Here is a 57671-nt window from a genome sequence, read left to right as displayed (position 1 = left end):
CGGGACGACCAGCTCAAGCTGCGCGGATTCCGCATCGAACCGGGAGAGGTCGAAGCGGCGCTGCTGGCCGTCCCCGGGGTGCGGGAGGCCGTCGTTCTTGCCGATCGTGACACGCCGGGTGGTCCTCGCCTGGTCGCCGGAGTGGGATGTGACGCCGAACGCACGCGGATGCCGTACGAGTGGCGTGCGGCCCTCAAGGACCGCCTGCCCGACTACATGATCCCCGCCGCCGTTGCCGAGTTCCCGCGGCTGCCGTTGAACAACAGCGGCAAGGTGGACCGGCCGGCGGTGCTGCGGGCCGCTACGGCAGCCCACGCGGGCCGGGTCAACACGGCCGCTCCCCGCGACCACGTCGAAATGGCCCTGTACCGGGTGTGGCGGCGGATCCTGCTGCATCCCGACATCGGTATCGGTGACAACTTCTTCGAGCTGGGCGGCACTTCGATCTCGGCGATCAAGATGGCGTCCGCCGTCCAGGAGGAGCTCGGCGTCGCTCTGCCCGTCCGGGACGTCATGCTGCACCCGACCATCGAGGCACTCGCCGAGCGCGTGCGCGCCGACGGCGGCGACGCCGCGGGGTCCGCTGAGCTCAGCAGCCTGGTCGAATTCCGTGCGGGCGGCGGTCGACAGCGCGTGGTGTGCGTGCACCCGGCCGGGGGCACGGCCTTCTGCTACCTGCCCCTGTCCGCGGAACTGGCCGACGACATAGGCGTCGTGGGGCTCCAGGCGCCCGGCATCAACCCCGGCGAGTCCACCCTGCCCGGCGTCGAGGCCATGGCCGAGGAGTATCTGCGGCTGGTCGCACCCCGCGCCGACGAGGCAGTGGTGCTGTGCGGGCTCTCCTACGGCGGTCTGATCGCGTACGAGATGGGCCGCCGCCTGGTGACGGCCGGACACGAGAAGGTGAGCGTGGTCCTCCTCGACACCCACGGCGCCCAGACCGACGAACAGCGCGCCGCGATCGCCCCGGTCGGCATGGCGGAGTTCCGGGAGAAGCTGGTGCGCTTCAACGGCATGTACCCGGGCATCGACGACGAGCAGGTGGCCCGGTACCTGAACGTCTACAACCACCATCGTGAGACGGGGCGCGACTACGTCGTACCCGCGTCCCCCGCCCGTGTCGTGCTGTTGCAGGCGACGGCCGTGGAGGACGAAGAGGCGGACGTCGAGCATGCCGCCGCTCGTCTACGCGCGTTCTGGCGGCAGCGCGTCAACGGTGAGTTCGTGGTCGAGCCGGTCGCCTGCGGTCACTGGGACATGTTGGAGAGCGACGAACTGCCCCGCGTCGCAGCCGTCCTGGCCGCCGAACTGGACCGGTTGGCCGCCGTCCCCGGCCCAGGCGCCCCCTCAGGCACGTCGGAGGATGCACGATGAAACCGCGCGTCGAAACGCCCCCCACTGACGTGTCCGAGCACCTGAGCGATCCGGCCGGCTTGGCGCTCGAGATTCACCGCCGGGCCCTGCGCACGCCACGCGCCGAGGCCGTCGTCGACGGCGAAGTCCACCTCGACTACGCGGCGTTGAACGGGAGAGCCGCCACCGTCGCCCGGGAGCTGGGGCGTCTGGGAGTCACCACGGGGCAGGCCGTGGCGGTGGCGCTGCCGCGGTCCTGGCGGCTGGTCTGCGTGATGCTGGGCATTCTGCGGCTGGGGGCGCGGGTCGTGCCCCTCGACACGCAGAGCCCCGCCGAGCGCCGTCACTTCATTCTCCAGGACTCCGCCGCGGTCGCCCTGGTGCATGAAACGGCCGAGAGCCTCACCGAGCTCCCGACGGACATCAAAGCGCTCGGCGCGGACACGCTTCTGCCCGAACTGCCGGACGCGGACGTCTCCTTGGAGGCGCCTGCCGCACCGGGCGAGGTGTCCTTCCTGTTCTACACCTCCGGAACGACCGGACGGCCGAAGGGTGTTGAGGTCCGTGACGCCGGGATCCGGCGCCTGGCCCAACCCGGCTACATTCGTCTCGCGCCCGACCTGCGCCATGCCTGTCTGGCCAATCCCGCGTTCGACGCGCTGAGCTTCGAAGTCTGGGTGCCCCTGCTGACCGGCGGCTGCTGCGTGATCCTGAGCGACGCGGACGTGCAGACGCCCGAGCGGCTCGCCGCGGCATTGCGGCACGGACGCGTGGACACCGTCTTCGTCACCACGGCCCTGTTCAACGCGATGGTCACGGCTGTGCCGGACTGCTTCGCCACGGCCGGACAGGTTCTGGTGGGCGGTGAGCAGCTCAACGCACAAGTGATGCGTGGCTGGTACCGGGACAACGCCGACAGTGGCACCCGCCTGTTCAACATCTACGGACCCACGGAGTCCACCACCTTCGCCCTGTGCCATCTCATCCCCCGGGACTTCGACGCGGACGTGGTGCCGATCGGCCGGCCCCTGCCGCAGACCGGTGCGGTCACCGTCGTACCGGGCCAGGAGCGGGTGGCCGCGCCGGGTGAGGTCGGCGAACTCCTGTTGAGCGGAGCCGGACTCGCCGTCGGATACCGCAACCTTCCCGACGAGACCGAGCGGCGCTTCGTGCGCCTGCCGTGGCTCGACGGGGGCGAGGAGACGTACTACCGCACCGGTGACCTCGTGCGTGCCAACGGCGAGGGCCTGGTGGAATACGTGGGCCGAACCGACCGCCAGGTCAAGGTCCGTGGCTTCAGGATCGAGCCCGGCGAGGTGGAACGGCGCGTCCTGACCCACCCGGCGGTCCAGCGGGCCCATGTGTGCACGCGCCCCGTGGGCCGCGAGGGGCCCAATGAACTCCTGGCGTTCGTGGTCCTCGGTCAGGAACTGTCCTACGAGGAGTTCGACAGCCACCTGGCGGCACAGCTGCCGGCCTACATGCGTCCCCACCGGATCCATCTCGTGGCCGACCTCCCGCTCAACGCCAACGGCAAGGTCGACCAGAGCGCCCTGCTGGAGCAGGCCACCCAGCCATGGCGGTCCACCGCCGCCGACTCCGACGCCCCGGCCGCCACGGAGACGGAGCGCCAAGTCATCGAACTGGCCGAGGAGATACTCGGCACCACCGGCCTCCGGCTCGGCGACCGGTGGATCGCCGTCGGCGGTGACTCGCTGAAGGCACTGCGGTTCTGTTTCGCCGTACGTCAGCACTGGGGCCGCGAGCTGACCCAGTCGGCCGTCCTGCACGGCGACCTGGCCGCCGTCGCCCGGTCGCTCGCCACGGCCGGTCCCGGCGAGGAGGGCGCCTTGCCGACACCGGTGGTCTCCGGTGCCCGCTCGGCGCCCGCCACCAGCGAACAGCAGCGGCTGTGGCTGATACAGCGCTCCACTCCCGACTCCCGGGCGTACTCCGTCAACCAGGCCTTCCGCGTGGACGGACCCGTCGACACCGCCGCACTCCGGCGGGCGCTGCGCAGCCTCGTGGCACGACACGCGGCGCTACGGACGGGCTTCCATCTGGGGCCGGAGGGTCTGGAGCAGACGGTCGGCGAGCCGTACGACCCCTGGCACGAGCCAGGTTCCCGCCAGGTCTGGGCGGAGGAAGAAGCACACGCCTTCGCCGACACCTTCTTCGCCGAAGCCTTCGACCTCACCGTCCCCCGCATGCTCCGAGCCTGCTGGCTACCGCGAGAAGGCGGCGGCACGCTCCTGCTGCACCTGCACCACATCGCGGTGGACGGCTGGTCGTTGAGCGTCCTGCTGCACGACCTGTCCGCCGAGTACGCCGGAAGCGACCGGCCCGAGGCACCCTCTCCGACCCCGCTGGACCTCGCCGTCTGGCAGCGCGACCGCTTCGCGAGCCCGGCCTACCGGACCCAGCGCGATGAACTCCTCGCGTTCTACCGGGGTTTGAAGGAGCCGCTGGAGGCGCTGTCCCTGCACGACGCGAGTACGGCACCGCGGGCACGCCTGCTGCACACGTCCCTCGACGTCGTTCGGCGGGCCCAAGTCGACCAGCTGTGCTCCGAGTTCGGGCTGACCCGGTTCCAGGTTCTGCTGAGTGTGTTCTCCTGGTGCCTGTACGGCGTGACCGGCCTGGTCCGCCCGCGTATCGCCGCCCCGGTCGCGGGCCGCCCGGTGCGCGAGTTCGAGAACAGCGCGGGCATGATGGCGAACACCGTACTGCTGCCCGTGACCGTCGCGCCCGGCGAGGATCTGCGCTCACATCTCGCCCGCGCCGGAAAGCACACCGGGCAGGTGCTGGGGCGCCAGGACGTGGCGTTCACCGACGTGCTGAGCGGCTGGGTGGGCGTCGGCGACACCACACCGTTCGACTTCCTGTTCGTCCTGGAGAACACCGACTTCGGGGCGTTGCGGCTGTCCGGCTGCGCCCAGCGCCCCCTGTGGTGGGCGGCACCGGAGGCCAAGTGCCCGATGACGGTCTCCGTGGTCGAGCATGCGGACGCGCTCGACGTGCTGTGGGAGTACGCCGAGGACCGGTTCACCGGCGAGGACGTCGAGGCGATGGCGGAGCTGTTGCGGCGAGGCGTGGACGCGCTCGCGTCCGGTGGCCGCCGTACCGCCCGTGAACTCGTCCTCCCCTACCGGCACTCCCTTCCGCGGCACGGGCGCGGGCCCGCCCCCGAACCCGGCTTCACCACGGTCGCCGAAGGCTTCAGTCGTCAGGTCGCCCGCACTCCGCACGCCCCCGCCGTCGTCACGGCCGACGGCGAGACCCTGAGCTACGCGGCGCTCGACGCCCGCGCGGCAGCGCTCGCCGCGGAACTGGCCGACCGCTACCCGATCCCGGCCGACGACAGCCCGTGCCGGGCGGCCCTGTACCTGGAGCCCTCCGCCGAACACGTGGTGGCGCTGCTGGCGCTGGCCAGGCTGAACGTCACCGCCGTCCCCCTCGACCCCTCCTACCCGGCCGGCGTGCTGCGCCGCGTCCTGGAACGGGTCGACCCCCTGTGCGTCCTGACCACACGGGACGGCTCGCCGGCGCTGGACACGCTGCTCCCGGACGGTGTGGCCCGCCACCTCGTCGTACCGGGGGCGGGCTCGGAGCCGCGAACGGGCGACGGCACGGAGGCGTCGTACGACGGGGACACCCGACGCACGGCCGACGCGCCGGCCCACAGCGGCGCTCGCCCCCTGTACACGCTGTTCACCTCTGGCTCTACCGGCGTCCCCAAGGGCGTGCAGATCCAGGACCGCACCCTGTGCGATCTGATCAAGTGGCAGTCCGGTCCCGGCGGCCTGACCGCCCCCGCCGCCACCCAGCAGTTCTCGATGCTGTCGTTCGACGTGTCCTTCCAGGAGATCTTCGGGACCCTGTGCACGGGCGGCAGCCTCCAGCTCATCCGCCCCGAGTGGCGTCAGGACATACCCGCGCTCCTGGACCGGCTGGACTCCGCGGGCGCCCAGCGGATCTTCATGCCCTACGTGGCCCTGCACCTGCTCGCCGAGTACGCCGTCCGACTGAACAGGTATCCGTCCCGGCTGCGTGAAGTGGTCACCGCGGGCGAGCAGTTGGTGTGCACCGACAGCATCCGGCGCTGGTTCGCCGGGCTCCCCGGCGCGCGGCTGTTCAACCACTACGGGCCGACGGAGACCCATGTGGTCAGCGCCCTGTGCCTGGAGGGAGATCCCGGGCACTGGCCGGAGCGACCCGCCATCGGACGTCCGGTGGCCGGGGCCGATCTGCGGCTGGTGGACGCCGAGGGCGACCCGGTCCCGGCCGGGTGCACCGGCGAGCTGCTGATCGGCGGCACCATGACCACCCGCTGCTACCTCGACGAACCGGAACTCGACGACACCCGCTTCGTCGAACTCCCCGGCTCCGCGGGCCTGTTCTACCGCAGCGGCGACCGGGCGTTCTTCGACCGCGAGGGTCTGCTGCACTACGCGGGCCGCGATGACCAGCAGATCAAACTGAGCGGGCACCGGCTCGAACTCGGTTCCGTCGAGGCGGCGCTGCTGCGCCATCCGGCGGTGGTCAACGCCGCCGTCACCCGTGACGGGGACCGGCTCACGGCGGGTCTGGAGATCCGTGGCGAAGCACCTTCCGCCGACGAGCTGACCGCGCATCTGTCCGCCCTGCTGCCCTCGTACGTACGTGTGGAGCGATTCCGCCGGCTGGATCGACTGCCCCGCACACCCAGCGGCAAGCTCGACCGGCGGGCCGTGCTCGGGGCGCCGGGGGAAGATTTACGTCCTTCGGCCACCGCCCGTACGGGCCTGTCGGCCGAGGAGGAGCGCCTCACCGCTGCCTTCGAGGAGGTCACCGGGTCGGTGATCGCGCCGGACCAGACCTTCTTCGAGGCAGGTGCCTCCAGTCTCGCCCTGATGCGTTTCCACCTGCGCTGCACCACGGCACTCGGTCTGCGCTTCAGTGTCGCGGACCTCTTCGAGCACGTCACCGTCCGCTCCCTGGCCCGGCACCTCACCGCCCCGCGGCCCCAGGCCACACCGGCCGCGAAGAACGAGGGGCCCTGGGCACCCGGCGAGCCGATCGCGGTCGTCGGTATGGCGGTGCGGTTGCCCGGTGCCCCGGACCTGGCCGCCTTCTGGAAGCTGGTGGTCTCCGGCGGCACCGGAATCCGGCGCGTCGACGCGCCGGAAGGAATGGTCGGCGTGCACAGCACGCTCGACGGCATGCTCGACTTCGACCCGGGCCACTTCGGCATCAGCCCCCAGGAGGCACGGCTGATGGACCCCCAGCAGCGTCACCTGCTGATGGCCGGCGTGCAGGCCCTGGCACACGCCGGAGTGGCGGACACCTCGGCCGCACGGGTCGGCCTGGTGGCGGGTGCGGGTGAGAACACGTACTTCCAGTCCCTGCTGCGCGAGGCGGACCCCGACCGGCTGCCCGACGGCTTCCAGCTCGCCCTGCACCATGACAAGGACTTCCTGGCCACCAAGGTCGCCTTCCATCTCGGGCTGACCGGCCCCGCCTTCAGCGCCCAGACGGCCTGCTCCAGCTCCCTGGTCGCCGTGCACCTCGCCGCCGGTCTGCTCCGGCAGGGCGAAGCCGATGTGATGCTGGCCGGAGGCGTCCTCATCGATCCGGGGCTGACCGGCGGCTACCGCTACCGTCCGCAGCACATCTTCTCCGCGGACGGCGACTGTCGTCCCTTCAGCGACGACGCCACGGGCACGGTCGGCGCGAGCGGCGTCGGCGTCGTGGTCCTGAAGACGCTGCGGCAGGCGCGGCGTGACGGTGACACCGTCTACGCACTCATCACCGGCTCCGCGATCAACAACGACGGTGCACAGAAGATGAGTTACACCGCGCCGTCCCTGGCAGGACAGCGGGAGGTGATCCGCACCGCCCTGTCCCGCGCCGGACGCACGGGCGCCGATCTCAGCTATGTCGAGGCCCACGGCACCGGCACCCGGCTGGGCGACCCGATCGAAGTGGGGGCGCTGCGGCAGGCGTTCGACGTCACCGAGTCCGGCCGCTGCGCTCTGAGCTCCGTCAAGAGCCAGCTCGGCCACCTCGGTGCGGCCGCCGGAGTGGTGGGCCTCGTCCGCGCGGTCCTCGCCGTGCACCACGCGACGTTCCCGCCCAACCTCAACTTCCGTGCCTTCAACCCGGAGATCGGCCCCGATCCCACTCCGTTCCACATCCCGACCGAAGCCACGCCGTGGCCCGAGGGACGCCACCGGGTGGCCGCTGTCAGCAGCTTCGGCATCGGTGGCACCAACGCCCACGTCATCGTCGAACAGGCCACCCCGCCCGAACCGGCAGCGACCTACGAGGTCCCCGCCTGCCTCGTGCTGTCGGCCTCCAGCCCGGACGCCCTGGCCGCCGACGCCGCCCGCATCGCCGACTACCTCCAACTCCACCCCGAGCGCCACGAGTCAGTACTGCGCCATCTGCAGGCCGGGCGGGTCGTTCGGCAGTTGCGGGCCGCGGCACCGGTGACGGACGCCGCCGCGGCCGAGCACTGGCTGCGCGCGGTGGCTGCGGGAGCGGTGCCGCCCGGTACCGCGGACCCGGACGCCGTGCCTGTCTCCGCGGCCGGTCGCACGGCCCACGACCTCGCCGAGGACTGGGCCGCCGGACGCCCGGTCGACTGGGGGGCCGCGCGCTCCGCTCCGGCCCCCTGGGACTTCCCTCCCCCGTCCTTCTGTCTCACGACGTACGACTTCGACCGGCGATCCGAGAATCCGCGCGAGGACCCGGCCGCCACACCCCGGCGGCTGCCCCGGGCGAACTGGCTGCACCAGCCGCACTGGGTGCGCCTGCGCCGTGCCACCGTCGCGGGCACCACCGTGCCGAACGGGCAAGCGTCCGCCGTGGTCGTCGTAGCCTCCCGGAACACTCCGCCGACAGCGCTCGCGGCCTTCAAAGCGGTGGCACCGCGAGTGATACAGGTCCGTCCGGCCGACACCTTCGCCCGCACAGGAGCTGACTCCTACGTCGTGGACCCGGCCGATCCGGCATCTGTGCGCCGGCTGCTGGACGCGCTGTCCGAGGACGGTGTTCCGCCCTCCCTCGACATGGAGTGGGTGCACGCCCTGCCCCTGGGCGTGACGGGGCCGGTCGGTCCCGGCACCTTGGAACGCGCCCGGCACGCCTGCCTGGACAGTACGGCGGCCCTGGCCCAGGCGCTGGCCGGGCGCGGCGACTCCCCACGTCTGTGGTGGCTGTCGTACGGCGCCCGGCCCGTGACGGGAACGGTGGAGCGACCCGAACTGGCCCTCCTGGCCGGGCCGGTCGAGGTCTCCCATCAGGAGTCGGCCCTGAACGGCCACTGGCTCGACCTCCCCGACGGCGACCTCACCCGCTGGGCCGGACACGTGGCCTCGATCGTCGCCGAGACACATGAGGCCGGTCATCCGCACGGACCGGCCCTCCCGCGCCGGCTCGCACTGCGGGAGGGTTACTGGTGGCGGCCCGGCACCGTACCCGTACCGGCCCCGGAGGGGGTGCCCTCCCGTGTACCGGCCGCATCCGACACCGTCCACCTGGTGCTCGGCGGCACGGGCGGCGTGGGCCGCGCAATCGCCACCTGGCTGCTCGAACACACCCGCGGCAAGGTGCTGTTGCTGTCGAGAAACCCGCGCCTGCCCGAGGACCTGAACGGGTGGGCCGACCGCATCGGCCTCGTCCCGGCGGATCTCGCGACCATGTCCGTTCACGACGTGGCCGCGGCCGTCGCCGAGCACACGTCACGGCTGGACGGCGTCGTCCACGCGGCCGGTCTCGGACATGGCGGGCTGCTCGTACGACGTGACGCCACCGCGATGCGCGAGGCCGCGGCGGTCCGCGAAAGGGGCGCACTCGTCGTCGAACACCTCATCGGCGCCTTCCGCCCGGAGATCGCGGTCTACTGCTCCTCGATGTCCGCCGTGCTCGGCGGTGTCGGTCAGAGCGACTACGCGGCGGGCGCGAGCCTCCTCGACGGCTTCGCCCACCACCGGGCCACCGAGGCGGAGACGACCGTCAGGATCGGTATCGACTGGGACATCTGGCGGGAGACAGGCATGGCGACGAGGGTCCCGGCCCCGGACAGCCGCCATCAGGCCCACCTCTCCGTCGGCCTGAGCGTCGAGGAGGGCAAAGCGGTCTTCGGCCATGCCCTCGCCCTGCAACTGCCTCAACTCCTCTTGTCCACGACCGATATCGAGGCCTCCCGCGCCTTCTACGCTCCTGCCGGGATCGCGGATCGCTCCTCACCGGCGCGCGTGGCGGACGCGCAGAAGGAAGTCCCCGACGCGGGAGGTGCAGGAGAGCGTGCGGACGCCATGGCCCGGGTGATCCAGGATTTGCTCGGCGTGGACGAACTGGACCCCGAGGACTCCCTCTACGACCTGGGCGCCGACTCCCTGACCCTGATCAGCCTCATCGCCCAGATCGAGGACGACTACGGCGTCGAGTTCGACCTGGCCTCCTTCAGCCACCGCGTCAGCCTCACGGAGATCCTCAAACACATCGAGGCCGCCCTCACGTCCACCGAGCCCACCGCCGGGACGGCGGCCATGACCTCCACCGTCGTCCTCGACATCTGGCAGGAAGGAACCGGTCCGGACGTCCTGTGCCTGATCCACCCCGTGGGCGGAGACATCCAGGCCTACCGCCCCCTCGTGGCAGCCCTCGGACCCGCCCCGACGGTGTGCCTCATCGCCGACCCGGCACTCCGCGACGCCGGGATGCCCGTATGGTCACTGGCCGAGCGGGCCCATCACTACGACGCGGCGCTGCGCGAGCACTTCGGCGGAGGACGCGACCACCGGCTCCATCTGGCCGGATGGTCCTACGGCGCCCGTGTGGCGATGGAGATGGCGGCCCTCGCCGAGGCGGCCGGCCGGCCGCCGCAAGCGCTCCACCTCCTCGATCCGCCACCGCCCCAGGCAGAAGCGCTGGTGTCCGCCTACGACGAGACCCAGCTGGAAAAGGTGTTCGCCGCCGAACTCGGCACCGGCGTCTCCTCGTTGCCGACCGAACACGCGCAGGCGTACGCCGCGAGGCTGGCCCGCTGCTGCCGCGCGAACCTGCGCAGCCTCGGGGAACATCGCGTACGGCCGCTCGTCTCCGTCCCCACCTGTCTCTGGTTGGCCGAACACCCCACGGCGGGCATGCCCACCCCCGCGGACCCTCAGGAGACGGAGCGGCAGTGGAACACCTGCCTGCCCCCCTCCGCTGTACGCAGGTATCTGCCCACGGACCACTACGGCATCGTCACGGCACCCCACGCGAACACGGTCGCCGAGACCATCAGGGCGACGCTGTCCTCCCCGGATGCCCTTGCCCACGGCACCGCTGACCTGTAAATCGCCCCGCGTAAATCCCCCCGCGCCCCTGGAGGACGACATGGAGTCGTACGAGCTCGAAGCACTGGAAGCGGTGACCACGCGTCCCACACACCCCTACCGCACCATCACCGTCGAAGGAATCACCCCCGTCCTGGGAGCGGAAGTCTCCGGCGTCGACCTCTCGCAGGAGATCCCGCCCGAGCAACTGCAGGACATCCGGGCAGCCTTCCGCGACCACCATGTCCTCGTCTTCCGCGACCAGACCATCACCGCCGAGCACCACAAGCGCTTCGCCGCCGCCTTCGGCGAACTGCGCCCGGTCAACCCGCCTCCGCCCGAGGGTGATCCGTACGTCCTGGAGATCCGTACGACCTCGGCCGCGGCGGACGTGGCCGGCAACGGCTGGCACGCGGACGGCACCGCCGACGCCGAACCGTCACTGGGGTCGATGCTCTACATCACCGAGACACCGGAGCCGGGGTGCGGCGGCGACACCCTCTTCGCCAACATGCACCTCGCCTACGACATGCTCTCCCCGGCCATGCGTGACCTGCTGGACACGCTGACCGCGATACACGACGGCGCGCAGGCCCTGGCCGGCTACACACCGCCGCCGGACTACGTCATCCCGAAGAGCGAACACCCGGTCGTCGCCCGGCACCCCGAGACCGACCGCAAACTCCTGTACGTCAACAAGGCCTACACCAGCCGCATCCCACAGCTCTCGGCCGACGAGAGCCGCGCCCTGCTCGACGTCCTCTTCGACATCATCGCCCGCAGGCCGGTCCTGCACTGCCGCGTCCGCTGGACCCCGGGCACGCTGGTCTTCTGGGACAACCGCTGCGTACAGCACCACGCGACCTACGACTACTACCCCTACGCCCGCTACGGCCAGCGCGTCGCCATCAACGGCGGTCCGGTCAAGGGCTGATGTGTGTGCTCGCCGCCGAGCAAGGGCGAGATGTCAGCGTTGAGTCGAGTACCCGCTCGGGTTCGGCCCCGGGCGGGGATCAGAGGGTGAGGACGAGCTTGCCCTGGAGGTGACCGCCGTCGAGCAGCCGGTGCGCGTCGGCGACCCGCTCGAACGGGAACGTCTCCTGCACGTGGACCCGGAGCCTGCCCTGTTCGACGAGTTCGACGAGACCTCGCAGGGCGACCGGATCGGGTTCGACCGCGATGCCGCTGAAGCGCATGCCGGCCGCCTCGTACCTGGCAATGAGCTCCGAATCCTCCTCGGCGACCGCCGTCACCAGGTGACCGCCCGGGCGGAGCACTCCGAGCGAGCGCTCGACGGTCTCGCCGCCGATCGTGTCGAGAACCACGTCGACGTCACGGACCGCCTCGGTGAAGTCGACCGCCGTGTAGTCGATCACCTCGTCGGCGCCGAGGTCCTCGACGAACTTCCGCTTGCTCTCGCCGGCGGTCGTGATCACGTACGCACCGAGCGCTTTGGCGATCTGGATCGCGACGTGGCCGACGCCGCCGCCTCCGCCGTGGACCAGGACGCGGTGGCCCTCGGTCACGCCGGCGAGGTCGACGAGGCCCTGCCACGCCGTCAGCCCGACGACCGGCAGCGCGGACGCCTCCACGTGCGAGAGCCGCGCCGGCTTGTGTGCCAGGTGCAGCGCAGGCGCGGACACGACCTCGGCGTAGGCGTTCGCCGGCCGCGGGAACAGCGGCATCCCGAACACCTCGTCGCCGGGTTTGAAGCGCCACGTCCCCGGTGCCTCCTCGACCACGCCGCTGATGTCCCAGCCGAGGACGAACGGCGGCCGGCCGATCAGCGGGAACTCGCCTGCGCGCAGGCGCGCCTCCAGCGGGTTCAGCCCGATGGCCTTGACGCGGACGAGAACCTCGGTCGGCAGCGGCTGGGGCTCGGGAGCGTCCACGATGGTGAGCACCTCGGGACCGCCGAGCGTCTGTTGGGTGATGACGCGCATGACTCTCCTGGCTCGAAGGGGGGTTGGGACTGCCAGGCTAGGTTTCCGACAGGAACCAGCAGGTTCCTGTCGCGCGGGTACCTTGGCGCCATGTGCGGTTTCGGTACCGGTGATGTCTTCCTCGCCGACTGTCCGGCTCGTCTGGCGGTCGAGCTGATCGCCGACAAGTGGACGGTGGTCGTGCTCTCCGGCCTCAGCGGGGGCCCAGTGCGCCACGGCGAGCTGGTCGGGCTGATCGGTGGCATCTCCCGCAAGATGCTCACCCAGACCCTCCGACGGCTCGAGGCGCACGGGCTCATCCGCCGCCACGCCTACGCGGAGGTGCCGCCGCGCGTCGAGTACGAACTCACGCCGCTCGGGGCGACGCTGATCGATCCGATCCACACGCTGACCGAATGGGCGTGGGCGAACGGCGACGCCGTACTCGACGCCCTCGACGCTCATGCCGAAGCGGTCGCCCCCGGCGACTGAGCCTCCCGCAATGTTGAGCATGGTCTCGGCCGCGCCCGAGATCGGCCCGGCCGCCCCCAGTCGCAGGAGCGGTCGGGCGCTTGTTCTATTTTCCTGGCTCGCACAGGTAGAGGGTCTGCCCGGTGGCCGTGGTCACCGCGGCCCGTGCCGACAGGGCCGGGCTCCCGGCCGTGGCAGCCGAGCCCCCGTACGCCGAGGCCGGGACCTTGGTGCAGGTGGCCTGTACCCAGGCGGTGATCTGCGCGGCCGCCGTATGCTCCGTCGCCCCGGTCCCGGCCGCCGTCCCGTCACCGGTGACGCCCGGCATGGCGCCGGCGCCCCTCCCCCGTCCGCCGCCACCGAGCAGTACGTAGCGCACCTTGCCGCTGTCGACCAGTCGGCGGAACCGGTTCTCGGTCGGGGACGGCACCCGGCCACTGAAGCCGCCGATCGGCAGGACCTTCGCTCCGGTCGCCAGAATGTACGGCGACGCCGAGCTCCAGCTGGTGGTGGCGAACACATAGGCCGCCGAGCCGTCATGGGCGCGCGTGTAGGCGAGCAGCCGCCGCTGTGCGGGGGTCAGCGCACCGCCCGAGGCCGCGCCACCGAAACCGCCGATGCCACCGGCGGTCCGGGTCCGCCCAGCGCCGCCCGCGCCGCTGCGGGCCACTTGCCTTGACGTCGCGCCGCCGGCCCAGGCCATGTGCCCGAAGCGGGCCGACCCGGGCCATGTCGTTCCGAAACCGCGGCCGGTACCCGACGGACCGACCGCGCCCATCACGCTGGTGCGGTACGACGGGGCGAAGACCTGCACCGCCCACGCGCTCGGTGCCAGGAGAAGAGCCGCCAGTGCGGCGCCGAGACCGCCGAGCGCCAGTCTGCCGCCGGCCCGGCGCCCGCCCGGACGCGCCATCAGAAGCAGGACCAGTGCTGCGACAGCGAGCACCCCCACCGCGGGCGCCAACCACGGTGCGAAGGACGTGAACTGCCCGGCGAGATACGCCGCCCAGGCCGCGGTCGCCGCCACCGTGCCCGGCAGCACCCAGGCGCGCGGTCCACCGGCCCGGTAGGCGCGCCACATCAGCACCGTCCCGGCGCCGGTGAGCGCGGCGAGCGGTACGGCGATGACGCCCATGTAGTACGTGTGCCCGGCGACGCTGCCGGCACTGAAGACCAGGAAGTACACGGCGAGCCAGGTGGCCCACAGGAGGTATCCGGCGCGCAGCCGATCGGTGCGCGGCCGGCCCCGCGTCCACAGCAGTCCGCACACCGCGGCGATGGCCGCGATCGGGTAGAACCAGCCGGTCTGGGAGGCGAGCGACGTGCCGAACATCTTCGACCAGCCGTTGTCGTCACCACCGAACCCACCACTGCCGCCGCTCCGTGGAGCAGCCACGCCGAGTCCACCATCGCCGCCGTGGGTGTGGTCACCGGCGTGAGCGCGGGTACCGCTTCCGTCACCGGGGGCACCGTACGCGCCCGGGCCGGTCAACGAGGCCGATCCCCGGCCCGTGTCCTGGCCGGAGGTGCGGACATGACCGTTGCCTCCACCCTGGGAGGCGGAAACGCTGCCCGTGGAGGCCGCACTGATGCCCAGGGAGGAGAAGCGGGACAGGAAGTTGTAGCCGACCACCATACTGAACGCCGAGTTGTTGGTGGTGCCGTCCACATAGGGCCGGTCCCTGGCCGGGGTGAGGGTGACGGCGAGGATCCACGACGCCGACACAGCCGTCATGACCAGGGCAGCGACGCCGAGGTGGGCCAGCCGTCGGCGCCGCGTGAGCGGTGCCGAGATCAGATACACGACGGCGAGCGCCGGCAGTACGGCCCATGACTCGAGCATCTTGGCCTGGAAGCCGATGCCGACCCAGACGCCGGCCATGACCAGCGGCCGGAGCCGGCCGTCGCGGGCGGCCCGCTGAGTCGCCGCGGCGGCGAGCAGCAGGCACAGCGTGAACATCGGGTCCTCGACCGGGGTACGGAACAGCCCGACCGCGACGGGGGTCACCAGAAACACCGCGCCGGCGATCACAGCGGCGTGCGCGCCCGCCCAGCGAGTGACGATGCGATGGAGAACCAGCAGGCTCGCGACGCCTTCCAGAACCTGCGGAAGGGTCAGCGCCCACGCATGGAATCCGAAGACCCGAGCGGACAGCGCCTGCGGCCAAAGGAACCCCGGCGATTTGTCGAGCGTGATCGAATTTCCGGGATCGAAGGACCCGTAGAAGAAAGCCTTCCAGCTCTCCGTCATGCTGCGGGCCGCACTCGCGTAGAACGTGTGGTACTCGCTGCGGTCGATACCCCAGGCATAGAGCACGACGGCGAGCACGACGAGAACCAGCAGCGCAGGGCGTGCGTAGGCAGGCTCACCCTCGGGTGATCGCCATGGCGGGCGACGGTATGAGCCGACGGGTACGGTTGCGTTGAGGACGTTCGAGGCCATGCGCAGCAGTTTTAGTCACGGCATCTCCCCGCACCGCCGACACGGTCCCGTTTCAAGGAAACTCTCACCGCGGCAAGGGGAATTCTTTAAGCGCATTGCCCAGAAATGACACCGGTCGAGTGAAGCCCTTACTCGCAAGGGAACCAGTTCTCATCCGACAGGGGCTCAGCCGTCTCTGCCCTGCCATGTGGTCACGCAGGCCTCGTTCCCCTCCGCGTCGGAAAGGACCCAGAAGGCCGGGGCACGAGCTGCGGACACCAGTCGGCCGCCCGCCGCCAGCGCGGCGTCGACCCGCGGGGACGCCTCGTCGTGCGGGACGCTGACGTCCAGGTGGACCCGGTTGCGCTGTGGGCGTGCCCGGTCCATCTGCTGGAACCAGACCGCGGGCCCCACCCGGAACGGGTCGACGAGCGGGTCTTCCGGTCCTGCGCCGCCCAGTTCGTCGGCGTAGCCCAGGACCGCCTTCCAGAAGGGCCGAATCCGTGCGATGTCCAGCGCATCGATCGCGATCTCCACGAGCTGGACGGACCGCTGTGCGCCGCTCCCGATCCCGGGCTCTGTCCGCAGCCCGGCTTCGCGAACCGTCGCGGAGATCCGATGGGCGAGTTCCACGTCCCGGTCGGTCACCGCCGCGTGGGCCGACGACTGCAGAGAGAGCACGACCAGATCGGGGCGGGCATCGACCCGAAGATGCCGATCGGCGTCGTCACCGCACACCGCCACGACGTCCGACGTCACGCTGATCCCCTGGGCCAGGGACCGGACCGGGACGGACGTCTGCAGGGTGCCCAGGATGTAGCGCCAGCCGTCGTCGTGCACTGCTTCTGACGCTTTCCGTCGGCTCAGTCGTTGCTCCACCACGCCATCCTCGCAGGTCACGCCGGCCCGGGCCGGTCAGTCCGGATACTCCGGTCCGATCGCCGTGCGGGCGCCGAGCGTCCTGCCCCTGCCCCAGCCGAGTTCGCGCCGGTATCCGCCGAGCAGCCCCGAGCCCTCCAGTTCGGTCACATCGCGGAAGCGCGAGTCGGCGGCGACCGCGGTCACCAGCGGCGCGACGAACAGTGCGTCGGTCGGGCAGTACGCCTCGCACTGGAAGCACGTCTGGCAGCTGTCCTGCCGTGCGATCACCGGAATGCCGTCCGCGCCGCGGTCGAACACGCGCGTCGGGCAGACTTCGATGCACCGGTCGCAGGCTATGCAGCGACCCGGCTCGACGACCTCGATCATGCGGCTCGGCCTCCGTTCGCGAACAGTTGACCCCGCGGCGTCTCCGGGCGGCTCCAGATCTCGTCGAGCCCGCCGGTGAGCAGCCGGTGGTGCTGGGCCGGGTCCAGCTCCGGGTGATCGGTTCGTTTGTGCATGCCGCGGGATTCGGTGCGCCGCAGCGCCGCGTGGTACATCCACCGCCCGTGGGCGACCATCGCGGCGGCCTCCCGGGCGCGGAAGATCTCCTCGCCGTCGGCCCCCAGCCCCTCGCGGACCGCGGCCCATGTGCGGTGCAGGGAACGCAGCGCCGGTTCCAGCCGGTCCGCGTGCCGCAGGTAATTGCGGTCGTACGGCAGGACCTCGCGCTGCACGGCGTCGAAGACCTCGCGGTGGCCGATGGTCACGGCACCGGTGGGGCGCAGACCGGCTGTACCCGCGGCGCGCGGTTCGCGCCCAGGACGGCCCCGGCGCGCGGCGAACCCTGCGGCGCCCCGGCCCGCCCAACTGCCCGAGGACACCGCCCACGCGGCGTTGTGGCTGCCGCCTCCGGTGAAGCCGCCGCAGATCAGCTCGCGGGTCGCGGTGTCGCCCGCCGCGTACAGACCGGGGACGTCGGTGGCGCAGTCGTGGTCGGCGATGCGTACGCCGCCCGTCCCCCGTACCGTGCCTTCGGCGAGCAGGGTGACCTCGAACAGGTCGGTGAAGGGGTCGATGCCCAGCCGGTCGAAGACCAGGAAGGTGTTCGGCTGGCCCTTGCGCATCGCTTGCCGCTCGTGCGGTGCCGCTCGGTCGAACCGGGCGTACACCGGCTCCGTGAGCAGGGTCCTGGCGATCACCGACCGGCCGCGGGTGCTGCCCGCGCCGTCGAGGACCGAACCGTCGGCGCGGTAGAAGGTCGCCCAGGAGTAGTAGGCGGTCTTGGTCAGGGACGTGCCCTTCGGTGCGATGGCGTAGGCGTTGGAGAACTCCATCCCGGACAGCCGCCCCCCCGCTTCGACGGCCAGCAGCGCCCCGTCCCCGGTGTTGACGTCGCAGCCGAGCGTCTTGGAGCGGAACGCGCATCCCCCGGCGGCGAGCACGACCGCGCCCGCCTGGACACGGACGGTCTCACCGGTCGTACGGTCCAGCGCCCGCGCTCCCGAGACGACTCCGTCCGTGTCGGTGAGGAGTTCCAGCGCCGGAGTGTGGTCGAGGACGCGGACACCGAGCCGTTGTACCCGGGTGCGCTGCCGGCGCATGTACTCCGGGCCCTGGAGGTCGCCGCGCAGTTGCCGGCCGTCACTGTCGACCGGGAACGGATAGCGCTGGATGCGCGCCAGTTCGTCCATGCGTGCGTGCGTCTCGTCGAGGACGCGTGCCATCCAGTCCCGGTCGGCCAGATGACCACCAAGTGCCTCGCGGCTCGCCATGGCGGCCTCGCGCAGTTCGGGGACGTCGTCGACGTACCAGATGCCGGTGCCGACGGAGGCGGTCGCTCCGCTCGTGCCCGTGTAGCCCTTGTCGGCGAGCACGACGTCGGCGCCCGCCTGGGCGGCCTTGATCGCGGCCCAGGTGCCCGCGGGGCCGCCACCGATCACCAACACGTCGGTGGTCAGGGTGTGTTCGGGGTCGTTGCTGGTCATGGCTCGCATTCCTTTCCGTACGGGCTCAGGGCTTGAGGCGGCCGGTGGCGAACAGCGCGGCCGACCAGGCCGTCAGTGCCGCCGCGAGGGTCCAGACCACGGCCAGCGCCCGGCCCGCGCCGACGTCGCCCTGGCCGAGGAACCCGATCCGTTCGACCTGGACCAGCCAGAAGACGGGGTCGAGGTGGCTCAAGGCGTCCCAGAACGGCGGCAGTTGGTGCACGGAGTAGAAGACACCGCCGAGGAAGCCCAGCGGCAGCAGAATGATCGACTCCATGGAGTAGACGTGGTCGAGGGACTTGGCGTGGGCGCCGGCGATCACGCCGACCTGCGCGGCGACCAGGAGCAGCCCGAGGGTGCCGAGGAACAGGACGAGGGGGCGGGCCGGGGCACCGCCGTGGGTGAGCGGCAGGGCCACCGCCAGGACTCCCGCGCCCACGACGGCTCCGCGGGCGATGCCGCCGCCCACGAGCGCCGCGTTGATCTCCCACCACCTGAGGGGGCTTGCGAACACGTCGTTGATGTACTGGTCCCGGCGCGCCTCGAAGAGGCTGGTCGTGCCGTTTAAGAAGCCGACGTTGACGATCGCCTGGGCGAAGAGGCCGGGCACGATGAAGCTGCCGTAGCCGACGCCGTCGACCGTGTCGACGTGGGAGCCGAGAGCCGATCCGAAGACGACCACGAACAGCACGGTCGACAGCACCGGACCGACGACGCTGTAGCGCCAGATCGTGAGGAAGCGCAGGACTTCGCGCTCCAGGAGCCACAGGAACGGTGAGCGCTCCGGCCGGAAGGGCTCGTCGTACCCCGGGCGGGCCGGTGTCCGGGTGCTGCTCACGAGGCCACCCCTTCAGCCGTGATCACCCGGTCGTAGACCTCCGAGATGTCCCGGGCCGCGTACCGCTCGCGCAGTGAGGCGGAGGTGCCGCGGTCGACGATCCGGCCGGCCCGCAGCAGTGCGATCTCGTCGCACAGGGTCTCCGCCTCCTCCAGGTAGTGGGTGGTGAGCAGAATGGTGGTGCCGGCCGCGTTGAGGCCCTTGACGACCCGCCAGATCTCCGAGCGCAGTTCGACGTCGACTCCGGCCGTCGGTTCGTCGAGGATGAGCAGGCGGGGGTGGTGCATGAGGGCCCGCGCGAGGACGAGGCGGCGTTGCATGCCGCCGGAGAGTTCGTAGGCGCGTCGGTCGGCCTTGTCGTCGAGGCGGAACAGGGCGAGGAGTTCGTCCGCGCGCCGGGCGGCCGCCTTGCGGCCGATGCCGTGGTAGCCGGCGTGGTAGACCAGGATCTGGCGGATGGACAGGAACCGGTCGACGTTGATCTCCTGCGCGGCCAGGCCGAGGAGCCTGCGGGCCTGACGGCCGCGGTGGTCGTGGCCGAAGACGGAGAGGCTGCCGGCCGTGGGGCGGACGATGTTGCACACCGAGCCGATCAGGGTGGTCTTCCCGGCGCCGTTCGGGCCGAGCAGACCGAAGAACGCGCCGTCGGGTATCTCCAGGTCGAGCCCGGACACGGCGGTGAAGCCGCCCTCGTAGGTCTTGCGCAGACCCTCCACCCGCAGGGCGGGCGGGTTCCCGCCGCTCCGGGAAGACGGAGCGGCGGGAGACACGAGCGGGGCGGGCCCGCCAAGCGGGTCAACCATGGAACTGGTTGGCGGGGACCGGGAGCCCGTAGTGCTCGCGCAGGGTCGTGCCCTCGTACTCCTCACGGAACAGGCCCTTGCCGCGCAGGATGGGCAGCACGTGCTCGACGAAGGCCGCCAGGCCGGACGGCAGGGCGGGGGCCATGATGTTGAACCCGTCCGCAGCACCGCCCTCGAACCAGGCGATGATCGTGTCCGCGACCTGCTCCGGCGTGCCCACGAACTCGAAGTGGCCGCGCCCGCCGCCGAGCCGGGAGATGATCTGCCGGACCGTCAACTGCTCACGCACCGCGAGCTCGATGATCAGGTCGGAGCGGCTCTGCGTGCCCTCCAGCTTCGGCCTGGCCAGGATGAAGTCCGGTAGCGGGGCGTCGAGTTGGAAGACCGACGGCTCGGTCTCGAACACGGCGGCCAGCTGACGCAGCCCGTATTCCGGGATGCGCAGTTCGTCGAACTGCCGCGCCAGCGCCCGGGCTTCCTCCTCGGTCGACCCGATGTAGGGGACGATGCCCGGCAGGACGATCACACCGTCCGGGTCGCGGCCCGCCGCCACGGTCCGTGCCTTGATGTCCGCGTAGAAGGCGGCCGCGCGCTCGTACGTCGTGTGGGCCGTGAAGATGGCCTCCGCGTGGCGGGCGGCGAAGTCCTTGCCGTCCTCCGAGGAGCCCGCCTGGACGAGCAGCGGGTAACCCTGCGGCGGACGCTCGACATTGAGGGGGCCCGCGACCTTGAAGTACCGGCCCTGGTGGTCGAGTCGGTGCAGCAGCTCGGGGTCGGCGTACCGTCCGGTGGTCTTGTCCGCGGCGACGGCCTCGGACTCCCAGCTGTCCCACAGCGCCTTGGCGACCTTCAGGAACTCGTCGGCGCGGGCGTAGCGCTCGGCATGGCTGGGACGGTCCTCCAGACCGAAGTTGGCCGCCTCGTCCGCCCCTGCCGAGGTGACGATGTTCCAGCCGGCGCGGCCGCCGCTGACGTGGTCGACGGACGCGAGGCGACGGGCGAGGTTGTATGGCTCGTTGTACGTCGACGACACCGTGGCGATGAGGCCGATCCTGCTGATCGCCTGGGACAGCGCGGTGAGCAGGGTCAGGGGTTCGAGCTGGCCCGGTGGCCGGAACTCGCCGGTGCCGATGAGGGCCGGGCCGTCCGCGAGGAACAGCGAGTCGAACTTGGCGCTCTCGGCGAGCTGTGCCAGCTCGATCCAGTGCCGCAGGTCGAAGTCGGCGCGGGGGTTGCTGTGCGGGAGCCGCCAGGCCGCCTCGTGGTGGCCCGCCTCCATGAGGAAGGCGTTGAGGTGGAGTTGACGTCGTGGCGCGCTCATGAGCTGACCCTCAGCTTGGAGCTGTCGTAGCCGGCCGGAAGAAGGTTGTCGGTGATCGACTTGACGTCGACCGTCTTGGTGATCTGGCCTGCCTCCAGGAAGGCGTCAGCGAGCTTCTGCTCGGCCGCGATGTCGGCCGTCTCCACCGGTGTCACGCGGGTATCGAATGCCTTGACGGAGGCCTTGGCGTCGTCCAGCGGGATGCCCTCCTCCTTCGACAGTGCCTCGGCGTACTTGTCCTCGTGCTTGATCGCCCAGGCGAACTCGCTGGCCAGCCGCTTCAGGACGTCCGTGAGCGCCGCCCGCTTGGTCTTGTCGCCCAGCGACTTCTCGCTGGCGACGTAGTAGCTGCTGGTCTGGTCGATCGGCGGCAGGCCCTTCGCCAGAATGCGCGCCCCGTTCTTGACCGCGATCGCGGACTGGGGATTCCAGATCGACCAGGCGTCCACCTTGCCGGTGTTGAACGCCGTGGCGCCGGCCGCCGGGTCGAGGAAGACGAGGTGCACGTCCTTCGGGCCGAGGCCGACGCTCTTGAGCGCGTTGAGGGCCAGGCCGTGGGCCGAACTGCCCTGCGGGACGGCGATCTTCTTGCCCCTGAGGTCCTTGAGCGACTTCAGCGGCGATCCCTTGGGAACGATGATGTTCTCGTTGGACTGGGTGGGCGCGAGTGAGCGGTTGACTGCGACGACCTTGAAGCCGTACTCCTTCGCGGCGCCGGTGATCGGCGGCACGTCGCCGACGCTGCCGAGGTCGATGTCGCCCGAGGCGGCGGCCTGCACGAGCGGCGGGCCGTAGGTGAAGCGGGCGAACTTCACCTTGTAGGACGCGTTGTCGAACGCGCCGGTGATCCGCGCCAGTTCCTGGCTGCCGTCACCGCCGTTGTCGCCGATGGTGAAGGTGTACTTGCTCCACTCCGGGTGCTTGGCGTCGCTCGCGTCGACGGCCTTGCTCAGCGGCGGGGTGGAGTCCGAGGAGGATCCGCAGGCGGCGAGAGTACCCGCCAGGGCGAGCCAACCGACGGCGCCGATGAGTCTGGTCGTTCTCTTTCGCATGGGTTGTCGTGCTTTCTGTGCTGGATGAGGGTTTCGGGAAAGGTCAGTGCTTGCCGGCGAGGCCGAGGTCGTCCAGGAGCCGGGCGCGGAGTTCCTCACGGGCGACGCTCGCCTCTCGGTCCACGGCGGCGAGGCTCACCGTGTGCGAGCTGCCGATGCGTCCGTTGCTCATGACGACGATGCGGTCCGCCAGGGCGATCGCCTCGTCGACGTCGTGGGTGACCAGGAGCATGGCCGCGTGGTGCTTGCTGCGCAGCGCGCGTACGAGGTCGTGCATGCGCAGTCGGGTGATGGCGTCCAGGGCCGCGAACGGCTCGTCGAGCAGCACCAGTTCGGGCTCGGAGACCAGTGCCCGCGCGAGCGACACCCGCTGGGCCTCGCCGCCGGAGAGCTCCTTGGGCCAGGCCTTCTCGCGGCCCGAGAGTCCGACCTCGGCGAGCACCTCGCGGGCCCGCTGGTCGGCGTCGGGGCCGTGCAGGCCGAGCGTGACGTTGCGCAGCACCCGCTGCCAGGGCAGCAGCCGGTCGGCCTGGAAGACGATCGCGCGCCGTGCCGGGACCTCCACGCGGCCGCCGTCGGGCCGGTCGAGGCCGGCGAGCAGCCGCAGCAGGGTGCTCTTGCCGCAGCCCGAGGGGCCGAGCAGGATCACCAACTCCTCTTCCTCGATGGTCAGATCGAGGCGGTCGAGGACTCGCCGGTCACCGAACTGCCGTACCACCTGCTCGACGACGACCCCGGTCCGACGGCGGGGCTCCGTCGTGATCGTGCTGCTCATGACGCCTCATAACTGGGTCGCCACCGCAGCAGCACCCGCTCGAGAGCCCGGACGAACTGGTCGGCGAGCAGACCGAGGAGCGAGTAGATCACCAGCCCCACGAAGACCTGGTTGGTCTGGAGATACGTCTGCCCCTGCGTGATGAGGAAGCCAAGTCCCTTGTCGGCGTTGACCGTTTCGGCGGCGACCAGTCCCAGGACGCTGTACGCGAGGGAGAACCGGAGGCCGACCAGGAATCCCGGCAGGGCTCCGGGCACCAGTACGCGCGTGACCAGGCGCCAGGTGCCGGCGCCCGTCGTGCGCGCCATCTCGATCAGCCGCTGGTCGACGCCCCGTATCGCGGCGAACAGGTTGAGGTACATCGGGACGCCGGCGCCGAAGGAGATCAGCAGGACCTTGGTGAGTTCGTCGATGCCGAACCACACGATCATCAGCGGTAGCACGGCGAGGAGGGGGATCGTGTTGAGTACCTGCACGAGCCCGTTGAAGAGGTACTCGCCGCTGCGCAGCAGCCCGCCGAGGACGCCGGTGACGACGCCCACCGTGAGACCGATCGCCAGGCCGATGCCGGCCCGTTGCAGCGATATGGCCAGGTCAGGCCCGAGGACACCCTGTTGCCACAGGTCGACGGCCGACTTCACGATCGAGGTGGGCGCCGGGGCGTAGGTCTTGGACACCACGCCTGCCCGGGCGAGCGCCTCCCAGGCGAGGAGGATCGCGACCGGAGTCGTGTAGATGCCCAGCGGCCAGCGCAGGCGCTCGCGGAGTGTGCGCAGCGGTGTCCGTCGGCGGGCGTCGCGCGGCAGGAACACCTCGCGTTCCCGCGCGTTGGTCGTCGTCGCCGCGTCCGGGCCCTTCACGACAGCCGGTGCCGGGATGCGGACCTCGGTCATGCCGCCACCGCCAGTACGCCGCTGTAGTGCGAGGCGTCGCCGAGGAGTTGCTCGCTGCGGCGGCCGTCGGCTCCGGCGGGCACTTCCCCGGCGACGGTCACCCGGTTGAGGCGGCGCGCGTGGTCGTCGTAGTTGTCCACGCCGTAGTGCTGGGTGATCCGGTTGTCGAAGATCAGCAGCTGGTTCGGGGACCAGGTCCAGCGCAGGACGTTCTCCGGGCGGGTGACGTACGACTGCAGGATGCGGAGCAGATCCGCCGAGTCACTGCCCGAAAGTCCGACGATCCGCTTGGCGAACCCGCCGATGAACAGCCCGCGTTCGCCGGTCAGCGGATGCACCCGCACGACCGGGTGCTCGGCCTCGTAGGGCGTCGAGACGAAGGCGCGGTCGTACTCGCGCCGTTCGGCGGTGGTGGGCTCGGGGCGCGCGTAGTCGTACTGGTTGGTGTGCACGACGCGCAGGGTGTCGGCGAGGCCGCGCAGTGGTTCGGGCAGGTCGCGGTAGGCCGCGGCGGCGTTGGCGATGAGTGTCTCGCCGCCGTAGGGCGGGATCTGGATGGACCGGAGCGTGGTCACCTGAGGCGGGTTGACCACGAAGGTGACGTCCGTGTGCCATTCGTTGGCCTTGGACGTCTCGCTGTCGACGGCGAGCACGTTCGTCGTGCCGTCGGCGGCCGGCACATTGGGGTGGGCGGTCGTCAGCTCGCCGAACCAGCGGGCCACACGCTCCTGGCCGGCGTTGTCGAGGCGCACGTCGTCGAACACGATCGCCTTGTGCTCGTTGAGGGCGTCGCGCAGCGTCGTGACTGTCGCGAGGTCGGGGGGCGCCGTGAGATCGACGCCCTCGACGACGGCGCCGATGCGGCTGGTGAGCTTACGGATGGACGGAGGCATGAGGGGGTCCCTCCCGGACAGACGGGCACACGCGAACGAGCGCAGGGGATGACGTAACGGGGTGAAGGGGAAAACGCGTGGTCGCAGGGCCGCCGCAGGCGCGTTCTCAGCGACCACGTCGGCGTACGCGAACAGGCTCCCGACTCATGCGAGAAGGAGAGGAGACGGGGAGCCCTCAGGAGGTGAGTACGACGGTCCTGCGGGGAGAGACATCACGGTGCGGGCGGCTCAACGCCACCTCACGCCGACGCGCACCGAAAGCACGCGAGGCTGTCGCCGGGGACCACTTGCCGGGTCAGCGACAACAAAACGCGCTGGAGACGTGCGCCAGATCGATGTGGCGCCGCCGAGTGAGGTCCACGCGCGGGTTCATGAGACGGGAGTTCAGCAGATGCCACCTCGGTGGTCAATAACTTCCCGGACAGGTCTTGCATTGCGGACACGGGGACCTTCTCCGCTTCTTTCCGACCTTGACATCCGCGGGGACGGGCGACGTACGTTGAGGCGGAGAGTTCCTGATGGGTGGAGGCTTCCATGCACGTACCGAGCGCGCCCTCGCGCCGTGCGTGCACCGGTGCGCGGCTGATCACCCGGCGGCATGTCGACTACTGCCGTACCTCTTCCGCGGTCTGTCCTTCCGTATCCGTCTGATCCCCTGCCGGCCCCTGCCGCCGGCTCTCTCGCCGTGGCCCGTCGGCCGCGCAACGTCGTGTTTCCCGGAAGGAACCCCATGTCCGGCCCTGCCCTGCACCTCGCCGTCGAGATCGACGGCGACGGCGCCCACCCCGCGGCCTGGCGCCGCGCCGCCCACTCCCCCGATCAGTTGCTCACCCCGCGCCGCGTGGCCGGTGTCGCCGCCGTCGCCGAGAACGCCGGGTTCACCCTGGTCACCCTGGACGACGGCGCGCTGCCCCCCGGCGCGGCACCGGATCCGGTCGGCCGTATCGGCGCGGTGGAGCGGGCGGCTTTCATCGCGGCGTCCACGAGCACCGTAGGGGTCGCGCCCGTCGTGTCGGTCACGTATGCCGAACCCTTCCATGTCTCCAGTCAGTTGGCGTCCCTGGACCACATCTCCGCAGGTCGCGCCGGGTGGGTGGTAGCGGAGGACGAACGTCCCGAGGCGGCCCGTGCCTGGGGGCGCCCACCGGTCGCCGACGCCGAGGCGCGGGCCCGGGAGTCCCGTGACGGTATCGAGGTGGCCCGCGCTCTGTGGGACTCGTGGGAGGACGACGCGGTCATCCGGTCCGTGGCCACCAGCCGCTACCTCGACCGCGACCGGCTGCACTACATCGACTTCACCGGCGAGACCTATGCCGTCAAGGGCCCCGCGATCGTGCCACGCCCGCCCCAGGGGCAGCTCGTCGTCCTGGGCCGGCCGGACCGGGTTCCCGCCGCACAGCTCGACCTCGGGCTCGTCGAAGGGCGCGATCTCGCGTCGGTCGCCAGGGCAGCTGCCGTCGCCGGGACGCCCCGGGTCTTCGCCGAGGTCGAGGTGGCACTGGACACGCCGGACGCCACGGCCGCCGAGCGCGTCGCGGACCTCGAACGGCACGCGGCATGGAGCGACCGGGGGCGACTGCGGCACATCGGCCCCGCCGACCAACTCGTCGCTCTGCTCGGCGAGTTGAGCCGCCATCTCGACGGAGTGCGGCTGCATCCGCTCGTGCTGGACGAGGACCTGCCCGCCCTCTCCCGACTCGTCCTGCCGGCCCTGTCCGAGCGACGCCTCGTCTCCCGTCCGCTGCCCGGTACCTCGCTGCGCTCGACCCTGGGTCTGGAGCGCCCCGCCAGTCGCTATGCCGTCGCGGCCCCCGCCGCCCAGGAGGACGCACGATGACCCGCACCGACCCCCTCGACGTCCCCCGGCCGCACGCCCAGCTGCACTTCGGCGTCTTCTTCCAGGGCGTCAACCACTGGACCATCTGGTCCGCCCCCGACAGCGGCTCCCAGATCGACCCCGCCTCCTTCCGCAAGGTCGCCCAGACCGCCGAACGCGGCCTGTTCGACGCCTTCTTCCTCGGCGAGGGCCTGCGGCTGCGCGAGGTCGACGGACGGATCCACGATCTGGACGTGGCCGGACGGCCGGACGCCATCACCCAGCTGGCGGCGCTGGCCGCGGTCACCCGCCGGATCGGCCTGGTCTCCACCTCCAACTCCACCTTCAACGAGCCCGCCGACCTGGCCCGCCGCCTCTCCGGCCTCGACCTCCTCTCCGAGGGCCGCGCCGGCTGGAACGTGGTCACCACGGACAATGCCTGGACCGGCGCGAACTTCCGCCGCGGCGGCTACCTCGACCACGCCGACCGCTACCGGCGCGCCGAGGAGTTCCTCACCGTGGCCCGCGCCCTCTGGGACGGCTGGGAGGACGGCGCCGTCGCCGCCTCCGCGACCGCGCGCGCCTGGGCGGCTCCCGGCTCCGTACATCAAGTGCGCCCCAAGGGCCCGCAGTTCGACGTCGACCTCGCCCCCACCCTGCCCCGCAGCGCCCAGGGTCACCCGGTGATCTTCCAGGCCGGTGACTCCGGCGAGGGACGCGACTTCGCCGCCCGCAACGCCGACGTCATCTTCTCCGCGCACGGCAACGACTTCGACGACGCCCTGGCCTTTGCCGACGACCTCCGACGCCGGCTGCGCGCGGTCGGGCGTCCCGACGACGATCTGCGGATCCTGCCCGGCACCGAGATCATCATCGGCGCGACGGAGGAGGAGGCCCAGGAGAAGAAGCAGTGGATCCGGCTCCAACAGGTCACCCCGGCCACCGCGTTGGGGATCGCCGGGCTGCTGTGGGGCATCGACCTCTCCGACCGTGACGCCGACGGGCCGCTGCCGAAGGAGGACCCGGTCGTCACCGAGAACGACGGCTCCTTCGGCGCCCGCCGGATCGCCGACCCGCGTGCGGTCGTCGCGCAGTGGCGGGCGAAGGCGGAGGCGCACGGCTGGTCGCTGCGTGAGACCGTCATCGCGCTGGGCCCACAGCGCGGGCACGTCGGTACGCCGTCCGGTCTCGCCGACAAGTTCGCCCACTTCGTACGGCACGGCGCGGTCGACGGCTTCAACGTCACGCCGTACCTGATTCCCGACGGCCTCGACGACATCGTCGACCTGCTCGTCCCGGAACTGCAGGAACGCGGGGTCTACCGCACCGAGTACAGCGGGACCACGCTGCGCGAGAACCTCGGCCTACGTGAACCACTCACCCACCGGTCCGCCCCGGACCGGCGGCAGGCGGGCTGAGCCCCCACCCCGGGTCTCGTACACATGACTGACAAGAAGCTGTCACACGTGAACCGGAATGCGACTTCGGCCCACACCCGTTCTGAACCGACATGACGGTTGGAGTAGTGTTCACCGCGTCCGACGCGCCGAACCAGGTCGACGCCGCCGTACGACTGGCCCATGAGGCAGCGGAGTCCGGTGTCACGTCGGCCTGGTTCGGGCAGACCTTCGGCGCGGACTCGCCCCAGCTTGCGGCGATCGTCGGGCGCGAAGTGCCCGCACTGCAGGTCGGCACCTCCGCGATCCCCGTCTTCGGCCGCCATCCGCTGCTCGTCTCCAGCCAGGCCCAGACCGCCCAGGCCGCGACCCACGGCCGCTACCACCTCGGTCTGGCCCTGGGTACGAAACTGCTGACGGAGACCGCCTTCGGCCTGCCCTTCGAGCGGCCCATCGCCCGGCTGCGTGAATTCCTCACCGCACTGCGGCAGTTGACCGTGACCGGCACGGCCGACTTCCACGGTGAGCTGCTGACCGCCACCACCCCCGCTCCCGGCGCGGGTACCGGGTGCCGAGAGAGGTGTCCCCCTGCTGGTCGCCGCGATGGGGCCGCAGGCGCTGCGGGTCAGCGGTGAACTGGCGGACGGGATCCTGCCGTACCTGGCGGGACCGCGCGCCCTGGCGGACCACATCGTGCCCGCCCTGACCACCGCCGCCGAGGCCGCCGGCCGCCCCGCGCCCAGGATCGTCGCCCTGGTGCCGGGCGTGGTCACCGACGACGTGGCGGCAGTACGGGCCAAGGCCACCGAGAACCTCGCCTTCTACGAAGAGATCCCGTCCTACGCCCGGGTCATCGAACTCTCCGGCGCCCGACGGGCCGCCGACCTGGCCGTGATCGGCGACGAGCGGACCGTCGAGGCCGAGGTGCGCCGTTACCGCGACGCGGGCGCCACCGAGGTCGTGTTCTCGGGCACCGAGATCGCCGGAGAGGCCGACCGCCGACGCACCTGGCGACTGCTCGGCGAACTCGCCCGCTGAACCGCCCCGAAGACCCGACAGCCCCCTGCACGAAGGAGATTGCGTTGACCACCGAGGCCACCACGACCGACCTCCGCACCTTCACCGAGACCTGGCTGGAGTGGTACCGGGCCCAGGAGGCCCGGCTCTCCGCCCCGCACGGTTTTCTGGCGATCACCGGCCAGCACTGGCTCGACGACCGCCCCCAGCGATTCCCGGACGCGCCCGGCGCCTGGCACACCGGCCCCGACGGGGTCGTCGTCACCCTCGACGACGGCGAGGAACTGGTCGTCGACGGAACCCCGGTGCGCGGTGAACACCGCTTCGGCGTGCTGCCCGAACGCGGCGGCGTCAACGCGGTGTGGGGAGACGCCGTCATCGAGGTCGCCAAGCGCGGCGGCCACGACATCGTGCGTCCCCGACACCCGGACGCGCCCCTGCGCACGGCCTTCACCGGAACACCTGCCTACGCACCCGACGCGCGTTGGGCCGTGACCGGCCGCTACGTCCCCTTCGACACACCCCGGCCGACCACCGTGGGAGCGGCCGTCGAGGGCCTGGAGCACGTCTATGACGCTCCGGGCAGGATCGACTTCGAGCTGGACGGACGTCAGCTGTCCCTCACCGCGTTCCCCGGCGCCGGCGAGGGCCGGCTGCTGGTGCTGTTCACCGACGCCACCTCCGGGGTCACCACCTACGCCGCCAACCGGGCCCTGTGGCTCGAGCCGCCCGCCGCCGACGGCCGGGTCGTCCTGGACTTCAACCGCGCCGCGAACCTGCCGTGCGCCTACACGGACCTGGCCACGTGCCCGCTGCCCCCGGCCGAGAACCGGCTGCCGGTGGCGATCGAGGCCGGTCAGAAGATCCCCCGCGAGCGCGGCGGTTCCTGAGCCGGGGTGGCCATTGACCAACGGCAAGATCTCTCCGTACGATCACGAGTGGCATTGAGTGTCAGCGTCAAGCCCTGGCTCGCTGACCGGCAACCCTCCCACGCGGTGGGGTGCTCCAGGTGAAAGCCCGGCGGGATCACCGACGATCCCGCAAGCGCGTGGCCCCGTGACCGGGGCCGGACAGGTGGAGGACCGACATGCGGCACGGTGGTGACCTCAGCGCCCGTTTCGCCGGCGCCACCGTGTTCTCCCGGCTCTCGCGTCGGCGCCACATCGATCTCAAGCGCTCGACCAGCTGTCTCTGTCAGGCCTGACGGGCCTTTGCAGCGCTGGTCACCGTCCGGCACCAGGCGCCGCCGCATCCGTCTGCGCCTGATCCCCGTACGTCGTTTCGGCTGATCCCTGTTCTTCCTTTCCGCTGATCCCTGTCTGCACAGCGCTCCCCGACATCGGCATCACGCCGATCGGGTCCGCACGCCCCGGCACGGCCGTGTCCCGTACCACCGCCGTGCCTGGTGACACGAGTAGGAGAAGACCTCCGTGATCGCACTTCCCCATGTCAGAACCTCTCGGTGGGCGGCACTGACCGCCCTTGTGACCACCAGCGCCCTGCTGACCGCCTGCGGATCGGGCGGCGGCGACGCGGGCAGCGGCACCGGACAGCCCAGGTCCGGCGGCACCCTGACCTTCGCGGTGGGGTCGGACTCCGGCTGCGTGGATCCGCAGCAGGTCGCCAGCAACGAGACCATCTACTCGGTGCGCCAGATCGTGGACTCCCTGACGGACCAGGACCCGAAGACCGGCAAGATCGTGCCGTGGCTGGCGAAGAGCTGGGAGGTCAGTCCCGACGCCAGGACCTTCACCTTCCATCTGCGTTCCGGTGTCACCTTCAGCGACGGCTCGAAGCTGACCGCGCAGGTGGTCAAGGACAACTTCGACGCGGTGCCGAAGCTCGGCGCCCTGGGCACGCTCGCCGAGGGCTACCTGAGCGGCGTGGGGAGCACCACCGTGGTCGACCCGCTCACCGTGAAGGTGACCTTCATCCAGCCCAACGCCCAGTTCCTGCAGGCCACTTCGACGCACTCGCTCGGCATCGAGTCCACGGCCAGCGTGCAGAAGACCCCGCAGCAGAAGTGCAGTGACGGGGTGACCGGCTCCGGACCGTTCGTGCTGAAGCAGTACGTGCAGAACCAGTCCCTCACACTCGTCAGGCGCACCGGATACGCCTGGGGATCATCACTGTGGTCCAAGAAGGGCGAGGCGTATCTCGACAAGCTGGTGTTCAAGGTGGTGCCGGAGGCGGGTGTGCGGGCCGGCAGCCTGCAGTCCGGTCAGGTGGACGCCGTCTCCAGCGTCGGCAAGGCCAACGAGGCGGCTCTCAAGGGCGGCCAGGTCACCCTCAAGCGACGGGCCAACCCCGGGGTGGTGTTCGGTCTCGGCCTGAACAACTCCCGGCCGCTGTTCAAGGACGCCAAGGTGCGTCAGGCGATCCTCCACGCCATCGACCGGCAGCAGATCGCCGACACCGTGTTCCCGACCGGCACCCGGTCGGCCACCAGTGTCCTCGCGCACACGACACCCGACTACACCGACCTCTCCTCCGGCCTGACCTTCGACGTCACCAAGGCCAAGTCCCTGCTGGACGCGGCCGGTTGGAAGGCCGGAAGCGACGGCGTCCGCGCCAAGGACGGCCAGAAGCTGAGTCTGACGATCAAGTGGTTCCCCAACGCGGCCACCAACCAGCCCGCGCTGGAGCTCATTCAGCAGCAGCTCAAGACCGTCGGTGTCGATGTGCCCCTCAAGCAGCTCCAGGTCACGCAGTTCGCGCCGACACTCCAGTCGGGCGACTACGACGCGGTGTGGGGGAACGTGACCCGCGCCGACCCCGACATCCTGCGCAGTTCCTTCTCCACCAAGCTGGCCAACTTCTACCACCTGCCCCCGAGTTCCCTGGACACGGCACTGTCCGAGCAGGCCGCTACCGTCGACCCGGCCAAGCGGGGGCAACTGGTCACCGAGGCGCAGCAGTTGATCGTGCAGAACGCCTACTACGCTCCGGTGGTGGAGCTCCAGACCCAGCTGGGCGTGTCGAAGAAGGTGCACGACCTGGACTTCGACGCCTCCAGCCGGCTCCAGCTGCACGACACCTGGATCGGCTGACGCATGCGCCGCTATGTGATCAAACGGCTCGCGCAGGCGGTCGGCGTGCTGTGGGCGGCGTACACGGTCTCGTTCCTGGTGCTGGACTACCTGCCGGGCGACCCGGTCACGGCGATGGCCAGTGCCGGGATGGACTCGGGGCAGGTCGACCCGAAGCAGATCGCCGCCCTGCGGCACGAGTACGGCTTCGACAAGCCGGTGCTGGTGCAGTACGCCGAGTACCTCGGCCGGGCGGTGCGCGGGGACTTCGGCGACTCGGTGTCCACCGGTCGTGCGGTGACCTCGACGGTGGCCGACGCCCTGCCGCAGACCCTGCAGCTGACCGGAGCGGCCCTGCTGCTCGCGGTGCTCCTCGGTGGCGGTCTGGCGGTGGTGGCGACGTACACCACTCAGCGCGGGCTGCGGCAGCTGCTGCTGTCGCTGCCGCCGCTGGGGGTGTCCGTCCCGACGTTCTGGGTGGGGCTGCTGCTGGTCGAGTTGTTCTCCTTCCGGCTGCACTGGTTTCCCGCGTTCGGCAACGACGGCCTGCGGGGGCTGGTGCTGCCGGCCCTGACGCTGGCGGTGCCGACCGGGGCGCAGGTCGCCCAGGTGCTCGCCAAGAGCCTGCTCACCGCGCTGGACCAGGCGTACATCGAGACAGCGCGGGCCAAGGGCGCCGACCGGTGGCGGGTTCATCTGCGGCACGCCCTGCGCAACGCGTCCCTGCCGGCGCTGACCGTCGTCGGCCTGCTCGTGGGGCAACTGATCGCCGGTTCGGTGGTGGTGGAGACCGTGTTCTCCCGCGACGGCCTCGGCCGCGTCACCGCGGCGGCGGTCACGGCTCAGGACATCCCGCTCGTGCAAGGGGTCGTGGTGTTCGGAGCGCTGATCTTCGTGACGACGAACGTGGTCATCGACCTGGTCTACCCACTTCTCGATCCACGGATCGTGGTGGCCTCGGGCGGAAGGGCGGCCCTCGCATGAGCCAGAGCCTCGTCGACGACACCGCCCTCGGCCTGGCCCGGCCGGTCGACACGGCCCCCGGCCCCGAGCCGGGGAGCCGCGGCGACGTACGACGTGTGCTGCGGTTCCTGGCCCGCCGACCGGGCCTGTTGCTGTCGGTCGTCGTCCTCGTCCTGGTGGTGCTGGCCTCGTTCTGGCCGGGAGTGTTCACCTCTCAGGACCCGCTGAAGGGCGTCCCCGCACAGAACTTCCGCGGCCCGAGCGCACATCACTGGTTCGGCACGGACGAGTTGGGCCGCGACGTGTTCTCCCGGGTCGTCCACGGCGCCCAACTGTCCCTCAAGGCGACGCTGATCGCCGTCCTGGTCGCGTTCGTGGTCGGCGGACTGCTCGGGGTGGTCGCCGGGTTCGTGGGCCGCTGGGTGGACGACGTCCTCATGCGCTTCGTCGACGTACTCCTGTCCATCCCCGCGCTGTTCATGTCCCTCGCGCTGGTCACCGCGCTGGGCTACGGCACGGTGAAGGTGGCGGTCGCGGTCGGCATCGCCAGCGTCGCCTCGTTCGCGCGGGTGGCGCGCGCGGAGGTGCTGCGGGTGCGGCAGGCGGTGTTCGTGGAGGCCTCGCGGGCGAGCGGGGCGCGCTGGTACTCGGTGCTGGGCCGGCATGTGCTGCCCAACGCGGCGGGCCCGGTGATCGTCCTGGCCACCCTCGATTTCGGTTCCTCCATCCTGGCCGTCTCCGCCCTCAGCTTCCTCGGTTACGGCGCTCCTCCGCCCGCCCCGGAGTGGGGCACGTTGATCTCCGACGGCCGCAACTACCTCGCCAACGCCTGGTGGCTGACCGCGCTGCCCGGACTGGCCATCGCCGCGACCGTGCTGGCAACCAACCGCATCGCCCGCGCGCTGGACGGCGAATGGTCCCGACAGCCATGACCGACGAACGTGAGGACGGCGAGGACGTGACCACACCACTGCTGGAGATACGCGGTCTGTCGGTGTCGTACCGCACCCGGGGCGGCACGGTCGAGGCCGTCCGGGGCGTGGATCTCGACGTGTGGCCGGGACAGGTGACCGCGGTGGTCGGCGAGTCAGGCTCCGGGAAGAGCACGACAGCGCACGCGATCACCCGGCTGCTGTCGGCGAACGGCCGGATCGACGCGGGCACCGTCCGCTTCGGCCGGCACGACCTCGCCACCCTCTCGGAGGCCGAACTGCGCACCGTCCGCGGGGCACGTATCGGACTGGTGCCCCAGGATCCGACGGTCTCCCTCAACCCGGTCCGGCGGATCGGTGACCAGGTCGCCGAGGTGTTGCGCATCCATGGTCTGGCGACCCGCCGATCGGCTCCCGCCGAGGCGGTCGAGGTCCTGGACCGGGCCGGGCTGCCCGACGCGGCCGTACGGGCGCGGCAGTACCCGCACGAACTGTCCGGCGGGATGCGGCAACGCGCCCTGATCGCCATCGCCATCGCGGCGCAGCCCGAGCTGATCATCGCCGACGAGCCCACCAGCGCGCTCGACGTCACCGTGCAACGGGTCATCCTGGACCATCTCCGGACCCTGACCCAGGAACTGGGCACCGCGGTCCTGCTGGTGACCCATGACCTCGGGGTCGCCGCCGACCGGGCCCAGCGGCTGGTGGTGATGTCCCGGGGCAAGGTCGTCGAGGCCGGCCCCACCGGTGACATCCTGGCCGGTCCGCGGGACCCCTACACCCGGCACCTGCTGGCCAGCGCCCCGAGCCTGACGACCGCCCGACCCCGCACCCCGGTCTCCGCCCCCGAGGCGGAGACGGCACCGCTGCTCGAAGTACGCAACCTCGTCAAGGAGTACAGGCTGCCCCGCGCCGGTGACGGGCCCCGAACCCTGCGCGCCGTGGACGACGTCAGCCTCACCCTCCCACGCGGCCGGACCCTCGCCCTGGTCGGCGAGTCGGGCTCGGGCAAGTCCACCACCGCCCGCCTGGTACTGCGACTCACCGACGCGACCGCCGGACAGATCCTCCTCGACGGCACCGACGTCACCACCGCCAGGGGCGCACAGGCCAGGCAGTTGCGCCGCCGCGCCCAGCTCGTCTACCAGAACCCCTACGCCTCCCTCGACCCCCGCTTCTCCATCGCCGAGGTGATCACCGAACCGCTGCGCGCCTTCAAGGTCGGCGACCGTGCCTCCCGGCTCGACCGGGCCCGCGAGCTCCTCGACCGGGTGGCCCTGCCCGCCGCCACGCTGGCGCGCCGGCCGGCGGAACTCTCCGGGGGACAACGCCAGCGCGTGGCGATCGCCCGGGCCCTCGCCCTCTCCCCCGACCTCGTGGTCTGCGACGAGCCGGTCTCCGCGCTCGACGTGTCCGTCCAGGCCCAAGTCCTCGACCTGCTCGCCGAATTGCAGGCCGACACAGGGGTCGCGTATCTGTTCATCTCGCACGACCTGGCCGTCGTACGCCAGATCGCCCACCAGGTCGCGGTCATGCGGACCGGCCGGATCGTCGAGACCGGACCGCCCGAGAAGCTCTTCACCGACCCCCGCCACGAGTACACCCGAGAACTCCTTTCCGCCATCCCCGGCGGCCGGCTCCCCTCCCCCGCCGAGACCGCCACGAGCCGAGGAGCAGCGTCATGAGCACTCCCGCCATCACCTCCTTGGCCTTCCTCACCCCAGGCAACTTCGCCGACGACGACCCCTACACCGGCCTGGAGGAGACCCTCCAGCTCTTCGAGTACGGCGAACGGCTCGGCTACGACGGGGCCTGGATCCGCCAGCGCCACCTCGAACACGGTGTCGGCTCCGCCGCGGTGTTCCTCGCCGCGGCCGGCCAGCGCACCGAGCGGGTCGAGCTGGGGACCGCGGTCATCCCCATCGGTTACGAGAGCCCCTTCCGCCTGGCCGAGGACCTCGCCCTGGCCGACGTCCTGTCCCGCGGCCGCCTCCAGGTCGGCTTCAGCACCGGCATGCCGCACGCCGAACTCCTCGGCGACCTGGTGTACGACGGCGACTGGCGCGGCTTCGACCTGTCGTACGGCAGGATCGCCCGCCTGGTCGACCACCTGCGCGGCGACTACCTCGGCGGCCCGGACACCGTGATCCACTCGCCCGGCAACGTCCAGCGGCCACGGCTGCAACCCCACAACCCCGGTCTGGTCCAGCGGATCTGGTACGGCGGAGGCAGCCCACGCTCGGTCCGCTGGGCCGCCGAGCACGGCCTCAGCCTGCTGTCCGGCAACATCGTCTCCGGCGAGGACACCGACGACTTCACCACCGCCCAGGCGAACCTGCTCGCCGAGTACCGGCGCACCCTCGGCGACGACCGGCAGACGACACGCGTGGCACTGGGGCGGGTGATCGTGCCGTACGACAGCGCCGACGCGGCCACCCGGACCCGCTACCGCGACTACGCGGCCAGTCGACACGCGCGCACCCTGAAGCCGCAGACCGTCGCCGCGCTGGGCGGGAAGCGGATCCTGTTCGCCCCGGACGTGGTCGGCACCGCGGAGCAGATCCTGGAGCGGCTGACGGCCGATCCCGTCCTCGCGCAGGTGTCGGAACTGCGCCTGGAACTGCCGTACGAGTTCCACCGGGAGGAGTACGAGCAGATCCTGCACGACGTACGGCACCTGATCGCCCCCGAGTTGGGTTGGCGCGCCGCTTTCCCCGCCGTTCAGGAGGCGAGCCGGTAAGCCCTGGCCCCTTGCGCCCGGTCCGCCTACAGGGGCACTCCCGTAGCCCGCACGATGGTCTTTCCGGTGTTCCGGCCGCGCAGCATGCCCACGAACGCGTGCAGTGGCCGACGGGAAAGCCGACTTGGCCCTCGCCACGCTGGGCGGCTCCGTCGCGCTCGAGCCGAAGCGGGGCACGGAATGGTGATCATGCCCGCGCTCTCCCTGTCCGGCGCACCGGACCCGGTCGGGATCACCGACCTCGGCCCGACGCGCCCGGTCGGCTACGTCACCACCCCCGAACTGGCCAAGTCGGCCGTCGTGCGCGCCCTGGTGAGGAAACCGCGGGCCGCCGTCCCCCAAGGAGCGGGTGTTTGATCAGGCCGGGGCGGCGGCCGCGTGATCAACGGGCGTGACAGAGGTCATTGACAAGCGGAATCGGTGAGGTTGTCATGAACACATGATTCGAGGTCGTGAGATGTGCGGGACAGCGGGTGGGCGAGCTCCGCGGCGGCGCGGTCACTGACCTTGCGCTCCGAACTGCTCGACGCGGCCCGGGCCAGGTTGTCGGCCCGTTCCGGCGTCCTTTTCCACGGTCCCGCAGGAATCGGCAAGTCCGTCCTCGTGTCGGCGCTGACCACGGACGCGGTCGGCACGGTTCTACGCTGCTCGCCCGCCCAGGAGGACGGCGAGCTGCCGTTCGCCGCACTTGCCGACCTTTTCGCACCGGTGCCGCGCAGCCACCTGGACGCGCTCGCGCCCGAGCTCCGGCGTGCCCTGGACGCGGCCCTGCTGCGCGGCCCGGAACCACGGGACGGGCGCGGTCGGCTCGCGGTACGCGCCGCCGTCCTCGAGGTGCTGCGGACCCTGGCCGCCGCCGACCCGGTCGTCCTCGTCGTGGACGGCCTGCAGTGGCTCGACGAGCCGACCGCCGAGGCGCTCGCCTTCGCCGTACGGCGCCTGGAGCGCCTGAATGTCAGGATGGTGGCCGCCGAGCGGGTGGCCGAGGGTGAACAGCCCGAGTGGCTGCGCTGCTGCCCGCCGGGCACCGCCGAACTCTCGGTGCCGCCGCTGACGGACGAGGAAGTGGCGGACCTCGTCCGGGACGGTACCGGTGCCGATCTGCCGCCGACGAGGCTGCGGGCCATCCAGGACACGGTCGTCGGAAACCCCTTGTACGCACTGGAGTTGGCGCGGGCCGCCCTGCTCGGACCGGCGCGCGACGGCTTCGGGCTGCCGCTGCGCGTGCCCCGAAGGCTGCGCACCCTGCTGGTGGGCCGGACACGTACCCTGCCGGAGCCCGTGCGACGCACTCTCCTCGTCGCCGCCACCGCCGCTCACCCCAGCCTCACGCTGCTGCGTGCGGCAGGTCTTCCCGGCCCCGCCACGGCTCTCGCGGACGCCGAACGGCTCGGCATCGCGACGGCGGACGCGGAAGGCACCGTACGGTTCGGCCATCCCCTGATCCGGACCGCTGTCCACGCCGACGCGACGGAGAGCGACCGCAGACAAGCGCACGCCCTGCTGGCCCGCGTGGTCACCGAGCCCGTGGAGCGGGCCCGCCATCTCGCCCACGCCCACCCGCACGAGGACGAGACCATCGCCCTGGTCCTGATGACCGCCGCGGAGTCCGCGCGACTCGACGGAGCCCTCGGGGCGGCCTGCGAACTGGCCGGCCTCGCCGCCCGCCGCACCCCCGGCGACCGGCCCGCGGACCGGGCCGAGCGGCTTCTGGCCGCGGCCGACTTCGCGTGTGACGCAGGGCAGTTGGAGAAGGCCGGCGAGGCGGCGGAGACCGTTCTCGCTGTGGGCTCGGCCCGGCAGCGGGTCCGGGCCCGCCTGATTCTGCTGCGCAGCGCGGGGCAGGCACTGGAGGGTACCCACATCCTGATCGAAGAGGGTCTGCGGGACGCCTACGGCGACCCGGAGGCCGAGGCGTGGCTGCACCACTGGTCGGCGGTACGAGGCCTGTTGTGCGGGGAGTTGGAGAAGGCAGCCGGTCATGCCCGGCACGCCGCTCGGCAGGCCGGCATGGCGGCTGACACGGAGACCCGCATCGGGGCGCTCGCCACGCTGGCCCGGGTGCGATCCCTGGCAGGCGACCCGCTCGCGGCCGACGCCGCGTTGCAGGAGGCGCTCGCCCTGGCCGGGGGCGCGGAAGGCGGCCCGCAGAGCTGGCGGCTGATCCGGATGCGGGCGATCCTGGCCCTGGACTCCGACCGGGTGACCGAGGCCCGCAAGCAGGTCGGCGAACTCCTGAACAGGATCGCGGAGTTGGCGGGCGTCGAGGAGGTCATGGCGACCTTGGTGGCGCTGACCCGCATCCAGGTGCGCGCCGGACTGTGCCGCGAGGCCCTGGACACCGCGGCCCGCTGCTCGCAGGTCATGGCCCAGTCGGCCCCAGCGCTGTACGCGGCCGCGCTCGCGGCCATCGCGGGCGGCCCCGTCGAGGAGGCACGGCACCTGGCCGCAGAGGCCGTGGCCGCCTCCGAGGCCGACGGTGACCGGCTGTTCCTGCTGCGCGCGCTGGCCGCGCTCGGGCAGGCTCAGCTCCTCGGCGGCGACCCGCACGGGGCAGCGGCCGCGGTGGAGGCGTTGCGGCGCGTCAGGCAGCTGGGCACGGCCATGGGCGCCGCCGATCCGCCCCTGCTGCACTGGTACGCCGACCTGGCCGAAGCACTCGTCGTGCTGGGCGAGACGGACGAGGCCGGGGCGGTGCTCCGCGAAGCCCGTGCACGCGTCTCGCCCCGCACGCCCGCCAGCGTGTGGGCGGCTCTGGAGCGGTCGGAGGGGCTGCGCGAGGCAGGCCTGGGCCGGCCGAAGGAGGGCGCGGCGCGACTGGGTGCGGCCGCGGACCGGCTGCGTCAACTGTCCCTGCCGGTCGACCTGGTGCGCACTCTCGTCGCACTCGGCACGGTCGAGCGCCGCTCCCGTCGCCGGAGCGCCGCTCGCACCGCCCTCGGTGAGGCGCTGGAGGTCGCCACCCGTGTCGGCGCCGCTCCCCTGGCGGCCCGGGCGAGGGACGAACTCGCCCGCGTCGAGGCCTCGAGCCGTGAGACGGGGCCCGACCTGACGCCCACCGAGGCCAGGATCGCCGAACTGGTGGGCGGCGGGGCCACCAACCGGGAGGTCGCGGCCGAACTGTTCATCAGCGTCAAGACCGTTGAAGGGACCCTGTCGCGGGTCTACCGCAAGGTCGGGGTCCGCTCGCGCACCGCTCTCGCCCACGCGATGGCGGTCGCCGTCATCGCCTCCGGGGCCGCTGTGAACACCAGCGACGACGGCCAAGTGGAGCGCCGGGAAAGGGCGGTGACGGTCGCTCAGGCCACCGGCGCACAGGGCCGTCGCGCTGTGGACATACGCCGTTGACATGACATCCACCGTTAACACGTAACGCAAGGGTTCCCCCGCTTATGGGGGTGGGGCCGGAGTTTCTACGGTGAAGCCGTTCCGCTCCCGGGACAACTCCCCCACTTTCCGGAGGACTTCAGTGAAGTCTCGTCTGAAACTGCTCGGCCTGCTCGCCGCGCCGGCCCTCGTCACCGCGGTCGTCCCCGCCGCCTACGCCGCGAACGCCCCGCACACCACGCGTGCCGCCATCGCCGGAGACGTTCTGCCAGGCCTGAAGCAGAACGCGGACCGCACCGGGAACGTCGCGGCCGGGAAGCGCATATCGGTGGCCATCAGCCTGACACCCAGAGGCGGCAGCGCTCTCGACACGTTCGTGGCCAAGGTCAGCGATCCGCGCTCCGCCTCCTACGGGCACTACCTCACCAAGAGCCGGTTCGCGGCGCGCTTCGGTCGCACCGACGCGGAGGTCGGGCAGCTCAGGGACTACCTCCACGCGCAGGGCCTCACCGTCGGCAAGGTCCACTCGGGCAACCTGCTGATCGACGCGAGCGGCACCGCCGCGCAACTGGAGAAGGCCTTCGGCACCAAGCTGTCGACCTGGCAGGACGCCAGGTCGGGGCGCTCCTTCTACGCCAACGACAACGCGCCGACACTGCCGTCCGGCCTCGCCCACCTCGTCAGCGACGTGGCCGGCCTCAACAACCGCGTGCAGCTCCACCACCAGGCGATCACCCGGACCGTCTCCCCGCACAACGGCCCCGGCGGCGGCTACACCCCGGCCCAGCTCAAGGGCGGGTACAACGTCTCCGGCAGCTACACCGGAAGCGGCCAGAAGATCGCCCTGCTGGAGTTCGACGGCTTCCAGCAGTCCAACATCACCAAGTACGACACCAACTACGGCCTGGGCTCGCCCACCCCGACCGTGCAGAAGGTCGACGGCGGCTCCGGCGCTCTCGGCGACGGGCAGGTCGAGGTCGAGCTGGACATCGAGGTGCTGCACGCCATCGCCCCGAAGGCGAACGTCACCGTCTTCGAGGGCCCGAACTCCGACGCCGGCGAGGTCGACACCTACCAGGCCATCGTCGACAGCGGCATCCCGACCACCTCGATCAGCTGGGGTGCCGCCGAAAGCGCCCGCACCACGTCCAACATCAACGCCGTGGACGCCGTCTTCAAGGCGGGCGCGGCACAGGGCCTCGGCTTCTACGCCGCCTCCGGTGACGACGGCTCCGACGACGCGGGCGACGGCGGCACGTCCGTGGACTACCCCGCCAGCGACCCGTACGTCACCGGTGTCGGCGGCACCAAGCTGACGGTCACCTCCGCCAACGCCTGGAGCAAGGAGGTCGCCTGGTCCGGTGGTGGCGGCGGCAAGTCCTCCGTCTTCAAGATCCCGAGCTGGCAGACAGCGGTCCAGAAGAGCGCCGGCGGCGGCTACCGTCAGGTGCCGGACGTCTCCGCGCACGCGAACCCCAGCCCCGGTGTGTCCATCTACTCGCAGGGCTCCTGGTCCTCGGTCGGCGGCACCAGCGCGGCGGCCCCCGAGTGGGCGGCGTTCGCCGCCCTGTACAACCAGCAGGCCGCCGCCGCGGGCAAGGCCGGCCTCGGCTTCGCCAACCCGGCCCTGTACTCGGCGAGCGGCACCGGTTTCCATGACATCACCAGTGGCAGCAACGGCGCCTACTCCGCGTCCACCGGCTGGGACTTCACCACCGGCTGGGGCTCGTACAACGCCGCGACCCTGGCGAGCAAGCTGCTCGGCTGACATCGAACGTCTGACACACAGCGCGGGCCGGGACAGCTCCCGGCCCGCGCTGTGTGTGTCATGGCGGCCGGACGGTTCAGGATCTCGGTGATCTCGTGCTGTTCCATGTCTTCGCTCCTGTGGTCGTCGTCGACGAGCCGGCCGACGTTCTCGGCACCCGGCTCGGTTTCTGCTGGATTTCAGCCATGTAGTGGACAACGAAGCACATGTCTTCCGTACTATCGCTTGAACACAGCTGTGCGGCAGTAACGACTGCTGCTCACACAGCACCAGGATGAACAGCACACGCGTTTGATTCCGCACACGTCATGGCCTGTCTCCGGTCGACCATGACGCCCCGCGAAGGAGTGTGAGCATCATGTCCGAAACCACTGCCGGCAACAGCGAGTTGACGTCCCACTACAGCGCACAGGTGGCAGGCGACCTTGAGCGCAACCTCAAGGAACAAGATCGTGTCCAGGAGGAGATCGAAGCACTGCAGGCGCAGTTGAGCGCCCTGCAGGAGGACCACACCGTCCTGGTGAACATCCAACAGGCCCTCGGTGTACCGGCAGCTCCCATCCAGCCTGCCCCCGAGACCGCGACGGTGCCCGCTCCCCGAAAGAGGAAGACCGCCACCGGATCCGGGAAGGACAAGCAGGCGCGAGTCACCAAGTCCACCGCCTCCGCCCGGAAGACAGGCAAGAAGACATCAGCTCCGGCCCCGACCGCGCCGTCGGCCCTGTCGAAACTCGTCGACCTCGTCCGCGAACACCTGGCCGGCCAGCAGGAGCCCCGCTCCGCCGCCGAAGTCGCCACCGCACTGCAACAACAGCACCCCGAGCGGGACATCAAGACCAAGATCGTGCGCCTCACCCTTGAGGGACTGGTGGCCAGGAACCACGCCCAGCGCACCAAGCAGGGCCGCTCCGTCTTCTACACCACCACGCAAACCGCCGAGCCCTCCCCGCAGAACGAGCCGGAGACATCCCAGCCCGCCTGAGCCCGCCTGACAGCCACTGCCCCGCAGAGCGCTGCGTATGTGCGGAAGCAGCAAGAGACGATCAGGAGGTGCTTGCTCGACGGCTCTTCGGGTACCGCGTTCAATGAGGGTGGTATCCGCATGGGCAGGTGGTTACTGAAAGTGATGTGGGCGTGACTCGTCTCAGTGGCTCGGGAGACGACCGGTCGAACGGATCAGGAGAGGATCCCCGGTCCGTCGCGCTGGAGATCGCGGATGCCGTGGACGCTCTGTCGGACCTGTGGTCGGTGGCCGCCCAGGGAGCCAGCCTGCGGCTGTCGCCGCACCAGTTGCGGGCCCTGCGGATCCTGGAATCGGAACCAGGGCTCAATCTCACCGCTCTGGCCGAGGGCATGGACATAGGGCCGCCGACCGCCAGTCGGCTCTGTGACCGGCTGGAGGCGGCCGGCCTGCTGGAGCGTCTGCTGCATCCGCACAAACGACGCGAAGTGCAACTGGTCCTCACGAACCGGGGCCGGCAGGTGCTTGCCGAAGTGGCCGCGCGCAGATCCCAGGCGCTCGCCATGGTTCTCGCGGCCATGGAGCCCGGCGAGCGGACGGCCCTGAGCCGGGGTGTCCGGGCCTTCCTGACGGCTCAGGACCGAGCCGACAAGGAAGGCGACGGCTCCCGGTGAGACCTCAGTTCCGGCGGCCGTTCCAGTCGAGACAGACCACGGCGGCATCCGTGGCCAGATCGCTGCTGCCGTAGTGCTCGACCAGCCCGGCGACGATCGCGCGTGCCGTCTCGTGCGGTGCCGTCGGACGGGTGGCACTCAGGATCTGGCGCAGGGCACGTTCGCCGAAGAGATCGCCCCTGGCGGAACGCGTACCGTGCACCCCGGTGCTGACGGCGATGAGGCGGTCTCCGGGCCGGACCTGGAACGTCTGCTCCTCGTAGAGGGTCTCCTCGAACATCCCCAGCGGCAGCTGGGCCGTCAGTTCGATCTGCTCGGTGCGCCCGTCACGCTGGCGGAACAGCTGGGGCGAACCCGCGTCGACCGCGCACACGGTGCCGGTGGCCAGCTCGAACCGCAGCAGCAGCGTGGAGGCGTACACCTTGCCGCCGTACTGGGCGTAGACGGCCTGGTCGGCCAGGCACGCCTGGTCGGCGAGGCCGATGTCGGCGCGCCGGGCGTTGCGCAGGGCACTGACCGCGAGACTGGTGAGCAGAGAGGCGTCGATCCCCTGTCCCATACCGTCGGTCATGGTGAGGACGAGGTGGTCCGCGCCGGCGGACCAGTCGAAGTTGTCGCCACCGATGGCGTAGGCGGGTTCGAGGTGGGCGCCGATGACGTACTCCTCGCGGGCGCAGCCCCCTCCGGGGAGGAGTTGCCACTGCATCTCGGCGGCCAGCGTGAGCCGGCGGGTGCGGCGGGCCTGGAGGTAGACGTCGGTGTCACGGCCGGCGGTGATGACCTCATGGCCGAGCGCGGTGGCGAAGTCACCCAGCTGAAGCACCGTGTCCGGATCGGGGGCCCCGGCGGGCAGTCGTACGGAGAGGACACCCAGGCGGTTCCCGCGCACCGTGATGGGCAGGTGTGCCACATGGCCCGTCGGCTCCTTCGCGACTTCCAGCACCGGTTTCTGGGTGCTGAAGGCGCTGCCCGCGGGCCCTTCGTGAGCGGGGACGGGGCTGTGGGTACGCGGCAGGTGGGAGACCGCTTGCAGGACCGTCAGGCCGTAATCCGCGAGGAGCAGTGTCACCTCCTGGGCGCCGACCCGCTCGGCGAGGACGCGGCGTGCGGTGTCCACCAGCGCATGGGGGGCGGCCGCACGCAATTCGGCTTCCGCTGAGGGAAGCGGTTCAGGCGTTCTCACGGTGTCCACCCTCTCGTCTCGTCATCTCCACGCTATCGCGCGACGTCGCGCTTCCCACTCTGTTCATGCCCCACCAAGGCGGGGTGCGGGCAGGCCGGAGACCCAGGTGGTGATGGTGACGGTGGTGCCCTCGCCGGGGCGGCTGTCGAGGGTGAACTCCTGCACCAGCCGCTCTGCTCCGCTCAGTCCCAGACCCAGGCCGCCACCGGTGGTGTAGCCGTCGGTCATGGCCTGGTCGACGTCGCGGATACCAGGGCCGGTGTCGACGAAGGCGAGCCGCAGTCCACGCAGGGGGCCGTCCTGGAGCACCGCGATCTCCAGGTGACCGCCACCGCCGTGGATGAGGGTGTTCCGGGCCAGTTCGCTGGCCGCGGTCACCAGCTTGGTCTGCTGAACCAGGTTGAACCCGAGGCCGACGGCCGCGCGGCGCACCTGCTGACGTACCCACGCCAGATCCTCGTCCGAGCGGATCGGCAAAGGCGTGGTGGAGGCGGGTGGGGCATGCATCACGCACCCTCTTCCGGGTGGGCGGACGGAGTTGGCGCGCACGTGACGCCCGACGACCGGGCGTTCGCGGCCGTCCTGGCCCGAACCGGCTTGTGGGAGGAGGCGACGGACTCGAGGCCGACGATGTCGAGCAGGCCCGCGTCCATGGCAGCCGGACCGCATCCCCGGGGGCGGACGCCTTGGCGCGGGAGTTGTCCGGCCATCCCGTGGCACGGCTCGGCAGGGGTGGCCGACAGGACGTCCCCGGGCGCCGCCTGCGGCACCGGGCCCGCACGGGTGGCGGCGCCGGTCACTGCGGGCTCGCTCCCGCGAGGGAGTGCCGGGAGACGACGACACCCTGCTCGGTGAGGGCGTGGGTCAGGGCGTCGGCGAGACCGGCCCGCGTGACGACCGTCCCGAGGTCGATCCCCAGATGGACGATGGTCTGCGCGATGGCCGGACGGATGCCGGACACGATGCATTCCGCGCCCATCAGGCGTGCCGCGGCGACCGTCTTCATGAGGTGCTGTGCCACGAGCGAGTCGACGGTCGGCACACCGGTGATGTCGAGGATGGCGTACGCGGCCCCGTGCTCGACGATCGCCTCCAGCACCACCAGGCGGAGCGTGCCCATCAGGGCCGTCAGCGCGAGGGCGCAGTCATGTGCGGGCCCCTCCGCGGGGGCGTCACACTCGGCTCGCAGCAGGGCGATGACCGGCGCGCGCAGGCCGGCGACCTCGCTGTCGATCTGTGCGGGGGTGAATCCGGCCCGGCCGCGGGAGGCGGACATCCGGCCGAGCTGCTCTCTGACGGCGGTGAAACCGGGAGCCGCGAGATCCTCCAGCCGTCCGGAGCGGGCCACCTGGGCCAGTGCGTCCACGACGGCCTTGGACGCCTCGACCGCCTCGTCCCGGGCGACGGTGAACACCGTACGGAACAAGGCCGCGTCGGCCCATCGCTGGGCGATCTGCTCACGGCGCCGCCGCAGGAAGTCAGCCAGTCCGCCCGCCGCCTCGGAAGCCGTGTTCTGCTCCGCCACCTGCATCGTCTCCCTGCTGCGAGGCTGCGACCCGCCGAGCGGCAGACCATCAGGCAATTGTTGCCGCATGACAAACATTAGCGGGCGGGTACGCGCCCCACAACACCGCCTGTCGCCGCCGGACGGTCCGGTGGACTGTCAATCCAGCGCCCTGCCGCGCCAGTCCAGGCATACGACCAGCGCGTCATCGTCCGGCACGGCTCCGCCGCGGTGGCCGGTCAGCTCCCGCAGGATCGCGCGCGGCACCTCGGCGGCAGGCAGCAGCCGGGTGGCCTGAACGGCCCGGGTGAGAGCCTCGTCGCCGTACGCCTCCCCCTTCGGAGAGGCGACGGCATGGACGCCGTCGCTGACGAAGACGAGCCGGTCACCGGGCTCGACATGGAAGTCCTGCGCCACGTAGTCGGTCTCCTCGAACATGCCCAGGGGCAGCTGGGCGTCGAAGTCGACGGGCTCCACGCTGCCGTTGCGCAGCCGCAGCAGCCGCGGGGAACCCGCGTCCACGACGACGGCACGCCCCGTGGTCAGATCGAAGTCGAACATCAGGACCGACAGATAGCAACGCCCTTGGTAGTGGGCGTAGATGGCCTGGTCGGCCAGGGCCGCCTGATCTGCGATGGAGATGCCCGCGCGGCGGGCGTTGCGCAGCGCGTTGATGGCCAGGTTCGTCAGCAGGGAGGCCTCTATGCCCTCGCCCATGCCGTTGGTGACGTACAGCATCAGGTGGTCGGCGGTGACCGACCAGTCGAAGTTGTCCCCGAAAATGGCGTAGGCGGGCTCCAGTTGGGCCGCGAGGTCGTACTCCGGCCGGGAACACGAACGGCCGGGCAGGAGCTGCCACTGCATCTCGGCGGCCAGGGTCAGCCGGTCCTTGCGCCGCGCCTGCAGGTACAGGTCGGTGTCGCGCTCGGCCACGATCAGTTCGTGTCCCAGCACATTGGCGATCTCGGCGAGTTCGGGTTCCCACTGGCGGGCGACGTCACCGCGGGACAGGGTCACGGACAGCACGCCGAGCCGGTCGCCGCGCACACTGACCGGCAGATGCAGACGGGTCGGTCCGTTTCGCCCCTCCTCCAGATACGGCCGCTGCGACCCGAAGGCCCGGCCGGCCGGGCTGTTGTGCACCGACACCGGCTCCGGCGTGTGCGGCGGGACCGACACGGGCCGCAGCACGGTCAGTCCGTAGTCGGCCATGTACAACTCGACGCTCCGCGCGTCGTACTGCTCGAGCAGCGCGGCGCGTACGGCGTCGAGCAACTCGTGGGGCGCCGCTGTGCGCAGAGCGCGTTCAGCGGCCACAAATCTCTTCATGATGAGGGAAACACCAATCCTTCGCCGGACGACCTGGTTCACGCGCAAGGCCGAGCTGGAGGGTGCGCCACGTCGGGCGGACCGTTGTCTCGGTGGCCAGGGCGCGCGGCTAGTACGCTGACAGGCACCCCAGTGCCTGCGAGAGAGTGATCGTGACTGCCTTCCGCCGCCCCCCGGAGCCCGATGAGGTCGCGCGTGTGACCACCACGGCCGTTGAGCTGCTGGAGGTCGTGTGGGGCCGGGCCTCGACAGCGCCCACCTCCGCGTCCCAGCTGCGGGTGCTGCACATCCTGGAGCACCAGGACGGCATCAGGCTGCGCACACTCGCCGAGTCCCTCGCCTCCACCCCGCCGTCCACCAGCCGGCTGTGCGACCGGCTGGTGGCCGCCGGGTTCGTCGAGCGGGAGGTGAGCGCGGAGGACCGCCGCGAGGTGCGGCTACACCTGAGCAACCGGGGCCGCGCCTTCCTCGCCGACCTGCGCGCCCGCCGGGAGAGGGAGCTGCAGACGGTGCTGCGGGATATGCCCGCCGCCAAGCGGGTCGCGCTGCTGGAGGGGCTGGAAGCGTTCTGCGCCGCCGCGGCGACGCAGATACACGACGCCGTCGCGGATTCGGGCAGCCGAACCGCCTGAACCGTCGTTCGCGACGCATGTGTCACCGTCGGCTTTCGACGTCGGTGACCAGCACACGGAGTGGCCTCCGCCCACCGGAGCATTCCAGGTCCTTCCCGCGTACGTCCGACCCGCTTACTTTGTTGCCTCACGGCTACTATTGTCAAACAGCAACAATGCACCGGAGGACTCCTACGCGAACTCGGATACCCCGACATCGGGCAGTTCTGCCGTGGTTGTGCGCTATGTCTCTCGAACGAGTGGGGCGGACGGACGGATTGAAACCGTTCAAGTGCCCGGCCCCTCACCCATCCCGTCGCTGACGCCGTGCAGCGCCTCGAAATGTCCACGTGCGAAAAAGCGTTGCACGACGATTGACCCTCACCCCACCCCGCTCTAGGTTTGCCACGCCTCCCCCATCTGAATCGATTCATTCTTTTGCCTGTGTGTGAGGAGTCGTGGTGATCAGCAGGAGGAACATTCTCGCGACCGCCGCCGCGGCGGTCGCTGCGGCGGCGGTCGACAGCGGTTCGGCCGTGGCCTCGCCAGGGTCCGGAGCGGCAAGGAGCGCCGGCCCGCACGTCACCGGGCCCAGCGTCGAGTACGTCCGACACCCCCTGGGCATCGACACCCCGCGCCCGCGTCTCAGTTGGCCGCTGGCCGCCGACGGGACGGGGGTGCGGCAGAGCGCCTACCAGGTCCGGGTCGCCACCAGCGCCTCGGGGCTGGCCCGTCCGGACGTCTGGGACAGCGGGAAGGTCCACTCCGCCGACTCGGTGCTCGTGCCGTACGCGGGACCGGCCCTCGAGCCCCGCACCCGCTACCACTGGTCCGTGCGGGTCTGGGACGGCGACGGCCGGGTCTCCGCCTGGAGCGAGCCCTCGTGGTGGGAGACCGGGCTCATGGACACCGGGCACTGGACCGCCGACTGGATCTCCGCCCCGGCGAGCCTCACCGACGCGCCGTCCTTCGAGGGCGGTTCGTGGATCTGGTTCCCCGAGGGCGACCCGACGAGCAGCGTGCCGGCGGCCACCCGCTGGTTCCGCGGCAGAGCCGACCTGCCCGACGCCATCACATCGGCGACGCTCGCCATCACCGCCGACAACGTCTACGCCGTCTCCGTCAACGGCGTCGAGGTGGCCCGCACCGACCTCGACACCGACAACGAGGACTGGCGCCGCCCGGCCGTCGTCGACGTGCTCGACCAGGTGCGAACAGGGGACAACGTTGTCACCGTCTCCGCCACCAACGCGGCCGTGGGCCCGGCAGGGTTGCTCGCCGTCCTCGTGGTCCGTACCGCCTCCGGTGAGCAGAAGGTGTACACCGACGGCTCATGGAAGGCGACCGACCAGCAACCGGCGGACGGCTGGCAGCAGTTGGGCTTCGACGACAGCACCTGGCCGGCGGCCGCGGTGGCGGCGGACTGGGGTTCCGGCCCCTGGGGGCGGGTCGTCCCGGTGTCGTACGCCGTCACCCAGCTGCGGCACACCTTCCGCCTCCCGCCCAAGAAGGTCGTCCGCGCGCGGCTGTACGCCACGGCGCTCGGCCTCTACGAGGCCCACCTCAACGGCAGCCGAGTGGGCACCGACCAACTCGCCCCCGGCTGGACCGACTACCGCACGCGGGTGCAGTACCAGACGTACGACGTCACCGAGTTGCTGAGACCGGGCGCCAACGCCATCGGCGCCTACCTCGCCCCCGGCTGGTACGCGGGCAACGTGGGCATGTTCGGGCCCGGCCAGTACGGCCCCCATCCGGCGCTGCTGGCCCAGTTGGAGGTCGAGTACGCGGACGGGACCAGTGGCCGCGTCACCTCCGGCACCGACTGGCGGGCCGCCGCCGGTCCGATCGTCGCAGCCGACCTGCTGAACGGCGAGACGTACGACGCGCGCAAGGAGACCCCCGGCTGGACCTCGCCCCGCTTCGACGACGGGAGTTGGATCGCCGTCCGCGGCGAGGGCGGCATCGGACCGGGTCTGATCGTCGCCCAGGTCGACGGACCGGTGCGTGTGGAACGGGAGTTGACGCCCAAGGCGGTGACCCAGCCCAGGCCCGGCGTCTTCGTGTTCGACCTGGGGCAGAACATGGTCGGCTCGGTACGGCTGCGGGTCTCCGGTGCCGCGGGGACGACCGTCCGGCTGCGCCACGCCGAGGTCCTCAACCCCGACGGCACCGTCTACACCGCGAACCTGCGCAGCGCGGCGGCGACGGACACCTACACCCTCAAGGGCCGGGGCGAGGAGGTCTACCAACCCCGCTTCACCTCCCACGGGTTCCGGTACGTGGAGGTGACGGGGTTCCCCGGCACCCCCACCGCGAAGGCCGTCACGGGGCGGGTCATGCACACGGACGCCCCCTTCACCCTCGACTTCGAGACCGACGTCCCGATGCTGAACCAGCTGCACCGCAACATCACCTGGGGGCAGCGCGGAAACTTCCTGTCCGTGCCCACCGACACCCCGGCGCGCGACGAACGGCTCGGCTGGACCGGCGACATCAACGTCTTCTCGCCGACCGCCGCCTACACCATGGAGTCGGCGCGGTTCCTGTCCAAGTGGCTCGTCGACCTGCGGGACTCGCGGACCCCGGCGGGCGCCTTCCCGGACGTGGCCCCCGCGGTCGGCACCCTCGGCAGCGGTACGGCGGGCTGGGGCGACGCCGGTGTCACCGTCCCCTGGGCCCTCTACCAGGCCTACGGCGACCGCCAGGTCCTGGCCGACGCCTGGCCCTCCGTCCGGGCCTGGCTCACCTACCTGGAGCAGCACAGCACCGGCCTGCTGCGCCCGGCCGAGGGCTACGGCGACTGGCTGAACCTGGACGACGACACCCCCAAGGACGTGATCGCCACCGCGTACTTCGCCCACAGCGCGGACCTAGCGGCCCGGATGGCCGCCGAGCTCGGCGAGGACTCCCGGCCTTACCGCGACCTCTTCGGGCGGATACGAACGGCCTTCCAGAACGCCTACGTCACCACCGACGGCCGGGTACGTGGCGACACCCAGACGGCGTACGTCCTGGCCCTCTCGATGGACCTGCTTCCGGACGCGTCCCGCAAGGCGGCGGCCGACCGGCTGGTGGCACTGATCGAGGGCCGGGACTGGCACCTGTCCACCGGGTTCCTCGGCACGCCCCGGCTGCTGCCCGTCCTCACCGACACGGGACACACGGACGTCGCCTACCGCCTGCTCCAGCAGCGCTCCTACCCCAGCTGGGGCTACCAGATCGACCGGGGCGCGACCACCATGTGGGAGCGCTGGGACTCCATCCGGCCCGACGGCAGCTTCCAGGACGCGGGCATGAACTCCTTCAACCACTACGCCTACGGCTCGGTCGGTGAGTGGATGTACACGAACATCGCCGGCATCGCGCCGGGCCGGCCCGGCTACCGGGAGATCGTCGTGCGCCCGCGACCGGGCGGCGCGGTCACCTCCGCCCGCGCCACCTTCACCTCGGTCCACGGGCCCGTCTCCACCCGGTGGCGGTTGCGCTCCGGCCGCTTCACCCTGACCTGCGCGGTGCCGCCCAACACGACCGCGGAGGTCTGGATCCCGACCTCCGACCCGGCGGAGGTCACCCACACCCACGGCACGTTCGTCCGTCGGGAGGACGGCTGTGCCGTGTACCGGGTGGGCTCCGGTACCCACACGTTCACCGCTTGAACAGCCGTCCTGAGTACCGGGGTTGAGCCCGGCGGTTCCGTCGGCGGCGCGGGTGTCAGCAGGCCGCCGACGGAAGCGCGTCATTGGTCCGATGTATCTGCGCCGCAGTCATTGACCTCCCACCCCCGTGCCCCTACCTTTCCTGCATGTTTCTGACAAGAGAACAGACACATACCGCGAGACCCGCCGGACCCCTCGTCTTATTCATCGGGTCTTACCGAGTCCTTGCGGCCTTCTTCTGCGCAGTCCTGTCCCTTGGAGTGCTCACCGCACCCGCGCACGCCGCGACCGCGGTCACCTACTTCGTCTCGCCGAGCGGGAGTGACAGCAACCCGGGTACCAGCGCCGACGCCCCCTTCCGTACCCTCACCAAGGCACAGACTGCGGTCCGGTCGATCGACAAGTCGACGTCAGGTCCGATCACCGTGACGCTGGCCGGAGGCGTCTATCGGTTGTCCAAGACCCTCACCTTCAGCTCCGCGGACTCCGGCGGCGGCACGGCCGGCACCGTCTGGTGGAAGGCGGCAGCCGGACAGGCTCCGGTCATCAGCGGCGGTGTCCAGGTCACCGGCTGGTCGCGGACCAGCGCCGACAGCAGCATCTGGTCCGCCCCGGCCCCCAGCGGCCTGGACACCCGGCAGCTGTACGTGAACGGCGTACGCGCCCAGCGCGCCACGGGCTCTCTGCCGGTGTCGGTGAAGCAGACGGCGACCGGGTACACCACGGCGTCCGGCGACCCCATGGCCGGCTGGCGCAATCGGTCGGCGATCGAGTTCGTCTACCGGGGCGGGCTCGGACTGTGGACCGAGCCACGCTGTCCGGTCGCCTCGGTCACCAGTGCCGCCATCACCATGGCCCAGCCCTGCTGGAACAACTCCACCCAGCGGGTCATGCGCACCGACGACTCGGGCCGCACGTACAACCTCGTCGGGCGCAAATCGATCACCGAGGCACCTACGGCGGTGGAGAACGCCTACGAACTCCTCGACAAGCCCGGTGAGTTCTACCTGGACAGGACCGAGCACCGCTTCTACTACATCCCGCGTTCCGGGCAGGACCTGACCAGCGCGGACGTCGAGGCACCCTCGCTGGACACCCTCGTGGCGACCTCCGGCAAGGCCTCGGACGAACCCAGTCACATCGGCTTCCAGGGCATCCAGTTCAGCTACGCGAACTACACGACCTCCAACACCGGCACGGGCTTCTCCGAAATCCAGGCGACGTACCAGGTCACCGGCACCACGGGCTACGCCACCCAGGGGCTGTGCACCTTCGTGTCGGGCGGCACCTGCCCGTACGGCAACTGGACGAAGATGCCGGGCGCGGTGCGGTTCACCTACGACAGCAGCATCCACTTCGACCACGACTACTTCGTCCATCTCGGGGCGGCCGGACTCGACCTCGGCAACGGCTCGCAGAACGACACCGTCACCGCCTGCGTGTTCACCGACATCTCCGGCAACGGTCTCGACCTGGGCGGCGTGGACATCCCCCAGCCCAGCAATGCGGCACAGCACACCAGCGGGATCACCGTGAAGGACAGCCACTTCTACGACACCGCCACCGAGTACCACGGCGGGGTCGCCATCGACGCCGGATACATCGAGACCTCGACGATCACCCACAACCAGATCGATCATGTGCCCTACACGGCCATCTCCATCGGCTGGGGCGGCTGGCCCGACAAGGTGAGCCTGCCCGCACAGCCCAACTACTCGAACAACAACACGATCTCGTACAACCTGATCCACGACCACATGTCGCTGCTCGGCGACGGCGGCGCCGTCTACACGAACGGCATCACCGGCACCTCGATGGCCAACGGTGAGAAGGTCGTCGGCAACGTCGTCCACGACCAGCTCAACACCTCGGGCGGCCACGTGCTGTACACCGACAACGGCGCCACCTACGTCTCGATCCTCGGTAACGCGGTGTGGAACATCAACGTCTCGCCGTGGGGCAGCAAGCACGTGAACTACACGGCGGGCGACGGAACGTACGACCCCACGGACATCGAGGGCAACTACTGGCCCAACGGTCCGTCCGACTACGACAACAAGAAGGTGCTGATCAAGGACAATCACGCCGTCACCGGGTCGGCGCAGGTTCCGTCGAGCATCATCGCGGCGGGCGGCATCGAGTCGCAGTACCAGGCGATCCTCTCCTGGCAGCCGGCCTGACGGGAAGAGAGCGGCGGACAACCGCGGGCCTGTCCCGGAAAGTGCGGGGCAGGCCCACCCCGGTCAGCGGTGGGCAGCGCGGTTCATCTCGACGACGTCCTCCAGGGAGGGGTCGGCGGCGAGGGCGGCGAAGCGCTCCGCCAGGCTCTCCCGGACAGCCGTGTCCTTGGCACGATCGGCAGCGGCCAGGGCTGCCGGCAGTTCGGCCAGGGTCAGTTCGGTGCAGTAAGCGGGGCCCATCGGCTGCTGACGCCAGGAGTCGGCCGGCGCTCCCGCGTCGTAGGGGTCGAATCCGGTGTCGTCCACCAGCCGCATGGCCAGACGCTTCGCTTCCTCCGAATCGCCGCTGACCGGGATGGCGATGCGGCCCGTGGTGCCCGCCGGGACACCCTTCGTTCGCTGCGTATCGGCCAGTGCGGCGTTCCACGCCTTGACCACGGGGCGCCCAAGGAGCTCGGAGGTGTACACGCTCTCCACCGCACCTCCCTCAACCGCCTCGATCCGCCCGCTGAGGTGGGGGTAGTAGTTGGAGGTGTCGATGACCACCGTCTCGGCGGGGACGGAGGTGAACAGGTCGGCCAGCTGTCCCGCCGCTCCGAAGGGGATGGCCAGGATGACGGCGTCCCTGTCCTTGACGGCGTCGTCAAGGGCCACGGCGCGGGCGCCGGTCTCCAGCACGCCGGGCGCGACGGCCGCGGGCCCGTGGGCACCGGCCACCTGGACGTCGTGACCGGCCGCGCCCAGCTTGCGCGCGAGATTGCCCCCGATCGCTCCGGCGCCGACAACAGATATTTTCACGATTCACACCTTCAAAAGACGTACGGCATTCAGGGCGACGGTCAGGCCGTGTTCAGCAGGTCGGCCACTACGTCGGGGCGTTCCAGGGCGATGAAGTGGCCTGCCTTCGGCACCTGAGTGAAGTCGGCGGCCGGCAGCAGCTGTCGGTTGGCCTCCCGGTCGGAGGGGCGGGACCAGTCCTTCTCGCCGTAGACGAGGTGGACGGGGGCCTTGATCCCGGGGTAGCGCGAGCGGGCCGCGATGAGGCTGGGCAGGGCCTGGTACACGCCCCGGGCGACGGTGGGGTAGCCGGGGCGGCGGCCCACCTGGAGGAGTTCGTCCACGTAGTCCCCCCGCAGCGCGCTCTTGTCGCCGAGGCCGCCCTGCAGGATCGCGCGCAGGGCGGGCCTGGGCTCCACCCCGGCGATCACCGGGCCCACTCCTGGCGCGAGGACGCCGCTGACCACCACGCGGGCCAGGAGACCGGAGCGGGCGATACCGCCGCGGAAGTCGTAGGTGTTCACGGCGACGACGCGGCGCACCCGCTCCGGCAGATCGGCCGCGGTGGTCAGGGCGAGTACCGCGCCCATGGACTCCCCCACCAACGTCACGTCGTGCAGGTCGAGTTCGGTCAGGAGCCGCTCGACGCCCGCGCGCATGGACGGCTCGTCGTACGACGCCCCGGGCACGATCTCGGAGTAGCCCATGCCCGGCAGATCCAGGGCATGGACGGTGTACCGGTCCGCGATCAGCGGGATGAGGTGGCGGAAGTGCTCGGCCTGCGTGCGCACGGTGTGCAGCAGGACCAACGGGGCGCCGCTGCCCGCCTTGAGGTAGCGCAGGGTTCCCTCGCCGCCGCGCCCCGCGCGCGGGGCGATGGTGTGGCTCGTCGTCCCCGGGATGTGGATCGAGGGACGTGACTCGTGGGCGGCCATCTCGCGGACTCCTTGGGGCGTAGCGGGAAACCGATCAGTTCCAACAAGGTAAACCGATCGGTTTCCCTGCGCAAGTCCAGCAGTGCGCTCCGGTATCGCCAGAGCGCGCCGCTCGCTTGCGCCGAGGAAACCGATCTGTTTACCTAAGCGGACACCGATCGGTTTCCGACCTGCGGGTCGGCCATCAGCCAGCAACCAAGGGGAACAGTGAGTACGACCTACGACCGCGGGGCACCCGCCTCCGGGAAATCACACTCGGGCCGGCGCGGCTCACATGCCGTGCGCTGGTGGGTGCTTGTCGTGCTGGGCACGGCGCAGCTCATGGTCACGCTCGACGCGACCGTCGTGAACATCGCGCTGCCCGCGGCGCAACATGACCTCGGCTTCGGCGACGGGAGCCGGCAGTGGGTGATCACGGGCTACGCCCTGGCCTTTGGCAGCCTCCTGCTGATCGGCGGCCGACTCGGTGATCTGCTCGGCCGACGGACCACCTTCGTGACCGGCCTGATCGGTTTCGCGGGCGCATCCGTCCTGGGCGGCGCGGCCGGCAACTTCGGCATCCTCGTCACGGCACGGGTGGCCCAGGGACTCTTCGCCGCATTGCTCGCGCCCGCGGCACTCTCGCTGCTCAGCGTGACTTTCACCGACCCGGCCGAGCGGCCGAAGGCCTTCGGCATCTTCAGCGCGCTGGCCGGTGCCGGCGGCGCGGTGGGTCTGCTGCTCGGCGGCATGCTCACCGAATGGGCGTCGTGGCGCTGGGTCATGTACGTCAACGTCGTCTTCGCGGCGATCGCACTGGTCGGCGCGGTGCTGCTGCTGGCCAAGCCCGCACTGACCGAGCGGCCCAGACTCGACATTCCCGGCACCGCCGCCGTGAGCGCGGCCCTGTTCGCCATCGTCTACGGCTTCGCACACGTCGAATCCACGAGCTGGACCAACCCGGTCACCCTCGGCTCCATGATCACCGGTGTGGTGCTGCTCGCGGTGTTCGTGTGGCTGGAGTCCCGGGCCGCCCATCCGCTGCTGCCGCTGCGGCTCGTGCTTGACCGGACCCGCGGTGGTTCGTTCCTGGCGGTGTTCGTCATCGGCATGGGAATGTTCTCGATCTTCCTGTTCCTGACCTATTACCTCGAGGCCGGCATCGGCTACTCGCCGATCAAGACCGGTCTGGCGTTCCTGCCGATGGTCGCGAGCATCGTCGCCGCCTCGACCACGGCGCCTTCACTGCTGCTGCCCCGGGTCGGTCCGAAGATCGTGATCAGCGGGAGCTTCCTGGTCGCCGCATCCGGTATGGCCCTGCTGACCCGGCTCGCACTGGACAGCACCTACGTCGCCCACATCATGCCCGGCATGATCCTGCTGGGGCTCGGCCTCGGCGGAGTGATGACCACCGCGTTCCAGGGCGCGACGGCGGGCATCCACCATGAGGATTCGGGCGTCGCCTCGGCGCTGATCAACACCGGCCAGCAGGTGGGCGGTTCGATCAGCACGGCACTGCTGACCACCGTCGCCTCATCGGCCACGGCCGACTACCTGTCCTCGCACAAGCCGGGCGCACTGACCGTGGCCCGGGCCGGGGTCGAGGGCTATACGGCCACCCTGGCCTGGGGCGCCGGGTTCTTCGTGATCGGTGCTGTCCTTGCAGCCCTCCTGATACCGAGTGCGCCGCTGGCGCCGTCGGAGGGCGAACCGGTGGTCGCCCACTGAGTCCGGATCCGAAGGTGAGAAACGCCCTGTGCTGATGGGTGCCGTGCTCCCAAGGCACCCATCAGCAAGGCGTAAACCGATCGGTTTTCAATGGGGCGGAATCGAGTTAACCTCGCCCCATGACCACCGAGGCGAAGTCAAGCTCCCGAGAGCGGCTGCTGGAGGCAGCAGCCACGCTCACCTACCGAGACGGCGTCAACATCGGCGTCGACGCGCTGTGCAAGGCGGCGGGGGTGTCGAAGCGCTCCATGTACCAGCTGTTCGA

General features: G+C 70.9%; 41 protein-coding genes, 2 pseudogenes and 1 riboswitch (1 of these 44 running past the window's edge). Of the genes and pseudogenes, 24 read left to right on the top strand and 19 right to left on the bottom strand.

Annotation, left to right across the window (positions count from 1 at the left end):
* The 3 genes in view from ABZ453_RS08985 to ABZ453_RS08975 are tightly spaced (at most 40 nt apart) and all read left to right on the top strand, a layout consistent with a single transcriptional unit that may run on beyond the window.
* Positions 1-1374, top strand: partial view of an amino acid adenylation domain-containing protein gene (locus ABZ453_RS08985; protein WP_359013085.1) — the 3' end only. 2610 nt of this gene lie to the left of the window's left edge; the window shows 1374 of its 3984 coding nt (coding positions 2611-3984); its start codon lies beyond the left edge, outside the window; the stop codon is at positions 1372-1374.
* Positions 1371-10679: an amino acid adenylation domain-containing protein gene (locus ABZ453_RS08980; protein ID WP_359013083.1), complete on the top strand. Its 9309-nt coding sequence runs from the start codon at positions 1371-1373 to the stop codon at positions 10677-10679. Before ABZ453_RS08985 ends, ABZ453_RS08980 begins: the two co-directional genes overlap by 4 nt.
* A gap of 40 nt (positions 10680-10719) precedes the next feature.
* Positions 10720-11592: a TauD/TfdA family dioxygenase gene (locus ABZ453_RS08975; protein ID WP_359013081.1), complete on the top strand. Its 873-nt coding sequence runs from the start codon at positions 10720-10722 to the stop codon at positions 11590-11592.
* Between the two features lie 79 nt (positions 11593-11671).
* Here the strand turns inward: ABZ453_RS08975 and ABZ453_RS08970 are convergent, their stop codons facing one another.
* Entirely contained in the window at positions 11672-12601 is a 930-nt protein-coding gene (locus ABZ453_RS08970; RefSeq protein ID WP_359013079.1) for an NADP-dependent oxidoreductase, read from the bottom strand.
* A 90-nt stretch (positions 12602-12691) separates the two neighbouring features.
* Between ABZ453_RS08970 and ABZ453_RS08965 the strand changes: the two genes are divergently transcribed.
* Positions 12692-13072: a helix-turn-helix domain-containing protein gene (locus ABZ453_RS08965; RefSeq protein WP_359013077.1), complete on the top strand. Its 381-nt coding sequence runs from the start codon at positions 12692-12694 to the stop codon at positions 13070-13072.
* 85 nt (positions 13073-13157) lie between these two features.
* On the opposite strand, the gene ABZ453_RS08960 is transcribed toward ABZ453_RS08965, so the two are convergent.
* From ABZ453_RS08960 to ABZ453_RS08910, 11 genes are all read right to left on the bottom strand, one after another.
* On the bottom strand, positions 13158-15494 hold the full coding sequence (locus ABZ453_RS08960) for a glycosyltransferase family 39 protein (protein WP_359013075.1): 2337 nt from the start codon (positions 15492-15494) through the stop codon (positions 13158-13160).
* Positions 15495-15659: 165 nt separating this feature from the next.
* The gene (locus ABZ453_RS08955; protein ID WP_359013073.1) at positions 15660-16352 is read right to left on the bottom strand and encodes a VOC family protein; all 693 of its coding nucleotides are present in this window, start codon (positions 16350-16352) and stop codon (positions 15660-15662) included.
* 36 nt (positions 16353-16388) lie between these two features.
* Positions 16389-16721: a ferredoxin family protein gene (locus tag ABZ453_RS08950; RefSeq protein WP_359013071.1), complete on the bottom strand. Its 333-nt coding sequence runs from the start codon at positions 16719-16721 to the stop codon at positions 16389-16391.
* Positions 16718-18322, bottom strand: coding sequence for an FAD-binding protein (locus ABZ453_RS08945; protein WP_359013069.1), 1605 nt, complete (start codon positions 18320-18322; stop codon positions 16718-16720). Before ABZ453_RS08945 ends, ABZ453_RS08950 begins: the two co-directional genes overlap by 4 nt.
* A gap of 25 nt (positions 18323-18347) precedes the next feature.
* Positions 18348-19160: an ABC transporter permease gene (locus ABZ453_RS08940; RefSeq protein ID WP_359013067.1), complete on the bottom strand. Its 813-nt coding sequence runs from the start codon at positions 19158-19160 to the stop codon at positions 18348-18350.
* Positions 19157-19963: an ABC transporter ATP-binding protein gene (locus ABZ453_RS08935; protein ID WP_359013065.1), complete on the bottom strand. Its 807-nt coding sequence runs from the start codon at positions 19961-19963 to the stop codon at positions 19157-19159. Before ABZ453_RS08935 ends, ABZ453_RS08940 begins: the two co-directional genes overlap by 4 nt.
* The gene (locus ABZ453_RS08930; RefSeq protein ID WP_359013063.1) at positions 19956-21284 is read right to left on the bottom strand and encodes an LLM class flavin-dependent oxidoreductase; all 1329 of its coding nucleotides are present in this window, start codon (positions 21282-21284) and stop codon (positions 19956-19958) included. Before ABZ453_RS08930 ends, ABZ453_RS08935 begins: the two co-directional genes overlap by 8 nt.
* A complete protein-coding gene (locus ABZ453_RS08925; protein ID WP_359013061.1) occupies positions 21281-22336 on the bottom strand; it encodes an aliphatic sulfonate ABC transporter substrate-binding protein in 1056 nt (351 codons plus the stop codon). The genes ABZ453_RS08930 and ABZ453_RS08925 overlap by 4 nt, the downstream gene beginning before the upstream one ends.
* A gap of 43 nt (positions 22337-22379) precedes the next feature.
* A complete protein-coding gene (locus ABZ453_RS08920) occupies positions 22380-23111 on the bottom strand; it encodes an ABC transporter ATP-binding protein (protein WP_359013059.1) in 732 nt (243 codons plus the stop codon).
* Complete coding sequence (locus ABZ453_RS08915; RefSeq protein ID WP_359013057.1) at positions 23108-24004, bottom strand: ABC transporter permease; 897 nt, start codon at positions 24002-24004, stop codon at positions 23108-23110. The genes ABZ453_RS08920 and ABZ453_RS08915 overlap by 4 nt, the downstream gene beginning before the upstream one ends.
* Complete coding sequence (locus ABZ453_RS08910) at positions 24001-24897, bottom strand: TauD/TfdA family dioxygenase (RefSeq protein ID WP_359013055.1); 897 nt, start codon at positions 24895-24897, stop codon at positions 24001-24003. The genes ABZ453_RS08915 and ABZ453_RS08910 overlap by 4 nt, the downstream gene beginning before the upstream one ends.
* Positions 24898-25627: 730 nt before the next feature.
* On the opposite strand from ABZ453_RS08910, the gene ABZ453_RS08905 reads away from it, so the two are divergent.
* The 15 genes and pseudogenes from ABZ453_RS08905 to ABZ453_RS08835 all read left to right on the top strand — a co-directional run bounded on the left by ABZ453_RS08905 (position 25628) and on the right by ABZ453_RS08835 (position 43521).
* Positions 25628-26734 (top strand): LLM class flavin-dependent oxidoreductase, encoded by a 1107-nt coding sequence (locus tag ABZ453_RS08905; protein WP_359013052.1) that lies wholly within the window; start codon positions 25628-25630, stop codon positions 26732-26734.
* Positions 26731-28131: an NtaA/DmoA family FMN-dependent monooxygenase gene (locus ABZ453_RS08900; RefSeq protein WP_359013050.1), complete on the top strand. Its 1401-nt coding sequence runs from the start codon at positions 26731-26733 to the stop codon at positions 28129-28131. The genes ABZ453_RS08905 and ABZ453_RS08900 overlap by 4 nt, the downstream gene beginning before the upstream one ends.
* Positions 28132-28223: 92 nt before the next feature.
* Positions 28224-29148 (top strand): annotated as a pseudogene (locus tag ABZ453_RS08895) (LLM class F420-dependent oxidoreductase).
* Positions 29149-29192: 44 nt separating this feature from the next.
* Positions 29193-30017, top strand: coding sequence for a DUF1684 domain-containing protein (locus ABZ453_RS08890; protein ID WP_359013048.1), 825 nt, complete (start codon positions 29193-29195; stop codon positions 30015-30017).
* A 50-nt stretch (positions 30018-30067) separates the two neighbouring features.
* Positions 30068-30180: riboswitch (SAM riboswitch) on the top strand.
* A gap of 34 nt (positions 30181-30214) precedes the next feature.
* Positions 30215-30331 carry a putative leader peptide gene (locus ABZ453_RS08885; RefSeq protein WP_023551189.1) on the top strand — a complete coding sequence of 39 codons (117 nt, stop codon included), beginning with the start codon at positions 30215-30217 and terminating at the stop codon, positions 30329-30331.
* 226 nt (positions 30332-30557) lie between these two features.
* On the top strand, positions 30558-32177 hold the full coding sequence (locus ABZ453_RS08880; protein ID WP_359013045.1) for an ABC transporter substrate-binding protein: 1620 nt from the start codon (positions 30558-30560) through the stop codon (positions 32175-32177).
* A gap of 3 nt (positions 32178-32180) precedes the next feature.
* Positions 32181-33140 (top strand): ABC transporter permease, encoded by a 960-nt coding sequence (locus ABZ453_RS08875; RefSeq protein ID WP_359013043.1) that lies wholly within the window; start codon positions 32181-32183, stop codon positions 33138-33140.
* Positions 33137-34051: an ABC transporter permease gene (locus ABZ453_RS08870; protein WP_359013041.1), complete on the top strand. Its 915-nt coding sequence runs from the start codon at positions 33137-33139 to the stop codon at positions 34049-34051. The genes ABZ453_RS08875 and ABZ453_RS08870 overlap by 4 nt, the downstream gene beginning before the upstream one ends.
* Positions 34048-35736, top strand: a complete 1689-nt coding sequence (locus ABZ453_RS08865) for an ABC transporter ATP-binding protein (RefSeq protein WP_359013038.1) — start codon at positions 34048-34050, stop codon at positions 35734-35736. The genes ABZ453_RS08870 and ABZ453_RS08865 overlap by 4 nt, the downstream gene beginning before the upstream one ends.
* Complete coding sequence (locus ABZ453_RS08860) at positions 35733-36791, top strand: LLM class flavin-dependent oxidoreductase (protein WP_359013036.1); 1059 nt, start codon at positions 35733-35735, stop codon at positions 36789-36791. The genes ABZ453_RS08865 and ABZ453_RS08860 overlap by 4 nt, the downstream gene beginning before the upstream one ends.
* A 168-nt stretch (positions 36792-36959) precedes the next feature.
* A pseudogene (locus ABZ453_RS08855) lies at positions 36960-37148 on the top strand (LysR family transcriptional regulator); the annotation flags it as partial.
* Between the two features lie 102 nt (positions 37149-37250).
* A complete protein-coding gene (locus ABZ453_RS08850) occupies positions 37251-40139 on the top strand; it encodes an AAA family ATPase (protein WP_359013033.1) in 2889 nt (962 codons plus the stop codon).
* Positions 40140-40260: 121 nt separating this feature from the next.
* Positions 40261-41886, top strand: a complete 1626-nt coding sequence (locus ABZ453_RS08845) for a S53 family peptidase (protein ID WP_359013031.1) — start codon at positions 40261-40263, stop codon at positions 41884-41886.
* A 358-nt stretch (positions 41887-42244) separates the two neighbouring features.
* Positions 42245-42868, top strand: a complete 624-nt coding sequence (locus tag ABZ453_RS08840) for a hypothetical protein (protein ID WP_359013029.1) — start codon at positions 42245-42247, stop codon at positions 42866-42868.
* Between the two features lie 152 nt (positions 42869-43020).
* Positions 43021-43521: a MarR family transcriptional regulator gene (locus tag ABZ453_RS08835; protein ID WP_359013027.1), complete on the top strand. Its 501-nt coding sequence runs from the start codon at positions 43021-43023 to the stop codon at positions 43519-43521.
* Positions 43522-43525: 4 nt separating this feature from the next.
* Here the strand turns inward: ABZ453_RS08835 and ABZ453_RS08830 are convergent, their stop codons facing one another.
* From ABZ453_RS08830 to ABZ453_RS08810, 5 genes are all read right to left on the bottom strand, one after another.
* Positions 43526-44713, bottom strand: a complete 1188-nt coding sequence (locus tag ABZ453_RS08830; RefSeq protein ID WP_359013025.1) for a PP2C family protein-serine/threonine phosphatase — start codon at positions 44711-44713, stop codon at positions 43526-43528.
* 54 nt (positions 44714-44767) lie between these two features.
* On the bottom strand, positions 44768-45211 hold the full coding sequence (locus ABZ453_RS08825) for an ATP-binding protein (RefSeq protein ID WP_359013023.1): 444 nt from the start codon (positions 45209-45211) through the stop codon (positions 44768-44770).
* On the bottom strand, positions 45211-45504 hold the full coding sequence (locus tag ABZ453_RS08820; protein ID WP_359013021.1) for a hypothetical protein: 294 nt from the start codon (positions 45502-45504) through the stop codon (positions 45211-45213). The genes ABZ453_RS08825 and ABZ453_RS08820 overlap by 1 nt, the downstream gene beginning before the upstream one ends.
* On the bottom strand, positions 45501-46235 hold the full coding sequence (locus ABZ453_RS08815; protein WP_359013019.1) for an STAS domain-containing protein: 735 nt from the start codon (positions 46233-46235) through the stop codon (positions 45501-45503). The genes ABZ453_RS08820 and ABZ453_RS08815 overlap by 4 nt, the downstream gene beginning before the upstream one ends.
* Positions 46236-46367: 132 nt before the next feature.
* Positions 46368-47537: a PP2C family protein-serine/threonine phosphatase gene (locus ABZ453_RS08810; RefSeq protein ID WP_359013017.1), complete on the bottom strand. Its 1170-nt coding sequence runs from the start codon at positions 47535-47537 to the stop codon at positions 46368-46370.
* A gap of 197 nt (positions 47538-47734) precedes the next feature.
* Here ABZ453_RS08810 and ABZ453_RS08805 point away from each other — a divergent pair, with 197 nt between their 5' ends.
* The 3 genes from ABZ453_RS08805 to ABZ453_RS08795 all read left to right on the top strand — a co-directional run bounded on the left by ABZ453_RS08805 (position 47735) and on the right by ABZ453_RS08795 (position 53987).
* On the top strand, positions 47735-48169 hold the full coding sequence (locus ABZ453_RS08805) for a MarR family transcriptional regulator (protein WP_359013016.1): 435 nt from the start codon (positions 47735-47737) through the stop codon (positions 48167-48169).
* 440 nt (positions 48170-48609) lie between these two features.
* Complete coding sequence (locus ABZ453_RS08800) at positions 48610-51807, top strand: alpha-L-rhamnosidase (protein WP_359013014.1); 3198 nt, start codon at positions 48610-48612, stop codon at positions 51805-51807.
* Between the two features lie 260 nt (positions 51808-52067).
* Positions 52068-53987 carry a right-handed parallel beta-helix repeat-containing protein gene (locus ABZ453_RS08795; RefSeq protein ID WP_359013012.1) on the top strand — a complete coding sequence of 640 codons (1920 nt, stop codon included), beginning with the start codon at positions 52068-52070 and terminating at the stop codon, positions 53985-53987.
* A gap of 63 nt (positions 53988-54050) precedes the next feature.
* On the opposite strand, the gene ABZ453_RS08790 is transcribed toward ABZ453_RS08795, so the two are convergent.
* The gene (locus ABZ453_RS08790; RefSeq protein ID WP_359013010.1) at positions 54051-54785 is read right to left on the bottom strand and encodes an NAD(P)-binding domain-containing protein; all 735 of its coding nucleotides are present in this window, start codon (positions 54783-54785) and stop codon (positions 54051-54053) included.
* Positions 54786-54826: 41 nt separating this feature from the next.
* On the bottom strand, positions 54827-55699 hold the full coding sequence (locus tag ABZ453_RS08785; protein ID WP_359013008.1) for an alpha/beta hydrolase: 873 nt from the start codon (positions 55697-55699) through the stop codon (positions 54827-54829).
* A 207-nt stretch (positions 55700-55906) separates the two neighbouring features.
* Between ABZ453_RS08785 and ABZ453_RS08780 the strand changes: the two genes are divergently transcribed.
* Positions 55907-57406: an MFS transporter gene (locus ABZ453_RS08780; RefSeq protein ID WP_359013006.1), complete on the top strand. Its 1500-nt coding sequence runs from the start codon at positions 55907-55909 to the stop codon at positions 57404-57406.
* A 119-nt stretch (positions 57407-57525) separates the two neighbouring features.
* On the top strand, positions 57526-57671 hold a 146-nt coding region (locus ABZ453_RS08775), incomplete at its 3' end, for a TetR/AcrR family transcriptional regulator (protein WP_359013391.1).

This window comes from Streptomyces sp. NPDC005799 (assembly GCF_040630525.1).
Classification (GTDB): Bacteria; Actinomycetota; Actinomycetes; order Streptomycetales; family Streptomycetaceae; genus Streptomyces; species Streptomyces griseorubiginosus_B.
This window is presented reverse-complemented; position numbering and strand designations above follow the sequence as displayed.

What these genes read in the sequence shown, in the direction of transcription:
- ABZ453_RS08935 (WP_359013065.1), bottom strand. Translation starts at nt 19,963, where the DNA reads ATGGTTGACCCGCTTGGCGGGCCCGCCCCGCTCGTGTCTCCCGCCGCT.
- ABZ453_RS08885 (WP_023551189.1), top strand. Translation starts at nt 30,215, where the DNA reads ATGCGGCACGGTGGTGACCTCAGCGCCCGTTTCGCCGGCGCCACCGTG.
- ABZ453_RS08810 (WP_359013017.1), bottom strand. Translation starts at nt 47,537, where the DNA reads ATGAAGAGATTTGTGGCCGCTGAACGCGCTCTGCGCACAGCGGCGCCC.
- ABZ453_RS08930 (WP_359013063.1), bottom strand. Translation starts at nt 21,284, where the DNA reads ATGAGCGCGCCACGACGTCAACTCCACCTCAACGCCTTCCTCATGGAG.
- ABZ453_RS08865 (WP_359013038.1), top strand. Translation starts at nt 34,048, where the DNA reads ATGACCGACGAACGTGAGGACGGCGAGGACGTGACCACACCACTGCTG.
- ABZ453_RS08910 (WP_359013055.1), bottom strand. Translation starts at nt 24,897, where the DNA reads ATGCCTCCGTCCATCCGTAAGCTCACCAGCCGCATCGGCGCCGTCGTC.
- ABZ453_RS08945 (WP_359013069.1), bottom strand. Translation starts at nt 18,322, where the DNA reads ATGACCAGCAACGACCCCGAACACACCCTGACCACCGACGTGTTGGTG.
- ABZ453_RS08860 (WP_359013036.1), top strand. Translation starts at nt 35,733, where the DNA reads ATGAGCACTCCCGCCATCACCTCCTTGGCCTTCCTCACCCCAGGCAAC.
- ABZ453_RS08970 (WP_359013079.1), bottom strand. Translation starts at nt 12,601, where the DNA reads ATGCGCGTCATCACCCAACAGACGCTCGGCGGTCCCGAGGTGCTCACC.
- ABZ453_RS08900 (WP_359013050.1), top strand. Translation starts at nt 26,731, where the DNA reads ATGACCCGCACCGACCCCCTCGACGTCCCCCGGCCGCACGCCCAGCTG.
- ABZ453_RS08915 (WP_359013057.1), bottom strand. Translation starts at nt 24,004, where the DNA reads ATGACCGAGGTCCGCATCCCGGCACCGGCTGTCGTGAAGGGCCCGGAC.
- ABZ453_RS08960 (WP_359013075.1), bottom strand. Translation starts at nt 15,494, where the DNA reads ATGGCCTCGAACGTCCTCAACGCAACCGTACCCGTCGGCTCATACCGT.
- ABZ453_RS08875 (WP_359013043.1), top strand. Translation starts at nt 32,181, where the DNA reads ATGCGCCGCTATGTGATCAAACGGCTCGCGCAGGCGGTCGGCGTGCTG.
- ABZ453_RS08975 (WP_359013081.1), top strand. Translation starts at nt 10,720, where the DNA reads ATGGAGTCGTACGAGCTCGAAGCACTGGAAGCGGTGACCACGCGTCCC.
- ABZ453_RS08815 (WP_359013019.1), bottom strand. Translation starts at nt 46,235, where the DNA reads ATGCAGGTGGCGGAGCAGAACACGGCTTCCGAGGCGGCGGGCGGACTG.
- ABZ453_RS08980 (WP_359013083.1), top strand. Translation starts at nt 1,371, where the DNA reads ATGAAACCGCGCGTCGAAACGCCCCCCACTGACGTGTCCGAGCACCTG.
- ABZ453_RS08825 (WP_359013023.1), bottom strand. Translation starts at nt 45,211, where the DNA reads ATGCATGCCCCACCCGCCTCCACCACGCCTTTGCCGATCCGCTCGGAC.
- ABZ453_RS08965 (WP_359013077.1), top strand. Translation starts at nt 12,692, where the DNA reads ATGTGCGGTTTCGGTACCGGTGATGTCTTCCTCGCCGACTGTCCGGCT.
- ABZ453_RS08870 (WP_359013041.1), top strand. Translation starts at nt 33,137, where the DNA reads ATGAGCCAGAGCCTCGTCGACGACACCGCCCTCGGCCTGGCCCGGCCG.
- ABZ453_RS08950 (WP_359013071.1), bottom strand. Translation starts at nt 16,721, where the DNA reads ATGATCGAGGTCGTCGAGCCGGGTCGCTGCATAGCCTGCGACCGGTGC.
- ABZ453_RS08905 (WP_359013052.1), top strand. Translation starts at nt 25,628, where the DNA reads ATGTCCGGCCCTGCCCTGCACCTCGCCGTCGAGATCGACGGCGACGGC.
- ABZ453_RS08840 (WP_359013029.1), top strand. Translation starts at nt 42,245, where the DNA reads ATGTCCGAAACCACTGCCGGCAACAGCGAGTTGACGTCCCACTACAGC.
- ABZ453_RS08920 (WP_359013059.1), bottom strand. Translation starts at nt 23,111, where the DNA reads ATGAGCAGCACGATCACGACGGAGCCCCGCCGTCGGACCGGGGTCGTC.
- ABZ453_RS08925 (WP_359013061.1), bottom strand. Translation starts at nt 22,336, where the DNA reads ATGCGAAAGAGAACGACCAGACTCATCGGCGCCGTCGGTTGGCTCGCC.
- ABZ453_RS08785 (WP_359013008.1), bottom strand. Translation starts at nt 55,699, where the DNA reads ATGGCCGCCCACGAGTCACGTCCCTCGATCCACATCCCGGGGACGACG.